This window comes from Bradyrhizobium sp. LTSP885 (assembly GCF_000938305.1).
Lineage (GTDB): Bacteria > Pseudomonadota > Alphaproteobacteria > Rhizobiales > Xanthobacteraceae > Bradyrhizobium.
Map to the genome: position 1 here is coordinate 230,687 of NZ_JYMT01000018.1, position 56,978 is coordinate 287,664.

Consider the following 56,978-nt stretch of genomic DNA (forward strand, 5'->3'; position numbering starts at 1 on the left):
GGAGGCGAGGTAGGTCGCCATTGCGCGGATGTCCTGGTCGGGCAGCGCGGCAAGCTCCTTCACGACCGGCGCCATGGGGCCTGCCGCGACGCCGTGGAAGCGGGACTCGCCGGTTCGCAGGTAAGCGAAAAGCTCGTCCTCGCTCCAGGGGATCGGCGCCTTCGACAGCGACGTCAGCGCCGGCGCTTCCCAGCCGTCGGCAAAGCCGCCGGCGAGATAGGCGGTCTGCCGTTCCGCGCCGAGCGCGTTGCGCGGCGAATGGCAGGCGCTGCAATGACCGAGACCCTCGATCAGATAGGCGCCGCGATTCCACGTCTCGGATTTCGCAGGATCGGGCTGGAATGTGCTTGGCTGATGGAACAGCGCATTCCACCCAGCCAGCAGCGGACGCAGGTTGAACGGGAACGCCAACTCGTTGCGCGGTGTTGTGGCACGCACCGGCGCCTGCGCCATCAGATGGGCGTAGAGCGCCTGCAGGTCGGCGTCGTCGGTCTTGGCGAAATGCGTGTAGGGAAATGCTGGATAGAGATGCCGGCCGTCGCGATGGATGCCTTCGCGCATCGCGCGCTCGAAGGCGGGGTAGGACCAGGCGCCGATGCCGGTGGCGACGTCGGGCGTGATGTTGGTGGTGTAGATCGTGCCGAACGGCATCTCGAGCGGCCGGCCGCCGGCGTTCACAACGCCATGGTCGGAGGTATGGCAGACCGCGCAGGCGCCGAGCGCCGCGAGCTGCTTGCCGCGGGCGATCGTCGCGGCGGAATAGACCGCCGTATCGGGCCGGGCGATCGGTGCGATCGCGCGCCATGGTAGCACGGCTGCACCGATGCCGATGGCCGCGGCACAGAGGGCGGCGACACCGGCGAGGATGCCGCCGCGTTTGATAAACGGATTTTGCCACCGATCGAGCGGAGCCGCGGACTTGGGCGGAGGGAGCGGGGCGGGCGCAGCAGGCTGCTCGCCACGCAATCCCTTCAGGATTCGCTCCGGTGTGAACGGCAATTCGCGGAAGCGCACGCCGGTCGCATCATAGATCGCATTGGCAATCGCGGCGGCGCTCGGAACGGAGGCAGACTCGCCGACGCCGAGTGGCGGTTGATCCTGCCGCGGCAGCATCAAGACGTCGATCTTGGGCAAATCAGGGAATTTGATGATGGGGTAGGCCCCCCATTCCCGCGCCGTCACTGCGCCGCGCTCGAAGGAGACTTCTTCCATCAGCGCGCGGCTGGTCGACTGGATGACGTTGCCCTCGATCTGATGCCGCACGCCCTCCGGATTGATCATCAGCCCGGAATCCTGGCCGGCGACGACACGTGTTACGCTGACGTCGCCGGTCGCCTTGTTGACGGCGACATCGGCGATCCAGGCCGACCATGCCGCGCCATAGCCGGGAAACTTGCTGTGCACATAGAGCGCATAAGCAAAGCCGCGGCCGCGCACGATGTCGCCCTCCGCTTCCGGTGCCTCACGCACCGGGCGCGGCGTCCAGCCGGCGCGTTCGGCGACGGCGTTGACGAGATCGATCGCGCGCTTGTCCTTCAGGTAACGCAGCCGATATTCGATTGGATCGACCTCGGCCTCGGCCGCAAGCTCGTCGATATAGGATTCATGCGCAAACGTGTTCGGCAGCGCCGAGACGCCGCGGAGCCAGGACGCGCGCACGATCGGCGGCATGTCGTTCGCGACCACGCGCATGTTGTCGTAGTTATAGGGCGGGATCGCGGTGCGATCGCCCATCTCCAATACTGTGGGTGTCGGTGCGATCCGACCGGTGAGCAGCAGCGCCAGCGTCGGCGCGCCGTTCGAGGGATAGCTCGTGGCAAAATCATAGCCGGCGACGCTGCCGTCCGCGTTGAGCCCGCCATTGACGTCCATCAGCTGCGCGGTGCCCTTCGGCTCCCAGGCGTGCTCTTGCTCGCGGGTGAGCTGGACGCGCACGGGGCGGCCGACCGCGCGCGACAGCAGCAGCGCATCGGCTGAAACGTCGTCGGCGCAGTTGCGGCCGTAGCAGCCGGCGGCCTCCATCCTGATCACGTCGATCTCGGTCTCGGGACGTTCGATCAGCAGCGCGAGGTCGCCGCGCAGGATGTGCGGGTTCTGCGTGCCGGACCAGACACGAATCGTGCCGTGCCTGTAATCGGCCACCGAGCAGGATGGACCGATCGAGCCATGCATCTGGTAGGGCCACAGATAGGTCCGTTGCATCGGCTTGGCGGCAGCCTTGATCGCCGCATCGACGTCGCCCTTGTCAATCAGCGTGCGGGGCGTTGACGGATTGGCGCGCAGGGCCTTCTCGATGTCAGCGAGATCGGTCAGCGCCGGCCCTGGCTTCCAGGTCACGTCGAGTTGCGCCGCGGCCTTGATCGCGTTCTCCTCGCGCTCGGCGACGACGCCGACGAAATCGCCGATCCGCACCACCGCGATGATGCCCGGAATGTCGCGCACCGAGGCCTCGTCGACTGCGATCAGGCTGGTGCCGACGAACGGGCCGGCATCGACGCCAGCATAGGGCGGACGCACGACGCGTCCGTGCAGCATACCGGGTACGCGGATGTCGTGGACGTAGACGAGTTCGCCGGTGGCCTTGGCCGGCAGATCGACGCGCGGCACGGATTTGCCGACGACGGAATAGGTGCTCACGGCCTTGACCTGAACGTCGTCGGCAAGCTCGAGCCGGATGGTCTCGTCGGCGATCAGCTCACCATAGCTGACGCTGCTGTTGTCATGACCGCGGATCAGGCCGTCTTCGATCGTGAGATCGTCGACCGGCATTTCGAGCCGTTCGGCTGCGCGCGAGACCAGGAAATGCCGCGCCTGCGCGGCGGCCTTGCGCAGGGGCACGGCGGTGATCTGGATGGTTTCGCTGGCGATCGTCGCGCCCTGGTTAGGAACCACGGCGGTGTCGCCGAGCACCACGACGACGCGGGCAAAGGAGACGTCGAGCTCTTCGGCTACGATCTGCCCCAGCGCGGTACGGATGCCGGTGCCGAGATCGACATGGCCGTTATAGGCGTTGACCGAGCCGTCGGCGCTGATGGTGATGAAGGTCTCGAACGCGCCTTCCGCGCCCAGGATTGCCGGACGGACGACCGACAGCGAGCCGCGCAGGCGTTGCTCCGAGCCGCTCATCAATCGCGCGCCTCGAGTGCGTGGCCGGCGGCACGCATCGCGGCTCTGACAATCTCGATATGCGCGCCGCAGCGGCAGAGATTGTAGCGCAGCGCCTCCAGCACCTCATGTTCGGACGGGTGCGGGTTGCGCGTGAGCAGCGCCTTGGTCGTGATGATCATGCCGTTGAGGCAGTAGCCGCACTGCGCGGCCTGCTCGCGGATGAAGGCATCCTGTACGGGATCGGGATGCTCGCGCGTGCCGAGCCCCTCGAGCGTCACGACGTTGCGGCCCTCACAGCCTTCGATGGGAATCACGCAAGACCGCGCGGCGACGCCGTCGATCAGCACCGCGCAGGCACCGCACTCGCCGAGCCCGCAGCCATATTTCGGTCCGTTCAGTTCGAGATCGTTGCGCAGCACGTAAAGCAATGCGGTGTCGGAAGCAGCGTCGACATCATGGTTCCTGCCGTTCACGGTCAGGCGCATCGCTCTGGTTCTCCCTCGTGTTTGCGCTGCAACGTCGCGCCAAACCGCCGACGAGGATAACGTTTGTATACAAACGTGCAAGCGGCGGCATGCCGCGCTGCAGCGCGTGCCTGCTTTATAAACAGGGGAGCTAGGCAAATGGACTATTATTCGGCAGCGGCAGCTTTTGATTGCAAAGGCGGCTTGACAGGTTTCGGGTCCGCGCGCAGGATCATTCGTATACGAACGATATAGGCAGGCGGCGGGCCCCGCAGTATGATCGGCCGCCGTCACAAGTCCAGGCTTGGTCACCATGGCTGACACAATGACCGTCGCCGCCGGCGACAAGATCCGCTGCGATGCCTGCCCGGTGATGTGCTACATCAAGCCGGGCGCGGCCGGCGCTTGCGATCGCTATGCCAATCATGACGGCACCTTGGTGCGCGTCGACCCGCATGTCGTGCTGGAACGCACGGTGGAGCATGGCGGCAAGCTGGTTCCGTTCCAGGCGAGCGGCGATTGGGACGGCAAGATCGTCCGCCAGCCCGATCTCTTCGTCACCGCGATCGGCGCCGGCACCACCTATCCGGACTACAAGCCCGCGCCCTTCATCGTTTCGTCCGAAGTCGACGGCGTCGACATGATCACCGTCGTGACCGAGGGCATTTTCTCGTATTGCGGCGTCAAGGTGAAGATCGACACCGATCGTTATCTCGGTCCTGAAACGGCGACCGTCCGCGCGCAGGGCGAGGCGGTGGGGCATGTCACGACCAGCGAATACGGCTCGCAGATGCTGTCGCTCGGCGGCGTTCATCATCTGACCGGCGGCTCAAAGAAGGAGGGCCGCGTCACCTGCGACACGCTGATGGACCTCTCCAATTGCAAGGCGGTCGAGCTGACGATCGACGGCGGCGCCACGGTCGTGGTGCAAGCCGGCCAGCCGCCGATCGTTAACGGCATGGCAGAGGAGCGGATGCGGGTCGGCTGCGGCTCGGCGACCATCGGCATGTTCGCCAAGCAGTGGCATGGCAAGGTCGACGAGGTCGTGGTGGTCGATGACCACATCACCGGCGTGCTGAGCGAACATCAGGCCGGCAAGTTGCTCGACATCGCCGATACCGGCATCAAGATGAAGGGCCGGCGCTCGACGCCCGGCCGCTATTTTCAGGTCGCCGATCCCGGCACGGGGTGGGGCGGCACCAATATCTCCGATCCGCTGTCGATCCTTGGCCCTTTCAATCCGAAAGAAGCGCGGGCCGGACTGACCATGCTGATGGTTTCGACCACAGGTGAGCACGCCTCCTACTACGTGCTCGATGAGGCGCTGACACCGGTCGCGGCCGAGATGCCGCCCGACCTGAAGTTTTCAGTCGAGCGCATCCAGGAGAATTGCGAGCCGGCGCTGTGCACCGTGCTGTTCATGGGCGGCGCGGGCGGATCGCTGCGCGCCGGCGTCACCGACAATCCGGTTCGGCTGACACGCTCGGTCAAGGATTCGCTGACGCGGGTGACCAGCGGCGGCGCACCGGTTTATGTCTGGCCGGGCGGCGGCATCACCTACATGGTCGACGTCACGCAGATGCCGGGCGGCGCCTTCGGCTATGTGCCGACACCGGCGCTGGTCGCGCCGATCGAGTTCACGATGAAGCTTTCCGATTACGCCGCGCTCGGCGGTCACATGGATTATGTTCGGCCGCTGTCCTCACTGCGGGAGAGTGCCGAGGTTCGCCCGATGCCCCATCTTCCCGGGCGGCGCGCATGACCCGTCTTCCGCAAATCGCGCTTCTTCCCGACGGCAAGCGGCTGCATTTGCAGGACGGCCCTATTGATTTGATTGTCGAAGCCAGCGGTAGGGAAGCCGATGTCCGTGCTGCCTACGAAGCCGCGGCGCGGCGCTTCACCGGCTTGCTTGATGAACTCTGTGCGGAGTTGACCTTGTTGCGCACCGCTGCCGATCCTCGGCACTGCACGTTGCAGGGCTTAGTCGCGCGGCGCATGCATGCGGCGGTGGCGCCGTTTGCCGCGGACTGCTTCATCACGCCGATGGCGGCGGTCGCGGGCTCGGTCGCCGAAGAGATTCTGCGCGCGATGCTGCTGACAGCGCCGCTCGACCGCGCCTATGTCAATAATGGCGGCGATATCGCGCTGCATCTGGCCGGCGGCGAACATTTTTCGGTCGGCCTGATGGACCGGCCGGACCGTCACGGCGTGATGCGCACCGTGGTTGTCGATTCTGATGCCCCGGTGCGCGGTATCGCGACCAGCGGCCGCCACGGCCGCAGTTTCTCGCTCGGCATCGCGGACGCCGTCACGGTGCTGGCGCGTACCGCGTCGCAGGCGGATGCTGCCGCGACCGTGATCGCCAATGCGGTCGATCTGCCGGGCCATTCGGCGATCCTTCGTGTTCCTGCCAATGAGCTGCAGCCGGACAGCGATCTGGGTACCCGGCTGGTGACCCGCGATGTCGGAATTTTGGCCGAAGATGAAATCGAGCAGGCACTCGAGGCCGGCGCCATCCGGGCGCGCGATCTCCTGATGTCGGGATTGATCGAGGGCGCGGCATTGCGTCTACTGGGCGAAACGCGGCTAGTCGGTGCAACTGGGAGCGTGGCAACGTCGACGCCTGCGTTTCAAAGAACATCGATACAGGGCGTGATGCATGTGTGAGCGGAAGCGAGGCTGACAAGATGAGTGCCGTCATTCGCAAGATCGTCACCGTGGTCGAGGAAACCCATCTCGAGATGGGCAAGACCATCGCACCGCCGACCCGGCGGGCGGCGGCGATCGCCGTGATCGAAAATCCCTTCGCCGGCCGCTATGTCGAGGACCTCTCGCCGCTGATCGCGATTGGCGAGGAACTCGGCGAATTGCTGTCGAAGCGGGCAGTTGCCGCGCTCGGCATCGATGGCGCCAAGGCGCAGAGCTATGGCAAGGCGGCCGCCGTCGGCGAAAATGGCGAGCTGGAGCATGCGGCCGCGATCTTGCATCCGAAGATGGGCGCGCCGGTGCGGAAGGTGTTGAGCAAGGGTGCGGCGCTGATTCCCTCGTCGAAGAAGCGCTCGGGTCCCGGCACGACGCTGGATATCCCACTCGGCCACAAGGACGCAGCGTTCGTGCGCAGCCATTTCGACGGCATGGAGGTGCAGATCAACGACGCGCCGCGGGCCAACGAGATCATGGTCGCCGTCGCGGTGACCGACAGCGGACGGCCGTTGCCGCGCGTCGGCGGGCTGACGGTTACAGAGGTCAAGGGCGAAGACGGATTGCGATAATCTCTTTGAAAGAAAACTGGAGGTACGGGATGCGTGGTTATGTCGTAGGGGCAGGATTGGCGATCGCGGTGGCGACCATGGCGGGCAATGCCATGGCACAGAGCGGCGAGGTCAAGATCGGCGAGATCAACAGTTACTCGCTGCTGCCCGCATTCACCGAGCCCTATCGCAAGGGCTGGCAGCTCGCGGTGGAAGAGGTCAATGCGAGCGGCGGCATCAACGGCAAGAAGCTCGTCGTCGTCTCCAAGGATGACGGCGGCAAGCCGGCGGACGCGCAGACTGCGGCGAACGAGCTGGTGTCGAGCGAGAACGTTGCGATGCTCACGGGCACCTTCCTCTCCAACATCGGCCTCGCGGTCAGTGACTTTGCCAACCAGAAGAAAGTCTTCTTTCTCGCCGCCGAGCCTTTGACCGACGCCATCACCTGGTCGAAGGGCAACCGCTACACGTTCCGCCTGCGGCCCTCCAACTACATGCAGGCCTCGATGCTGGTGGAAGAGGCGGCGAAATTGCCCGCCAAGCGCTGGGCGACCATCGCGCCGAACTATGAATACGGCCAGTCCGCGGTCGCGGTGTTCAAGAAGCTGATGTCCGAAAAGCGGCCCGATATCCAGTGGGTCGACGAGCAGTGGCCGCCGCAGGGCAAGATCGATGCAGGCCCCGTGGTGCAGGCGGTTGCCGCCGCCAACCCGGAAGCAATCCTCAACGTCACCTTCGGCGCCGATCTCGTCAAGCTCGTCCGCGAAGGCAACACCCGCGGTCTGTTCAAGGATCGCAAGGTGGTGAGCTTCCTGACCGGCGAGCCGGAATATCTCGATCCGCTGAAGGAGGAGACCCCGGAAGGTTGGATCGTCACCGGTTACCCCTGGTACTCGCTCAAGACGCCTGAACACGAGGCGTTCCTGAAGGCCTACCAGGCCAAGTACAACGACTATCCGCGGCTCGGCTCGATCGTCGGCTACCAGACCATCAAGTCCGCGGCGGCGATTTTGGCGAAGGCCAATTCGACCGATCCGGAGAAGCTGATCGCGGCAGCCGAAGGAATCGCGGTGCCGTCGCCGTTCGGCGAGATCACCTTCCGCAAGATCGACCATCAATCGACGCTTGGCGCCTTCATCGGCAAGACCGCGCTGAAGGACGGCAAGGGCATCATGGTCGATACGGTCTATCGCAAGGGTTCGGACTATCTACCTGGCGATGCCGAGATCGAGAAGCTGCGGCCGAAGGATTGATGCGACGTCTTCCTCGCCCCGCTCTTGCGGGGAGAGGCGCTGAATCTCTCCCTCTCCCCGTTCTTACGGGGAGAGGGTTGGGGTGAGGGCTATCTCCGCGAGCGAGCAAGTGGAGAGTCCCCCTCACCCGAATTCAAGCTGGCACTTGAATTCGACCTCTCCCCGCAAGCGGGGCGAGGTGAACGAAACTCCAACACGGACCGCCCATGGCCTTTTACGTCGTCCAGTTCCTGACCGGTCTTGCCAGCGCGGCGGCGCTGTTCCTGGTCGCTTCGGGTTTGTCGATCATCTTCGGCGTGACGCGGATCGTGAACTTTGCGCATGGCGCGTTCTATATGCTCGGCGCCTATGTTGCCTTCACGCTGACCGAGCGTTTCTCCGGCGCGCTCGGCTTCTGGGGCGGCATCGTCGTGGCCGCCTTGGTCGTCGCTGCGGTCGGCGTGCTGGTCGAGATGGTGCTGCTGCGCCGGATCTATCATGCGCCCGAGCTGTTCCAGTTGCTTGCGACCTTCGGCCTTACGCTGATGGTCGAGGACCTCGTCGTGCTGATCTGGGGCCCGGACGATCTGGTCGGCCGCCGGGCGCCTGGTTTCAGGGGTGCGATCGATTTCTTCGGCCAGAACGTTCCGAGCTACGATCTGTTCCTGATCGCGCTGGGGCCGGTTGTGCTCGGCGTCCTCTGGCTTCTGTTCCAGCGCACCCGCTGGGGCATCCTGGTCCGCGCGGCGACGCAGGACCGCGACATGGTCGCCGCCCTCGGCGTCAATCAAAAATGGCTGTTCACCAGCGTGTTCGCGCTCGGCGTCTTCCTCGCGGCGCTTGGCGGCGCGTTGCAGATTCCGCGCGATGCGGTGAACCACGCGATGGATTTGCGGGTCATCGTCGAGGTCTTCGTCGTGGTCGTGATCGGCGGGCTCGGCAGCATCATCGGCGCCTTCGTCGCGGCCGTGCTGGTGTCGGAACTCAATGCGTTCGGCATCCTGATCTTTCCAAAAATCTCCATCATCCTGGTATTCCTGGTGATGGCGGTGGTGCTGATCGTGCGTCCGTGGGGGCTGTTCGGCAAGCCGGAAGCGCCGGCCCGACGCACGCCGGGGCTCACAGTCAATCCCTGGCGGCCGTTGACGTCGAACGAACGGCTTGCGGCTATCGCAGCGTTGATCGTCGCCGCAGCGTTGCCGTTCTTCGCCGGCAATTATGCACTCACGGTTGGCTCGGAGATCGCGATCTTCGTGATCTTCGCGGCCAGCCTGCATTTCCTGATGTCTGTCGGCGGGCTCGCGTCGTTCGGCCATGCGGCCTATTTCGGGCTCGGCGCCTATGGCGTGGCGTTGCTCGCCAAGTTGGCGGGCCTGCCGATGATTGCGTGCCTGCTGCTCGGTCCGCTGCTGGGGCTCGCTGGTGCTGCCGTATTCGGCTTCTTCGCGGTCCAGCTCTCCGGCGTCTATTTCGCGATGCTGACGCTGGCGTTTGCCCAGATCGTGTGGTCGATCGCATTCCAGTGGGTGTCGGTCACCGGCGGTGACAACGGCATCCTCGGCGTCTGGCCTTCAAGCTGGGCGGCGAGCCCGTCGCATTTCTACTGGCTGTCACTCGGAATCGCCGCGCTCGCGGTCGTGATCCTGCGCATCATCGTGTTTTCGCCGTTCGGCTTTGCGCTGCGCGCGACACGAGACTCTCCTCTGCGCAGCGAAGCCATCGGCATCAACGGCAAGCGCATCCAGTGGACCGCCTTCGTGATCGCGGGCACCGTGGCGGGCCTTGCCGGCGCGCTGTTCGCCTATCTCAAGGGCAGCGTCTTCCCGGACAACATGGGCATCTCGCTCTCGGTCGACGCGCTGGTCATGGTGCTGCTCGGCGGCGTCGAGACGGTGTCGGGTGCGGTGATCGGTGCGATCGTCTACAAGGCGCTCAACATCTGGCTGATCAGCAAAACCGATCTCTCCAAGCTGGTGCTGGGCGCCTTTGTCGTGCTGATTGTCGTGGCCTTCCCGAAGGGTATCGTCGGCACGCTGGAGACGATCCTGTATCGCCGGCGCAAATCGACCTCCTCGCCATCACCGATTCTCACCTCGCGCATCGAGACCGCCGAATGAGCATGGCTCCTACATTGCTGTCGGTCGAGGGCCTTACCAAATCCTACGGCGGCGTGCATGCCATGCGTGGCGTCTCGTTCGAGCTGCGCGCGGGCGAGATCCTGGCGTTGATCGGGCCGAACGGTGCGGGCAAAAGCACCTGTTTCAATGTCCTCAACGGCCAGATCATTCCGGACTCCGGACGCGTCCGGCTGCTGGGCGAGGAGACCACAGGCAAGAAGCCGCGCGCGATCTGGCGGATGGGCGTCGGGCGGACCTTCCAGATCACGGCGACGTTTCCGACCATGACGGTGCGCGAGAACGTGCAGGTCGCGCTGGTGTCGCATGGCCGGCAATTGTTCAATCTGTGGGCCTCGACCGCGAACCAGGCGCGTGACGAGGCCGGGCGGCTGCTCGATCTCGTCGGCATGGGCGCCTATGCCGAGCGGCCTTGCGGCGAGCTCGCCTACGGCGACCTCAAGCGGCTGGAGCTTGCGATCGCGCTCGCCAACCAGCCGAAACTGCTGCTGATGGACGAACCGACCGCGGGCATGGCGCCGCGCGAGCGCATCGAGCTGATGCGGCTGACGGCGCGGATCGCGCGGGAGCAGTCGATCGGCGTGCTGTTCACCGAGCACGATATGGACGTGGTGTTTGAGCACTCAGACCGCATCCTGGTGCTCAACCGCGGCACCTTGATCGCCGAGGGTTCGCCGCAGGAGGTCCGCGGCAACGCCCAGGTGCGGGCGATCTATCTCGGCGACGGCCTGCTCTACGACGCACGTCACCGCGAGGGAGCATCCGCATGAAGCTCACGGTGAACGACCTCAACAGCTTCTACGGCCCGGCGCATATCCTGTTCGACATCGCGCTCGAGGTCGGTGAGGGCGAGGTGGTCGCGCTGCTCGGCCGCAACGGCGCCGGCAAGTCGACCACGTTCCGCTCCATCGTCGGCCTGGTCGAGAACCGCACCGGGCGCATCGTGTTCGAGGGCAAGGACGTGTCGTATGAGCCGACCCATGCGATCGTGCGCGGCGGCCTCGGCTATGTGCCGGAGGAGCGGCGTATCTTCACCGACCTGACCGTGGAAGAAAATCTCGAGGTCGGGCGCCAGCCGAAGCGGCCCAACGCGCCGCAATGGGATCGCGACAAGCTGTTCAAGCTGTTTCCGAACCTCGGCGAGATGCGGGGGAGGCCGGGCGGCCGCATGAGCGGCGGCGAGCAGCAGATGCTGACCATCGCGCGCACGCTGATGGGCAACCCGTCGCTGGTGCTGCTCGATGAGCCCTCCGAAGGCCTGTCGCCGAAGATCGTCGAGCAGATGGTCGAGGCGATCCTTGCGATGAAGAAGGAGGGCGTCAGCATCGTCGTGTCAGAGCAGAACCTGCATTTCGCGCGGCTGATCTCGGATCGCGCCTACATCATCGAGCGCGGCCGGATCTGCTTCGGCGGCACCATGACCGAACTTGACGCGCGTCCGGATATCCGCGACGCGCATCTATCGTTGTAGGGGCAACGCGAGACAATGGCCAGGACCAGTGCCCAGAAGCGAAGCATGAAGGCGGCGAAGCCGGCCTACGTGCTCGACGAGCAGATCGGCTTCATCCTGCGCCAGGTATGGCAGCGCCACGCCATGATCTTCGCCCGTGAGATCGGCATCAATCTGACGCCGACGCAGTGGGCGGCGCTGTCAAAACTGTCCGAAACCGGGTCGTGTTCGCAGAATCTGCTCGGACGGTTGACGTCGATGGATGTCGCGACCATCAAGGGCGTGATCGATCGTCTGACTGCGCGCGGTCTGACCGAGACATCACCCGATCCCGACGACGGCCGCCGCTTGCTCGTGAGCCTGACGCGCGCCGGCCAGCAAACGGCCGAAAAAGCCGCCCCGAATGCGCTGACGATCTCAAAGGAAACGCTGGCGCCACTGGACGCCAAGGAGCGCGACACGCTGATCGCGCTGCTGAGCAGGTTGCGCTGATCACACTATCGGCGCGACGAGATCCATCCTTCCGTCATTGCGAGCGCAGCGAAGCAATCCATCTCGCCGCTTGTGACGGCATGGATTGCTTCGTCGCTTCGCTCCTCCCAATGACGGTGGGCGTTACTTCGCCACGATCTCCGGCACTCTCCCGGCAGGCGGCGTGTTGCGGCTGCGCTGGGTGCGGACGATGCCATCGATGATGGTCATGCCGATGCCGGGGAGATCACCGAGCTGAACGCTGTGCAGGATGTTCTTGCCCGGCGAATGCTGCGCCATGTCCATCAGCACGAAGTCGGCCGAGCGACCGACCTCGATCAGGCCGCAATCGAGCTCGCGCATCCGCGCGGTGTTGCCGGTCGCGAGGCAGAACGCCAGCTCGGCGGGCAGGTCGCCGAGCGAGGACAGCAGCGAGACCATCCGCAAGATGCCGAGCGGCTGCACGCCTGAGCCAGCCGGCGCGTCGGTGCCGAGGATGACGCGGTGCAAATCGCCCATCTCGCGCGCGGTGCGCAGCGTGAACAGCGCCGAGCGCTCATTGCCGTTGTGAACCAGCTCGAGCCCGCGCTTGCAACCCTCGCAGATGCAGCGGATCTGGTCGTCGGGCAGGGCGGTATGGCCGCCATTGATATGGCCGACGACGTCGGTGTCGGCTTCCAGCACCACGTCCTTGTCGATCAGGCCGGAGCCGGGGATCGAGGGACCGCCGGTGTGGATCGTGCTCTGGATGCCGTATTTGCGCGCCCAGCCCACCATCTTGCGCGCCGTCGGGCCGTCCTTGACGCCGCCGAGCCCGACCTCGCCGAGCAGCTTGACGCCGGCAGCAGCCAATTCCCTAAAATCGTCCTCGACCATCTCGCATTCGATCACCGGCGCGCCGGCGTGAACCTTCACGCCGCCGGGGCGGAGCGTCCAGAACGCGCGCTGGGCGAAGATCGCCATCGCCTTCAGCCCGACGACATCGCGGGGCCGGCCGGGCATGTGCACCTCGCCGGCGGAGATCATGGTGGTGACGCCGCCGTGCAGATAGCTGTCGATCCAGCCGCTCTGGTTTTGTCGCGGCGTCCAGTCGCCGGCGACGGGATGGACGTGGCTGTCGATCAGGCCGGGCGCGACCGTCGTGCCGTTGGCATCGACGATGGTGCTGGCGCCTTCGGTGTCGACATCCTTGAAGCGGCCGATGGCGATGATCTTGCCGTTCTCAGCTGTGATCGTATCGGCGTCCAGGATCGGCTTCTCCAGCGCCCCCGACAGCAGAAGCCCGATATTGCGGATCACCAGCTTGCTGGGGCCGGTGGCCTGGGGCGCGTCATGAGCCATGGAATCGTTCCTTCCGTTCACTGAATTGCCGGTGAATTTGAGCCCGGCTTGACTTTTCGATCAAGCCGGATTATTCGTTTGTATACGAATGATCGTATACAAACGATCGAGCCGGTCAACGGGCTTCAAACCCTTACTGCTCCAGCAAAATCAGGGATTGGTGTGATGAGCAATTTCAACCAGGAAAGCGTTCTGAGCGTTCACCACTGGACCGACACGCTGTTCTCCTTCACCACCACCCGCAATCCCACGTTCCGCTTCCGCAACGGCGAATTCACCATGATCGGCCTCAAGGTCGGCGAGAAGCCGCTGCTGCGGGCCTACAGCGTCGCCAGCGCGAACTACGAGGACACGCTCGAGTTCTTCTCGATCAAGGTGCCGGATGGCCCGCTCACCTCGCGCCTCCAGCACCTCAAGGAAGGCGACGAGATCATCGTCAGCCGCAAGGCGACCGGCACGCTCGTGATCGACAACCTCGAGGACGGCCGCAACCTCTATCTGGTCGGCACCGGCACGGGCCTCGCTCCGTTCCTCAGCGTGATCAAGGATCCCGAGACCTATGATCGCTTCGAGAAGGTCGTGCTGCTGCACGGCTGCCGCAAGGTCAAGGAGCTCGCCTATGGCGAGATGATCACCGAGAAGCTGCCGAACGACGAAATGATCGGCGAACTGGTGCGGGACCAGCTGATTTACTATCCGACCGTGACGCGCGACCCCTTCCGCAACCGCGGTCGCATCACCGATCTCATCACCTCGGGCAAGCTGTTCACCGATATCGGCCTGCCGGCGCTCGATGCCGCGCATGATCGCGTCATGATCTGCGGCTCGCCGTCGCTGGTCGCCGACACCCGTACGCTGCTCAACGGCCGCGGCTTCGTCGAGGGCAACCATGGCGAGCCCGCACAGTTTGTGGTCGAGAAGGCGTTCGCCGAGCGTTGACCTTCGCACTGATCTCCAGCCCCGTCATTGCGAAGTAGCGACGAAGCAATCCATCTTCCGGTACAGCCGGGAGCGATGGATTGCTTCGCTTCGCTCGTGAACAGAGCGGTGTGTGCTCAAGGCCTGACCGCGGGCGTCTCGATCGCCATTCCTCGCGCCCGCGACATCAGATAGAGTTCGAGCGCGACCAGCTCGGGCGAGCCGTAGTCATAGGGCTGCGCGCGGATGCCAGTGATGCAGGCGCGCAGCCGCCGCTGCAATGATCCGAGCGACTGCCATTCCAGCCGATAGAGCGGATAGCCGGTCGGGTGCGCTTGCGTGATCGCGGACCCCGCGAGCTTCTTGTCCCAATTATCGTCGTGGCAATTGGCGCAGCCAAGATTGAGCTGGCCCTGCCGCTGCATGAACAGCTCGCGACCTTGTTCGACGAACGGCGCGATCTCCGGATCATCGCCGGTCTCGATCGGCATGCCCCGCGATTGCCGCGCAACGTAGGCGGCCAGCGCGAGCAGTTCGTGGCTTTCATAGGCGAGCGGCGTCGCCTGCTGGTGATTGGTGCGGCAGAGATTGATGCGCTGCTCCAGATCGACCGGCTTTCCGAAGGCCTTCTCGAACGCTGGATAGTGTGCCGCGACGCCCTTCATGCTGACGCGCGCGTCGGTGTGGCAGTCGGCACAGGCCTTGTCCGCGACACCGGCCTTGCGCCTCCACAGGGCTTCGCCGTCGAGCACCCAGAGCATGCCGGGATTGGCGGTGTCCTCATCCTGCATCGCCCTGGTGTCCGGGCTCATGAAGCTGGTGCCGGAGCGGCGTTCAGACTGCGGGATATCGGCTGCGAGCGCAGTGCCCGCGATCGCAGTGAGGATCGCAATGCAGCCGATGATCTTCATTCGACCAATATCGACGCCGACGCAGTTTCCGAGAATCCCCTGTCGCCGATCCATTCGAATTCGAACTTGCCGCTTTCGGTCACCGTCGTGAAGAAGGTGATGAACGGATTGGCGGCTATTGCCGGATAGAGATCGGCGCGAAAGATCTCCGTGCCGTTGTAGCGGCACGTGAAGCTCGTGATGATGTCACGCGGCACCACCTCGCCAGAAGCGATGTGGCGATAGCCGGTTTCCATGATGTGCGACATCAATGTCTTGATCTCGATGACGTCGCCGCGCTTGGCCCTGGCCGGCACGTTGATGAGAGCGGAGGGCATCAGATCGCCTCCTCGGTACAGGCCGCCAGCGTCACCACGACATCGGCGGTTACCGACCAGAACGTGTCGTCGGAGAGCCGCGCGATGGCTGTCACCTTCTGGCTGTCGGCAAGCCGGATGCGGGTCGACACCTGGGCGCGCCCGGCGCCCGGCCTGAGATAGAAATTGCCGATGTTCGGCTGCGGGTTCTTCTCGTTGAAGACATGGATGCTCTTCACGTAGTTATCAGCCGTCATCGGGCTATCGACGCTGACCGTCATTGGCACGGTGTTGCCGTTCTCGACCAGCGGCGGGATGTCGAGCTTGACCTTGCCAGTCCGCACATTGGCTTCGCCGACGATGTTGCGGATCGCCGAAGACAGCATGGCCGGCGTCGCGTCGGCGGTTCGTACGGTCACGATCGGAACCAAACCGGATGCGGCTGCGCCGCCGGCTAGGCCCAGAAACGTTCGGCGCGTGGTGTGATCCGAATCCGTCATCGTGATTCCTTAGTTACGCAGGGTCGCCAGATACGCCACGATGTCCTCGATCTGCTCCGCCGACAGGATCGGCCTGCCGCGCCACGAGGTGCCGACGCGGGTGAGCCCGTCGACACGATAATAGGACGGCATGATCGTCGCGGCGTTGAGGCGCGAGGCGTCGACTAGCCGCAAACGCAACTGTCCTTCCGACCAGCGACCGCCGCTGCCGGCGAGGCTCGGCGCCAGATCGCCCTGAAACGCCTGCTCCGGAAATGGGCCGCTATGGCAGAGGATGCAAGTGCTGGAGCGCTCGACGATCAATGCGCGGCCGCGCGTCACGTCACCCTTTGTTCCCGTCAGCGTATCTGGAATCGCATCACCCGCTACGGCGTAGGGACGCAGCCCCTCTGCGCCAGCCGGCCAGCAAGCCACGAACAACGCAGCAGCGAACAACGCGATGAACAAGGGTCTAGCCAAAGGCGTCCCCCGTGATGGTCTTGAACCACTCCAATGCCTGCTCCGCCTCGCGTTGCCGCACTTCGCGCGATGCCTCGACCGGGCTCGTGGTCACCTCGCTCTCGGCATACTGGTCCTGCTTCGGCTGGTAGATGCCCTTCAGCGAGAACGCATATCCCGGGGCCACCGTATTGTAGCAGGCGCCGTCGAGCCGCGGCGTGTCCGGCGCCTTTCCGGCCAGCGCATTGACGATCGCCGCCGCGCAGGCCTTGCCTTGCGCGCTCGCGGCGGACGCGGATTTCGGAATGCCGCCGGCAATGCAGGCATCGCCGATGACATAAACGTTCGGCACGAGCTTCGAGGCAAAGCTGACCGGATCGATCGGGCACCAGCCGGTGTGGTCGGCGGCGCCGGCAATCTCGGCGATGCGGCCGGCCTTTTGTGGCGGGATCACGTTGGCAACGGCGGCGGTGTAATTGCCGAAGTCGGTGACGATCTCGTTCGTTGCCGGATTGACCGAGGTCACCCTGCCGCCCTGCGACAGCGCGACCCGCTCGATCATGCCGGGATAGAGTTCTTTCCAGGCATTTTCGAACAGTTTTTGCTGCGAGTAGGTGTCCTTGGCGTCGAGCACCAGGACCTTCGAGCGGGGCTTCCGCGCTTTCAGATAGTGCGCGATCAGGCTGGCGCGTTCATAGGGCGCGGGCGGGCAACGCAGCGGCGCGGCGGGGACCGCGATCACGACGAGGCCACCATCATCCATGGCTTCGAGCTGCCTGCGCAGCAGCATCGTCTGCTCGCCTGCCTTCCAGGCATGCGGCATCTGTGCGGATGCCGCCTCGTCATATCCGGGCAGGGCGTCGAATCGCAGCTCGATGCCGGGTGCGAGGACCAGCCGGTCGTAGGACAGCGTTGTGTCGTCGCCGAAGCCGATCGTGCGTGCCTGTGCGTCGACTCTTTTGGCGGCCTGCGCGACAACGACAATGCCGTCGGCCGCGACCTTGTCGTAGGTGAATGTCTGTTGAGGGAGCTCGCGCAAGCCCGCGATCACCTCGTTGCTGAGCGGGCAGGCGGTGAACGTCGTGTTTGGCTCGATCAGCGTGACCTGAAGCGTGGCGTCGAGCCGCCGCAGCGCCCGCGCGCAAGCGGCGCCGCCGAAGCCGCCGCCGATCACAGCGACGCGCGCCGCCGATTGCGCAAACGCCGGACATGCCAGCGTTGCCGCGGCGACGACAGCGGCTCCGCGGACGACATCCCTGCGCGTCAGACGACGCGTGACGGCCATGCAGGACAATCCGGAAAGAGGGGAGCGGCGGCCGATCGGGCCGCCGCCAATTATTGGATCAGGCGAAGGTGATGTTCTGGTTACGCAGCGGGAATGTCCTGATACGCTTGCCGGTCGCCGCGAAATAGGCGTTCAATACCGCCGGCGCCGCAACGCCGATGGTCGGTTCGCCGACGCCGCCCCAGAACCCGCCGCTCGGCGCCATCACCGATTCGACCTTCGGCATCTCGTTGATGCGCATCGAGTTGTAGGTGTCGAAATTGGTCTGCTCGATGCGGCCGTCCTTCACGGTGCAGCCGCCGTAGAACAGCGCGCTCAGGCCATAGACGAAGGAGCCCGCGATCTGCCGCTCGACCTGCGCCGGATTGACGACATAGCCGGGATCGGTGGACGCGACGATGCGATGCACCTTGATCTTGCTGCCGTCGGTCACCGAGATCTCGGCGGCGCCGGCGACGTAGCTGCCATAGCCCATCACCTGCGCGATGCCGCGATAGACGCCCTGTGGCGCCGGCGTGCCCCAGCCGATCTTCTCGGCCACGGCGTTGAGAACGGCGAGGTGCTTCGGATGCGTGCCCATCAGCTTGCGGCGGAATTCGAGCGGGTCCTGGCCTGCGGCCTGGGCCAGCTCATCCATGAAGCATTCGAGATAGATCGCGTTGTGATTGACGTTGACGCCGCGCCAGAAGCCCGGCGGGACGTGCGGGTTGCGCATCGCATGCTCAACCAACAGGTTTGGCACCGTATAGCCGATCGCCGCCTCGCCGGATTGCGCGACGCCCTGGAACGCTGCCGGATCCATGCCGTTCTGCAACGCTTCCGGGCGCACCGAGAACAGGATCGATTGTCCCGACAGCCGGTAGTGCAGCCCGACCAGATTGTTGTCGGCATCGAACGCGCCGGTCAATTTGCATTGCGTGATCGGGTGATACTTGCCGTGCTGCATGTCCTCTTCGCGCGACCACAACAGTTTGATCGGGGTACCCGGCATCTGCTTGGCGATCGCGACCGCCTGGCGGACATAGTCGGTCATGCCGCGCCGGCCGAAGCCGCCGCCGAGCATCATTTTGTGCACGTCGACTTTCTCCGGCGGCAGGCCGGAGGCCTCCAGCGCCGCTGCGTAGGCCGCCTCGCCATTCTGGGTGCCGCACCACACCTCGCATTTGTCAGCTGTGTAGAGCGCGGTGGCGTTCATCGGCTCCATCGTGGCGTGGTTCTGGTAGGGGTAGCTGTAGACCGCCTCGACTTTCTTTGCTGCGCTGGCAATCGCAGCTTTCACGTCGCCGTTCTGCTGGCCGACATAGGCCGGCTGCGCATTGTCGAGACCTTCGGCCAGCCACTTCGCAATCGTCTCGCTGGAGACTTTTGCGTTGTCGCCTTCGTCCCAGACGATCGGCAAGGCGTCGAGCGCTGTCTTGGCGTGCCACCAGGTGTCGGCGACGACGGCGACCGCGCTGTCGCCGACCCGCACTACCTTCTTGACGCCCTTCATGCTGGCGATCTTGGCTTCGTCAAAACTCTTCAGCTTGCCGCCGAACACCGGACAATCCTTGATCGCGGCGTTGAGCATGCCCGGCAGCTTGACGTCGATGCCGTAGACCATCTTGCCAGTGGTCTTGTCTGACGTGTCGAGCCGCTTCAGGCCCTTGCCCGCGATGGTCCAGTCCTTCGGGTCCTTCAGCTTGACGTCAGTCGGCGGCTCGAGCTTGCCTGCGGCTTCTGCGACCTTGCCGTAGGTGGTGGTCTTGCCGGACGGCATGTGGGTGATGACGCTGCTCGACGCCTTGCATTCCGAGACCGGCACCTTCCAGTCGTTGGCGGCGGCCTGGATCAGCATCATGCGGGCCGCCGCGCCGCCCTTGCGGACATAGTCCTGCGAGGTGCGGATGCCGCGGCTGCCGCCGGTGGAGAAATCGCCCCAGACGCGCTTGCGGGCGACGCTCTGGCCGGGCGTCGGGAATTCGGTCGTGACCTTCGACCAGTCGCATTCCAGCTCCTCGGCGACGAGCTGGGCGAGGCCGGTGAGCGTGCCCTGGCCCATCTCGGAGCGGGCAATGCGGATCACCACGGTATCGTCGGGCCGGATCACGACCCAGCAATTGACCTCGGGCGAGCCGTCGGCGGCGCGCACCACGGATGGCCCGCCGAAGGGAAGATCGAGGCCGAGCGCGAGACCGGCACCGGCGGTGGTTGCGCCGATGACGAAGGCGCGGCGATTGAGCTTTGGCATGATGTGCTGATTCATGGCTGCCTCCTTATGCGCTTGCGGCAGCATGGATCGCCTCGCGCACCTGCTGGAAGGTGCCGCAGCGACAGATATTGGTGATGGCGTCGTCGATGTCCTGATCGGTCGGCTTGGGGTTCTCCTTCAGGAGCGCCGCGACCGCCATGATCATGCCGCTCTGACAGTAGCCGCATTGCGGGACGTCATTGGCGATCCAGGCCAGCTGCACCTTGTGCAGGGCGTTGTTGACGCCGAGGCCTTCGATGGTGGTGATCGCCTTGCCCGCGGCTTCGCTGACCGTGACGCCGCAGGAGCGCATTGCGACGCCGTCGATATGCACGGTGCAGGCGCCGCATTGTGCGATGCCGCAACCGTATTTGGTCCCCGTCAGTCCGACATTCTCACGAATCGCCCACAGCAGGGGCGTGTCGTCCTCGACGTCTACGTTGATTGTCTTGCCGTTGATATTGAGGTTTGCCATCGCTTTCCCCTGATTGGTCCAATCCTCCGATTGAACTTCAGCGCGATGTTGGCCTTGAAACTGGAACGGTTCAAATCAAGAAAACGCGTTTGCAGCGCGGAAAAGAAAATTGATGGCGCGGTGTTTGGTCGTGGCCGCGAACATTACCTGTCTGTCATGTTTTCTGCGGCGAACCGACAGCCAGGCGCAGAAAGCTCATGACGCTGCCGAGTGCCGCAAAGCCTGCGCCGAGCGCGAGCGCGACGGTCGCGCCCTCGCGGCCGGCCAGCGCAAAGCACAGCGCGGCAAGCGCAGCGCCGGTGGTCTGCCCGGTGAGCCGCGCGGTTGCGACGATGCCACTGGCGCTACCGCTGCGGTGGGGCGGGGCGCTCGACATGATCGCCTTCATGTTGGGGGTCTGGAAGAAGCCGAATCCGAAGCCGCAGATCATCGTGCGCCAGACGATGTTGGCGACGCTGGGCTCGGTCGGCAGGGTCGCCAGCAGCACCATGCCCAGACCAAGCAACACCATGCCGATGCCGCCGAGGATGCCGGCGGGATAGCGGTCGGAGAGGCGTCCGCCGATTGGCGCCATGAAGGCGACCACCAGCGGCCAGGGCGTCATGAAGAAGCCGGTCTCGACCTGCGAGCGATGCAATATGTCCTCGAAGTAGAACGGCAAGGACACGAAGGCGAGGCCCTGCACAGCAAATGAGCAGACTGCGGTGGCCGCTGACAGCGCGAAGATCGGCCGGCGGAACAGATCGATCGGCAGCATCGGCGCGGGATGATCGGCGTGCCGTCGCGTGAGGATCCAGCCAAACAGCAACGCGCCGACGAGTTCGGCGATGACAAGCGCGGGTGCGGCCTTGTGCGCGGCGCTGCCGATGCCGATGATGAACAGGCCAAGGCAGGCGGAGGCGAGCGCCGCCCCGGTGAAATCGAAAGCGTGGGTGGCGCGCGGCGTCGCCGGCAGCGTCTTCAGGCCGATCACGAGCGCGATCAGGCCGAACGGAATATTGACCGCGAACAGCCAGGGCCATGGCCCGAAGGCCAGGATGCCGGACGCGATCGTCGGCCCCAGCGTGAAGGCGGTCGCGACCACGAGCGCATTGTGGCCAAAACCGCGGCCGAGCATCCGGCTCGGATAGACGAAGCGCACCAGCGCGGTGTTGACGCTCATCAGGCCGCTGGCGCCCAGTCCCTGCAGGGTGCGCGCCACAAGCAGGCTTGGCAGTGACCACGCCAGGGCGCAGCCAATTGACGCCAATGTGAACAGCAGGAGACCGCACAGATAGATGCGCTGGTGGCCGACGATTTCACCGAGCGCGCCGAGCGGCAGCAGCGTCGCGACCAGGGCAATCTGGTAGACGTTGACGACCCATACCACTTCGGCCGGGCTGACATGGAGATCATTGGCGATCGCCGGCAGGGCGATGTTGGCAATCGCGGTATCGAGCGAGGCCATCGCCAGCGCCGTGAAGATCGCGGCCACCGCCCAGCGCCGGGTCTCCCACGGCAATCCGTCGGTGACGGGCGCCGCAACTGCGCCTGATGTCGGGGTCTTTTCGAGCATGCCTCAGATATCTCCAAGATCGGCATGTACTACGCTGGCCTCCCGTTCCACAGTTGTTTCGCTGCATGATGCGTATGCGATGCGGCCTTGCCAGAAGCCGTCCCGTCACGGTCGATGCAGATATCCCTCGATGGCGCGCAGCACCCGGCGGCTGGCGGCAGCCCGCGACAGGTCCTTCTGAAGCGCATGATCGACCATGGCGCGGGAGATCACGATCACGTCCTCGATCGCATCGCCATCGACGGGTTTGCCGATCTCGCTTCGGTGTCTCTCCAGCAGGGCACGGACCAACGCCTTCAGCTCTCCGGACGCCGATGAATCTGACGACGTCGGCCGCAGGCGATCTTCCTCGGTCTCCAGGATGCGGTTCAGTCCCGCCCGCGCGGCGTGCACCTCGATCTGGGCGCGAACGAGGAGCTTGAGTGCCGCCGTCAGGCTCTTTCCCTCGGATGCCGCGAACGCATCCCGCACCTTCTCCAATAGCTCGTCTTCGAATCTGGCGATCAGGGCCAACGTCAGCGCGTCCTTGTTGGGGAAGTACTGGTAGACCGAGCCGACGCTGATCCCGCCACGCTCGGCGACAGCGTTGGTGTTGTAACCCTCCAGCCCGCGCGCCTCCAAAACGCGAGCCGCCGCTTCCAGGATGACCGCCACCGTCTCCCGCGAACGGTGCTGAAGCGGCTGTTTCCGGGCCTTTACGCGCCGTTTCGCCGGCATGAAATTCACTCCTGAAACGCGAGTTGTGGAATACGAGCAATTACTCACATTATGGACGCGAAAGGAGAACTGATCAATGACCACATCGCAATCGACAATTTCCGCCGTCCTCCCTGAACATGAGGATGATCCCCACACGTTCCACATCTTCGTCATGGTCAAGACCACGCGGCATTGGCTCGATCTGAAGACCGAGCAGCGCCGCGCCTTCCTGGACGAGGAAATCATCCCGTTGCTCCGGCGGCGCCCCGAACTCCGGATACGCTGGTTCGAACCGGAGGCTTTCTCGACCAGGGCGACCGACGTGATGATTTGCGAAACCCGCGACCTGACGGCCTGGGCCTGGTTCTGCGATCACCTTCGTGACACCCGGTTCTGGGACCACTATTTCGAGGTGCTCGACATCATGCCGGCGCTCGAAGGCAATTACCTGGCGTAGGGAATCCGTTCGACGCCAGCACGGCTTTATCCGCCGTCATTGCGAGGAGCGAAACGACGAAGCAATCCATGCGTCCGCGAATGCGGAAAGATGGATTGCTTCGCTTCGCTCGCAATGACGTGGATAGGCTCTTGCTGCGTTAATACACCGCCGCTTTTCTTACCCCTCCGCCACCAGCGCGCGGATGCTGCGGGCGAGTCCGAGGATGCGCGGGCCGCATTCGCGCTCGATCTGTTCGGCGCTGAAGCGGAATGAGGGAACGCCGCAATTGACCGCCAGGCATTCGCCTGATGGCGTCCGGTAGAGCGGCGCGGCGACGCCGAAGATTTCGCGCCGCCACTCGCCGAGCGAGACGGCGAAGCCGCGCTCCTTGCACAGCTCGATATCAGGCAGCGTGCGCCTCTCGACGTAATCGAACTCGTCCGGGCGCTCAGCTTTGACGCGCGCCACATAGGCGTCGAGCTCGTCCCCAGTGAACAGCGACAACAGCGCGCGTCCGACCGCGGTCGGCGCCAGCGTGCTGACGAAGCCGACGTCAGGCACATGCGGCGCCGCATCGGTGGTGCGCAGCGTCTCGACATAGATGAAGTCGAGCCCGAACGGCATTGCGATCGATACCGTGCCGCCGGCATAGGTCGCGAAGTCGCGCATCAGAGGACGCGCGAGCTGGCGGACTTTGAGGGACGACAACACCGGATAGGCCGCGGCGAGCACGCCGAGCCCGAGTACGAATCGGCCCTTTGGGTCGCGCCCGAGGTAACCGAGCTGCTCGAGCGTGTAGGTCAGCCGCGACACCGTCGGCCTTGAGAGGCCGGTATGCTGGGCGAGTTCGGCATTCGACAGCGCGCCGGGGTGCCTCCTGAAGGCCGCCAGTACATCGAGCCCATGCGCCAGAGTGGTCGCAAAGGACGGATCGGTTTGCGGTTCGGCCGTAATCAGCGACGTCATGCAAAATAATGGTCTCAGATGGCCATTTTTGTCAATATACCGAAATGAATTTGCCAATTGTGTCGATATGGGGTTATTTGCGCTGGAACGCACCCAAAAGCCCGATGAGTGAGGCGCTTGCTGATGACCATGACTGACCGGCCCCAGGACGCAAAACCCTCTGCAATCGACAAGGAGCGCCTGCGTCAAAAATATCTGGAGGAGCGCAACAAGCGGCTGCGCGCTGACGGTAACGACCAGTATCTCCAGATCAAGGGACAGCTGGCGCACTATCTCGACGATCCCTACACGCCGGTCACCCCGCGTGCGCCGAAGACCGACCACGTCACCTTCGCCTTCATCGGCGGTGGCTTTGCCGGGCTTGCCACCGCGGCGCGGCTGACCGAGGCCGGCATCAAGGACGTCCGTATCATCGAGAAGGGCGGCGATTTCGGCGGCACCTGGTACTGGAACCGGTATCCCGGCGCGCAATGCGACACGGCGTCGATGGTCTACATGCCGCTCTTGGAAGAGACCGGCCACATGCCGTCGGAGAAATACGCGCACGCGCCTGAAATCCTCGCGCACTGCCAGCGGATCGGCAGACATTTCGGCCTCACCGACAACGCGCTGTTTCACACCGAGGTGGTGAGCCTCGACTGGGACGAGGCCCATTCGCGCTGGACGATCCGCACCACCAGGGGCGACGCCTTTACCGCGCAATATGTCGGCATCGGCACCGGTCCGCTGCATGTACCGAAGCTTCCCGGCATTCCCGGCATCGAGAACTTTAAGGGGCATTCGTTCCACACCAGCCGCTGGGATTACGACTACACCGGCGGTAATCCCCAGGGCGCGCTGCTGGAGAAGCTCGCCGACAAGCGCGTCGGCATCATCGGGACAGGTGCAACCTCCGTGCAGTGCGTGCCGCACCTCGCGCGCGCCTGCAAGGAGCTCTACGTGTTCCAGCGCACGCCATCGTCGGTCGACGTGCGCGGCAATGCTCCGATTGATCCAAAATGGTTCGCGGATATTGCTACGCCCGGTTGGCAACTGCGCTGGCTGGAAAATTTCACTGCAAATCAGGCCGGCGGCTCCGCGGAAGAGGATCTGGTGCAGGATGGCTGGACCGATTTGTCGAAGCGGATCCGTGCCAAGGTCATGCTGCTGCCGCGCGAGCAACGGACCGTGCAGAACATGCGGGCCGCTTTCGAGGATTCCGACTTCGAAAAGATGGAGGAAATCCGCAACCGGATCGACACGATCGTCCGCGATCGCGAGACGGCTGCGAATCTCAAGGCCTGGTACGGCCAGCTCTGCAAGCGGCCGTGCTTCCATGACGCCTATTTGCAGGCGTTCAATACGCCCGGCACCCATCTGGTCGATACCGACGGCAAGGGGGTCGATGAGATCACCGAGAACGGGATCGTTGTCGCAGGCAAGGAGTACGAACTCGATTGCATCATCTATGCGTCCGGCTTCGAGGTCGGCACGGAATACAAGCGCCGCGCGGGCTTCGACCTGACGGGTCGGGATGGCGTCAAGCTGTCGGAGTATTGGGCACAGGGCATGCGCACCAAGCACGGCATCCACGTCCACGGCTTTCCAAACGCGTTCTTCGTGCAGCCGACGCAGGGCGCCAATCTCATTTCCAACGTGCCGCACAATTTGACCGAGGCGGCGAGGACGATCGCACAAATGGTGAGCCACGCGCAGGCGAACGGCTTTGCGCAGATCGAAGTTAGCAAGGAAGCCGAAGATCGCTGGATCGAGCTGCTGCTGACGAGCGTTGGCCGGATGATCGGCGGGCCGGACTGCACGCCCGGCTACTATAACAACGAAGGGCACGAGCCCGGCCCGGCCGCCAAGCTTAACGTCGGCTATCCGGCCGGTGCCTTGGCCTACTTCAAATATATCGACGAGTGGCGCCGCAGCGGGCAGTTCGAAGGTGTGCAGTTTCGCTGAGTGAAGCGCGACCAATAACAATGCGAGGGAGTAAACGACCATGACGACAGCCGATACTTCGCAACAGACTCCGAAGGCCGCATCCGCCTCCGTTATCGCGCAGCACGAGGCGACGCTGAAGGCGCTGCCGTTCTCCGATGTCAGGGATTTCGACGATGCCGCGCGCGGCTTCCTCGGCACCATCGAGAATGCGAAGATCGCCTCCGCGCAGGGGCGGACGGTCTGGAGCCTCGAGCCTTACGGCTTTCTGTCTGATGAGAACGCGCCGCCATCCGTCGATCCCAGCCTGTGGCGGCAGTCGCGGCTCAACATGCATCATGGCCTGTTCGAGGTGGTCCCTGGCGTCTACCAGGTGCGTGGGCTCGACATCGCCAACATGACGCTGATCGAAGGCGACAAGGGCGTCATCGTCGTGGATACGCTGACCTCGATCGAGGGGGCGCGCGCGGCGATGGAGCTGTATTTCCAGCACCGCGGCAAGCGGCCGGTCGTGGCCGTCATCTTCAGCCACACTCATACCGACCATTGGGGCGGCGCGCGCGGCGTGATCGACGACGAGATGCTGGCGGCCGGCGTTCCGATCATCGCGCCAAACCTGTTCATGGAGCACGCGGTTTCCGAGAACATCATTGCGGGGCCGGCAATGCTGCGCCGCGCGCAATACCAGTTCGGGCCGTTCCTGACCAAGGGCGTGCGCGGCCAGGTCGATTGCGGGCTCGGCAAGACCATGGCGGCGGGCTCCGTGGCGTTGCTGCGGCCGACCGATCTGATTATTGCGACCGGCGACGTCAGGATCATCGACGGCGTCGAATTCGAATTCCAGATGGCGCCGAACAGTGAAGCGCCCGCGGAGATGCATTTCTTCCTGCCGCGCTACAAGCTTCTGAACCTCGCGGAGAACTGCACGCATAATTTCCACAATCTGTTGCCGTTCCGCGGCGCCGATGTTCGCGACGCGCTGGCCTGGTCGAAATATCTCGGCGAGGCGCTGCAGATGTGGGGCGGCAAGGCCGAGGCGATGTGCGGCCAGCATCACTGGCCGGTGTGGGGGCGCGAGCGCATCGACACCATGATCCGCCAGCAGCGCGATCTCTACAAATACGCGCACGACCAGACCATCCGGCTGATGAACCACGGACTCAATGCGGCCGAGATTGCCGAGACGATCCGCCTGCCGCAGAGCCTCGAAGGCGCCTGGCACGGCCGCGGCTATTACGGCCATATCAGGCACAATGTGAAGGCGATCTACCAGAAGTATCTCGGCTGGTACGACGCCAATCCGGTCAACCTCGATCCGCTGCCGCCGGTCGAGTCAGGCAAGAAATATGTCGAGTACATGGGCGGCGCCGACGCGATCCTGAAACGTGCTGAAGCAGATTTCGCCAAGGGCGAATTCCGCTTCGTCGCGCAGGCGGTCAGCCATCTCGTGTTTGCCGAGCCGGATAACCAGGCGGCGCGCGCGATGCTGGCAGACACGTTCGAGCAGCTCGGCTACGCGGCGGAAAGCTCGACCTGGCGCAACGCCTATCTGTTCGGCGCGCAGGAATTGCGCCAGGGTATGCCGAAGACGCCGCCGCGCGCCCCGATGCCGCGCGAGACACTGGCTGCGTTGCGAACCGAGCAGCTGTTCGACGTGCTCGGCGTCCGCCTCAACGGTCCCAAGGCGGAGGGCAAGCGCATCGTGCTGAACTGGAATTTCACCGATGCCGGCGAGAGCTTCATCTTGAATCTCGAGAATGCGGCGCTGACCTACGTCAAGGGCGCGCAGGCGGGCGATGCCCATGCCAGCTTCACGCTGGCGCGCGGCACGCTCGACGAGATCGTCGCCAAGCTGACCACGTTCCCGGACGCCGTCGGCGCCGGCAAGATCAAGGCCGCGGGCGACCCGATGCGGCTCGCCGAATTGATGGCGCTGATGGACGAGTTTCCGCGGATGTTCGAGATTGTCGAGCCGAAACGGACGGTGGTGGTGTGACAGTCGTCATTCCGGGGCGCGCCTCTTGGCGCGAGCCCGGAATCCATCAGGCCGCAGGCCCCGTGGGCGTATGGATTCTCGGATGCGCAATTGCGCATCTTAGTTCTCGCTGACGCGAGCCCCGGAATGACGAGGGTGGAGCGTGATCCCGCCTCAAATCCCCAGATACGCCGCCTGCACCTGCTTGTTGTTGGCAAGCTCGGTGCTGGTGCCGTGTATGATCACATTGCCGCTTTCCAGCACATAGGCGCGCTGCACCAGCGACAGTGCGCGGCTGACATTCTGCTCCACCAGGAGGATCGCGGTGCCCATCTTGTGGATCTCGCCGACCTTCTCGAAGGTCACGTCGGTCATCACGGGTGCGAGGCCCAGCGAGGGTTCATCGAGCATCAGGAGGCGCGGCTTGAGCATCAGCCCGCGGCCGACCGCGAGCATCTGCTGCTCGCCGCCGCTCATGGTTCCCGCAAGCTGCTTCCTGCGGTCGGCGAGGCGCGGGAAGATGTTGTAGACGAGTTCCATCGTGCGCGCCCGATCCGCCTTGGCCTTCGGCACATAGGCGCCGATCTCGAGGTTTTCCTGCACGGTCATCTCCGGAAAGACCTGGCGGCCCTCTGGGACATGCGCGATGCCGAGTTCGGGAATCCGATACGGCGGCAGCGTGGCGAGATCGACGCCATCGAAGGTGACCTTGCCCGCAAACAGTTTGACGAGGCCGGACACGGCGCGCAGCGTCGTGCTCTTGCCGGCGCCGTTGGCCCCTAACAGACCGACGGCTTCGCCCTCGCCAATGGAGATGCTGACGTCGGTGATGGCCGGGACCGAGCCGTAGCTGGCGCTGACGCCTGTGAGCTCAAGCATTGGCGTCTCCCGGCGGATGCACGTAGGAGCCGAGATAGGCGCGGATCACTTCGGGGTTCCCCACGATCTCCTTGGGCGTGCCCTCGGCGATCTTCTGGCCGTGGTCGAGCACGACGATGTGGCGGGCCACCGCCATGATCGCGCGCATCACATGTTCGACGATCACGATGGTCAGGCCCGCGGTGGAAAGTTTCTTGATCAGCGCGACCGCCTGGTCGATCTCGGACGGGTTGAGCCCGGCCATGACTTCGTCGAGCAGCAGGATCTTTGGCTGCGTCGCCAGCGCGCGGGCCATCTCCAGCCGGCGCTGGTCGATTGTGGTGAGGTCCTTGGCCGCCGTCTGTTCCCTGGCGCCGAGGCCGACGAAGTCGATCGCCTTGAGCGCCTTTTGCCGCGCAGCGGCAACGTGCCGGTCGCGCAGGAAGGCGCCGGTCATCACGTTGGCGAGAACCGTCATCGCGCCGAACGGCTTTGCCACCTGGAAGGTGCGGGCCATACCGAGCGCACAAACGTCATGCGGCCGCAAGCCCACGACCTCCTTGCCGAAGGCGAGCACCGAGCCGGAGTCCGGGCGATGGAATCCGGTGATCAGGTGAAAGCTGGTGGTCTTGCCGGCCCCGTTCGGTCCGATCAGTGCGACCGTCTCGTTCTCCTGAACCGAGAAGCTGACGTCCTGCACGGCGCGCAGGCCGCCGAAGCGCTTGCTGAGACCCTTGATGACCAATGCGTCCGCCATCGTCTGCCCTTACACACGCGCCGGCTTGCGCCTGAAATAGCGTTGATAGGCTTCACGGGCGACGCCGATCAGCCCCGTCGGCCGCCACAGGATCACCGCGATCAGGATCACGCTGTAGACGGTGAGCTGGATGCCGCCGACCGAGCTGCCGAGCCAGCTTTGCAGCAGCGCCGACGTGGTCTCCAAGAGCACGGTGCCGATCACAGGTCCCCACAGCGTGCCGATGCCGCCGACGATCGACACCAGCGCGGCCTCGATCGAGACGCTGAAGCTGAAGGCGGTCGCGGGATCGATGAAGTAGATGTACTGGGTGTAGAAGGTGCCGGCGAGCGCGGTCAGGAACGCGCTGATCAGGTAGATGTCGCGCTTGATCTTCGGCGCGTTGACGCCGATGGCTTCCGCCGCGTCCTCATCCTCACCGATCGCGACGAGGTAGTAGCCCATCCACGATCTCTCGATCAGATGGGTGACCCACAGGCCGACGACCAGCAGGCCGAGGATCACGTAATAGTACGATGCCTTGTCCTCGAACTGCATCATCAGCGGGGCGCTGCCGAGGTTCGGGATCGTGGTGCCCTCGGCGCCCCAGGCGAAGTCGCGGAATTTCAGGAAGATCAGCATCAGCACTTGTGCCGTGGCGATGGTGGCGATGGTGAAATAGGGGCCGCGCAGGCGGAAGCAGAGCCAGCCGATCGGCAGGCTCGCCAGCATCGCGACCACGCCGCCGGCGATCATCCCGATCCAGGGCGAGATGCCGTAGTTCACCTGCATGATGGTCGAGGTGTAGGCGCCGAGGCCGAAATAGGCGGAGTGCCCGAGCGACAGCTGCTTGGCGTAGCCGCCCATCAGGTTCCAGGCGACGCCGATGAAGGAGAACAGCAGGATGCGGATGAGGATGTCGACTGCAAACGACGAGGTGATGAGCTGGGGCAGGGCGATCAGGACCACGGCGGCCAGCGCGAGCCACAGCCACTTCATTTTCCCGGAGGTCAGCATCAGCGGCCTCTCCTGGCGCCGAGGCCGGTGGGCTTGAAGGCGAGCGTCAGCAGCAGCATCGCGAACACCACGATCAATCCGGAATCGGCGCCGACGAACTGGATACCGAGCGATTCGGCGACGCCCATCATCAGGCTGGCGACCAGCGCGCCGATCACATTGCCGAGCGTGCCGAGCACGACCGCGACGAACGCCATCAGCACGAAGGTCTGGCCGACGAACGGATAGGCCGAATAGAACGGCATCAACAGCGATCCGGCGGCACCCGCCAGCGCCAGCGCGGCGCCGAATGCGACCGCGAACACGCGGTTGGGATTGATCCCCATCAGCATCGCGACATCGCGGTTCTGCGATGCCGCCCGCATTGCCCGGCCGAGATCGGTGGTGTGCAGGAACAGCCAGAGCAGGCCGCTGAGCGCCATCGCGACGCCGAATGCGATCAGTTTTGCCACGGGAACGTAGAGCCCGCCGAAATGCAAGGCTTCGTCCGAATAGGAGGTGTGGACGGTGCGGTAATTCGCGGTGAAGAGCATCAGCGCAAGGTTCAAGAGCAACAACGACAGCGCGAAGGTCAGGAAGATCTGCGGCATGTCGTTCGGCCCCAGCACCCTGCGGATCAGGAAATGCTGGATCAGCACGCCTACGACAAACAGCACCGGCATCGAGACGACCAGCGAGACCAAGGGATCGATGCCGAACTGGGTGGCGAGGAAGAACGAGATGTACATTCCAATCATCACGAATTCGCCCTGGGCGAAATTGACGATCTTGACCACGCCGAAGATCAGCGTGACGCCGATGCTGACGAGCGCGTAGATGCCGCCGATGAGCAGGCCGTTGATCACGGCCTGGACCAGTGTCTCCACCATGGGATGCGACCAGCGTTCAGGTTTTCATCAGTGGAGCGCGGGCGTCTTCCTTCGGGAAGACGCTGACGAGATCGGTGTTTTGCCACTGCACGCCGACCGGACGGCCGTAGACGTTCTTGCCGTCGGGCCCGAACTTGACCTTGCCGCCGGGCGCCATCGCCGCGTAACCCGATGAGACGTCGAGCGTCGAGAGCGCGTCGCGCACCTTCTTGGGATCGGCAGACGCTGCCCGCTCCAGCGCGTCAGCCAGCATGAAGGTCTGCGCCACCAATCCGCCGGCATATTCGAACGCGAAATCCCCGGTCCGCTTCTTGAACTCGACGTTGACCTTCTGGGCCTCGTCGCTGACATCGTGATTCCAGTGCGCAACGCCCTGCAGGCCCTCGGCGGCCTTGCCGACATTCTTGTAGAAGTCCGGCATCACGAAGCCGCCGGATCCGCCGTTGATCGCGACATTGAGTCCGACCTGCTTGACGGTGCGGACGATCAGGATGAGGTCGTTGAGATAGGAGAGCGAGAACAGCGTGTTGGCGCCGGAGGCTTTGACCTTGTTGATCAGCGGGCTCGCATCGGTGAAGCCAGCCGAGTAGGGCTCGAACATCACGATCTCGACGCCTTCCCCCGGCGCCTGTTCCTTCAGGCCATTCGAGGTCGAGGTGCCGAACGCGGTGTTCTCGAAGATGACGGCGACCTTGGCCTGATCGCTGACCAGCTTGGCCATCTGCAACTGCGCCTTGGCGAACTGCGAGGCGCGCGCGAACGGCGTGAAGGTGTAGGTGCGGCCCTTGTTGAGCTGGTCGGAGCTCGAGCCGGTGATGATCGGGACCTTGGCGCGCTCGCAGACTTCGCTTGCGATCAGCGTCAGCGCGCTGGCATAGCAGCCATGGATCGCCGAGAGCTTGTTGCCCGATATCAGGCGGTCGGTCTCGGTGCGGGTCACCGTGGTGTCGCTCTGCACGTCCGAGATGATGAGATTGAGCCTGGCGCCGCCGAGCGATTTGATGCCGCCGGCCTCGTTGACCATTTCGACGGCGAGCTTTGCTGCGGCGACGCAGCCAGTGCCGATCTGCGCCATGCTGCCGGTGGTCGGATAGAGCGCGCCGATATTGATCGGGTCGGCGGCCCAGCCTCGCAGCGGGACGGCACCGAACGCACCGGCGGCGAGGACACCGCCGGTCCTGACCAGGAATTTGCGGCGGTTCAGCTTCTTCTGTGAGGCTTTGGCCGGAGCGGCATTATTAATGGCCGAAGGCCTGCGGTTCCCTGTCATGGTGTTCCCCCTGCGCGACCGCGGTACGGCTGTTCCGTCCGTTCGCTTTTTTATTTTTGATCAAGCGGGCGCATAAGAGCACGTAATCCGGCAATCGCAAAGGCGATATCGGCGCGAGGCGGCGTTGCCGCGTGCATCGCAGCAATCACACGAAACGTGGTCGTCCGCAGTACTATTATTGACAATCGAATGACCCGACAGACCGGCGGCACGTGTCTGCCAGCCCGCCGGATCATTCGATCGGCCGCTGCAACTCTTACTCGGCGCTCGCCACCAGCTTGAAGCGTGGCTTGGCTTCCATCAGGCTGCGATAGGCGGCGAGATAGTCGAGCGCCATGCGGCGTGCGGTGAAGCGAGTCTCGAACTGCTTGCGGATGGCGTCGCGGTTGAGCGTGCCAAGGCGACCGACGGCTGCGACGGCGCTGATCTCGTCCTCGACGATGAAGCCGGTCAGGCCATCGTCGATCACTTCAGGCACCGAGCCGCGGTTGTAGGCGATGACCGGCGTGCCGCAGGCCATCGCCTCGATCATGACGATACCGAACGGCTCCGGCCAGTCGATCGGAACCAACAGGCCGATCGCACCGCTGAGAAAATCCGGCTTCTCGCGGTCGCTGATCTCGCCGATGAAATCGACCAGCGGATTGTTCGTGATCAGCGGCTTGATCAACTCGTCATAATAGTCCTGATCGGCGCGATCGACCTTTGCCGCGATCTTCAGGGGAATGCCGCAGCGGGTCGCGATCTTGATCGCGCGGTCGACGCCCTTCTCCGGCGCGATGCGCCCGAGCACGGCGAGATAGGACGGCTTGGCTGGCTGTGGCGTCAGCAGGTTCTCGGGCAGGCCGTGATGAATGGTGCGCACCCAATGCGCCTGCGGGACCGGCCGCCGCTGCGCATTGGAGATCGAGATGACCGGGATTTTGGAGAACGTGTTGAAGACGGGTTGATGCTCGGGCAGGTCGAGCCGGCCGTGCAACGTGGTCAGGAACGGCGTCGGCTGTCGGTGGAACAGCGACCACGGATAGTAGTCGAGATGGAAGTGCAGGAAGTCGAACTCGTCATCGTCGCATTTCTGCCGGACGCGCTCCAGCATCACCATATGCAGCGCATTGGCATCGCGGACGGAACCGTCGAGGCGTAGTGCCTTGGGCCAGGTCGCATCGAGCTTCGCTGATGTCTGGGAATCGCCGCTGGCGAACAAAGTGACGTCATGGCCGAGCGCGACAAGTTCTTCGGTCAACCAGTGCACGACCCGTTCGGTGCCACCGTAGAGTTTGGGGGGAACAGCCTCCGTCAGCGGGGCCACCTGCGCGATGCGCATGTCTCCGTCTCCTGTGTGTGATGTGGATGAACAAGAACCCTTAGCCCTTTGATGGCACCGGTATGCCGAGACGGGAACGTTCTCGCACGTGCGAGGTTCCTTATGGGTGTGAGATCTGCCGCTCCTTCCTTCCTTCACACTCTGGTCTTGCTGATGCCATCCCGCTCCAACAGGTTTTGCCGACGGCACCGTTGCAAAATTGTTGCGCAGTGATGGCTGCACCAAGGATTCGACACGCCGCTCTTCACGTCATCGTGCACGGGAAACTTAAGTAAAAAGATCCCGTTCACCCTCAACGGGTCTCTCAACAGGCTTTGCAGGACGTCATGGATCATCTGTCAGGATATGCGCACCGTCCCCTTCCCTTCGTGCTGCGCTATCTGCGCCAGCGTCTCAGCGCGCATGTTGTAATTTTGTCGGCCGTCGTTGCGGCTGTTGCCTGTTCGGTGGGCACGCAATACGGCGTGAAGAGTCTGGTCGATGCCCTGTCCGCCGGTCCGTCATACGCTGGTGGCGTATGGCTGGCATTCGCTCTGCTCATGTCGCTGATCGCCGCCGACAACTTCCTGTGGCGGATTGCTAGCTGGACCGGGAGTTTCACCTTTGTCGGCGTCACCGGCGACCTTCGCCGCGACATGTTCCGTCATCTCACCGGCCACGCGCCGAGCTATTTCTCGGATCGCCTGCCGGGCATGCTGACCAGCCGCATCACCGCGACCTCGAATGCGGTCTTCACCGTCGAGAACATGTTCGTATGGAACGTGTTGCCGCCGTGCATCGCGACCTTCTCGGCGATCGCGCTGATTGGAACCGTCAGCCTGACGATGTCGGCCGTGCTCGTGCTGATATCGGGAACCATGGTGCTGGCAATGTTCCATTTGGCCGCCGCCGGCAAGCCGTTGCATGACGAATTCGCCAACAAGGCTGCGGCGGTCGACGGCGAAATGGTCGATGTGATCAGCAATCTGCCGCTGGTGCGGGCGTTCTGTGGGCTTCGCTACGAGCACGATCGCTTCGATGCGACGGTGAATCGCGAAGTCGTCGCGCGCGGCCGTTCCCTGCGCTATCTGGAGAAACTCCGCCTCACTCACGCCGCCGTGACCGTGGTGCTGACCATCGCAATGCTGGCCTGGGCCATCAATCTCTGGCAGCAGGGCGCGGCGACCACCGGCGATGTCGTGCTGGTCTGTACGCTTGGCATCTCGATCCTGAGCGCCACCCGCGATCTTGCCGTTGCGCTGGTCGACGTCACCCAGCATGTCGCGCGGCTGACCGAGGCGCTCGCGACGCTGCTGCAGCCGCATGAGCTGAACGATCACCCGGAGGCCGAACCCCTGGTGAAGAGCGGCGCGGCGATCGCCTTCAACAACGTGACGTTCGGTTATCCCGGCGGCATGCAGGTGTTCGAACGCTTCAGCCTGCGCATCCAGCCCGGCCAGAGGGTCGGCCTGGTCGGTCAGTCCGGCGGCGGCAAGTCCAGCCTGTTCACGCTGCTGCAGCGCTTCTACGACGTCGAGCAGGGCAGCATCACGATCGACGGCCAGGACATTTCCCGCGTCACCCAACTCAGCCTGCGCGAGGCGATCTCCGTGGTGCCGCAGGACATCTCGCTGTTCCATCGCTCGATCATGGAGAACATCCGCTACGGCCGGCCGAACGCCTCCGACGACGAAGTGCTGCGGGCGGCGGTCGCGGCACGCTGCGACTTCATCGAAACCCTGCCGGAGGGCATGGACACCATCGTCGGCGATCGCGGCATCAAGGTTTCCGGCGGCCAGCGGCAGCGGATCGCGATCGCGCGCGCCTTCCTGAAGGATTCGCCGATCCTGCTGCTGGATGAAGCCACCGCCGCGCTCGACGCAGACTCCGAGGAAGCAATCCGCGAGGCGTTGTCGCGGCTGATGCGCGGGCGTACGGTGGTAGCGATCGCGCATCGCCTCGCGACGCTGCGCAATTTCGATCGCGTGGTGATGCTGCAGGGCGGCCACATCATCGAGGATGGTCCGCCTGACCTACTCGTGAAGGGCAAAGGGCCGTATCGCGACCTGGTTGCGCGCGAAATGGGCCGTCTCTCTGCCAGCGCGGCCTGAGCCTGCGTCATCCAACGTCCTTGCGTTCCGGTGCGTTCGTCGCAGCAATGAAAGTCGCCCGAGGATCAGATGGCAGCCGATGTCGTTACGCAGATCAGCGCTCGCATCACCGAGCAGATTGTCATGGAATCGCCGTTCTACATTCCAATGACCGGGCCCGCGGCGCGGCCGCGGCGTTCGCTCAAGCATGACGACACCTTCATCGTGCTCGACAGCCATGGCGACATCGGCGCCTCGGCCGGCGGCCCGGACGGGCTGTTCAACGCCGACACGCGCTACCTGGCGCGGCTGGAGATGGTGCTGGACGAGGTGCAGCCGCTGCTGCTCGGCTCCAACATGCGCGACGACAATTCGGCTCTGACGGTCGACCTCACCAATTCGGACGTCTACCGCGACGGTCGCCTGGTGCTGCAAAAGGACACGCTGCACATCGTGCGCTCGATCTTCCTGTGGCGCGGCACCGCCTATCAGCGCATCGGCGTGCAGAATCACGGTGAAAGTCCCGCGAGCGTCGATCTCACTTTGCTGTTCGACAACGACTTTGCCGATTTGTTCGAGGTGCGCGGCGAGCGCCGTCCGCGGCGCGGCGTGGGCGCGAACAAGCTGCTGGGGCCGACCGATGTCGTGCTGGAATATTGCGGCCTCGACGATCAGTCGCGGATAACCGCGCTGCATTTCGAACCGCGGCCGACCCGGCTGTCGGTGAACGCGGCGACCTATCATCTGGACCTCGCGCCGGGGCAGGTGACCTCGCTGTTCGTCGCGGTCTCCTGCAACAAGCCGATCATGCAGAAGCCGGTGCCGTTCTTCCGCGGTCTGCTGGCGCATCGCCGCGAGATGCGGACATTGACGGCAGGTGCTGCCAGTATCGAGACCTCGAACAACATCTTCAATGAGGTGCTGTGCCAGGCGATGGCCGACCTCAACATGCTAATGACCGAGACACCGCAGGGCCGCTATCCCTATGCCGGCATTCCCTGGTACTCGACGACGTTCGGCCGCGACGGCCTGATCACCGCGATGCAGATGCTGTGGATCGACCCGCGGATCGCCAAGGGCGTGCTGAAGCGGCTGGCCTTCTTCCAGGCCAAGACGGTCGATCCGCTGGCCGATGCCGCGCCCGGCAAGATACTGCACGAGATGCGCGGCGGCGAGATGGCGGCGCTGCGCGAGGTGCCGTTCGCGCAATATTACGGCAGCGTCGATTCGACGCCGCTGTTCGTGCTGCTGGCCGGGCTCTATCTCGAGCGTACCGGCGACGAAGAGACGCTGCGCGAGCTGTGGCCTGCGGTCGAAGCCGGATTGCAGTGGATCGACGGGCCGGGCGATCCGGACCGCGACGGCTTTGTGGAATATCAGCGCGCCACCGAGCAAGGCCTGCAGAACCAGGGCTGGAAGGACTCCTTCGACGCCATCTTCCATGCCGATGGCCGGCTGGCCGAAGGATACATCGCGCTGTCGGAAGTGCAGGGTTATGTGTTTGCGGGCAAGCGGCTCGCGGCACGTGCGGCGCGTCGGCTTGGATTTGCCGACAAGGCCGTGAAACTCGAAGCCGAGGCCGAGCGCCTGCGCGAACGGTTCGAGGCGGCCTTCTGGTGCGAGGAGCTCGGGACTTATGCGCTGGCGCTCGACGGCGCCAAGCAGCAGTGCAAGGTGCGTACGTCCAATGCCGGCCAGCTACTGTTTTCCGGCCTCGTGAGCGAGGATCGTGCGCGATTGGTCGCGGCCGACCTGATGAGCCCAAAGTTCTTTTCGGGCTGGGGCATCCGCACCGTCGCGGTCGGCGAAGCGCGCTACAACCCGATGTCCTATCATGACGGCTCGATCTGGCCGCATGACAACGCGCTGATCGCGCTGGGTTTAGCGCGTTATGGCCTGAAGCATTCGGTCGCGCATCTGTTCAAGGGATTGTTCGACGCTGCCAGCTATATGGAGCTGCGGCGGCTGCCGGAGCTGTTCTGCGGCTTCCGCCGCGAGCGCCGGCGCGGCCCGGTGCTTTATCCGGTCGCCTGCGCGCCGCAGGCCTGGGCGAGTGCAACGCCCTTCACCCTGCTGGAGGCGGCGCTTGGGCTCGAATTCGACACCTCACGCGGCGAGATTCGCCTGCGTAACCCGCGGCTACCGGAATTCCTCAACGAGGTGGTGTTGCGCGATCTGCGGCTCGGCGCCTCCAGCGTCGACTTAAGGCTGCGCCGTCACAATGGCGAAGTGTCGCTCGAGGTGTTGCGGACGCGCGGGCAGATCCAGGTCTCGATCGTGCTGACGCATTGAGCGTCGTCGCGCCGCTGCCTCGCGTGAGGCCAGAAATATTGTGGGAGAATTTGATGCGTTCGAGAATCCTGTTCACGCTCGTCGCGGTGGCGTTGCTGGCATCTGCCGGCGTCCGCGCGGCTGATGATTCGGCCCCTCCACCGGCCACGGCCGCACCGAAGGAACTGGCAAAGGAACCGACGCTGCCGCCGTCCGTTACAGTCATTGGAGCCCGCGACGCGCACGGCATTCTCGGGCGCGCCGTGCTTGGTGCGGCCAATGAGGACATGGGCCGTATCGTCGACGTCATCGTCGACCGCGACGGCAAGGTTCGCGCCGCCGTGATCGATTTTGGCGGATTTCTCGGCGTCGGTAGCCGCAAGATCGTGGTCGACTGGAACGCGTTGCGGTTTGCCGGCGTCTCCAACAAGAGCGACAGCATCTCGCTGGATTTGACCAAGCAGCAAGTGAGCGCGGCACCCGAATACAAGGAAGATACGCCGCTGATCGTGCTGGGCGCGGCTGGAAGCCTCCACCCGTGGGATGACGAACACTAGGGGGAATGAAGCTGGTCGCGCGTCCGAATTCCGTCGAGATGGTTGGCGACGGTCGTGGCAAGCGTTCAGCCGGCGGCGGCAACATTGTGCCGCTGGCTCTGGATAAACCCGGGCCCGAAGGGCCGCGCACGCCGTCGCGCGAAAGCCAGCACGGGCTCGACTGGTTCATCTTTTTCCTGGCCGACGTGCAGACCGGCTTCGGCCCGTTCGTCGCGGTCTATCTGACGACGCAGAAATGGACCCAGGTCGAGATCGGCTTTGTGCTCTCGATCGGCGGCGTGATCGGCCTGCTCGGCCAGATGCCGGGTGGCGCGATCGTCGATGCGGCACGCTCGGAGCGGGTCGTCGCGGGGTTTGCGGTGGCCGCCATCGGCATCAGCGCGCTGGCCTATGCGCTGTGGCCGATCTTCCCCGTGGTGGCGCTGGCCGCGACGCTGCACGCGCTCGCAAGTTGCGTGCTGGGTCCGGCGATCGCCGCCATCAGCCTCGGCCTGGTCGGGCCGCTTGCGATCGGGGAGCGGTTGGGGCGCAACGCGCGGTTCGCCTCGCTTGGCAACGGTTCGGCCGCGGCGCTAATGGGCGCCTGCGGCTATCTGCTGTCGAGCCGCTCGGTGTTCCTCGTCACCTTCATTCTCGCGATCCCAACCTTGCTATCGCTGTCGCGGATACGCGAACGCGAGATCGACATCGCGCAGGCCCATGGCGCGGTGACGCGCGAGAAGCCGGACAAGAAGGCGACCAGCGTCTGGAGCCTGGTGTGCCAGCGGCCGTTGCTGATCTTTGCCGGCAGCATGCTGCTGTTCCAGCTCGGCAATGCCGCGATGCTGCCGCTGATGGCCGGCGTGGTGACGACACGGTCGAGCCAATGGGCGCCGATCCTGATCGCCGCCTGCATCATCGTGCCGCAGGCCATCGTGGCACTGGCGTCGCCATCGGTCGGCCGCAAGGCACAGGCCTGGGGCCGGCGGCCGCTGCTGCTGATCGCGTTCGCTTCGCTCGCGGTCCGCGGTCTGCTGTTTGCGACGGTGACCGATCCCTATCTGTTGGTCGCCGTGCAGGTCTTCGACGGCATCACCGCCGCTGTTTTCAGCGTGATGGTGCCGCTGGTGGTGGCCGACGTCGCCTTCGGCAGCGGCCATTTCAACCTGGCGCAGGGCATCGTCGGCACCGCGGTTGGCATCGGCGCTTCGCTCAGCACGATCCTGGCCGGCTATGTCAGCGACAAGCTCGGCAGCAGCACGGCCTTCATGGGGCTCGCCAGTGTCGCCGCACTTGGGCTCGTGGTGATCTGGCTGGCAATGCCGGAGACACGGCGCACGGCGTGAGGACCAACGTTAGAGCGTCAGCTTGTAGCCTATGTGGCTATCGACGAAGCCCAGCCTGTCATAGAAGCGGTGGGCATCAGAGCGTGTTTTGTCGGTCGTCAGCTGAACGAGATTGCAGCCTCTGGCTCTGCACTGGTCGATCGCCCACTCGAACATCTGCTGCCCAACGCCGGATCCCCGGTGCGTCTCCGCAATTCTGACCGCCTCGATCTGTCCGCGCCAGGCGCCCTTACGCGCCAGTCCGGGGATGAAAGTAAGCTGAAGGGTACCAATCACCTCGTCGTTCGAGGTCGCCACCATCTGCAACTGATTAGGATCGGCAAGAATGGCCTGAAACGCGTCGATATAGTTCGGGTTCGGTGGAGAGCTGGCGTCCTCCCGTTGCCGTCCCAAAACATCGTCCGCCAGGAGAGCAACGATCGCTGGCAGATCGGCCGCTTGAGCGCGGCGGAAACCGATGTGCGTCATTGAGCAGATCTCCATGGAGAAAAAGGGCGCAGTCTCCCTATCATCTCTCGCAAGGGAGTCGCTTCATACTTTCGGGATCATGCCCTACGCGGCCCGCGGCCCGATCAGCTTCTTGTAGAGCGCTGTAGCAGGCCGCCGGCGCGACGAACCACGGAGGATGTCAGAAGCGATAGTTCACGCCGGCGGTCGCCGCATGAATTTGATCTCGGACGACAGTGCCGATGACGGCAACAAGCGGGACTGCATTCGTCATCGTCATGCTTTGCGTGCCGAAGTCGTAATAATTGTATTCCACATTCGCCGACCAGTGCGGTGCGAATGCCCATTCCACGCCGCCCCCAACTGTCCAGCCGGTTCGGACTGACGTCGCGCTCGGATCGACGGCTACGCCTGTCGGAAGCGTTTGGGGAAGTTCGTCCCGTTCGCGGGTCCAGCCGACGCCGCCGCGCGCATAGACAAGCCAGCGCTCCGCATAGACATAGCCAAACCGCGCCGTTGCGGAGGCAAGGAAGTCGTTGGTGGTGATGAACTGCGTGGGCGTGAGCACCCCCGTGAAGGGATTCAGGATGAAGGCGGCATGTGTGCTCCGCATGCTGCTCCAGGCGGCGCGGCCCTCAGCACCGATCACCCAGTTCGGCGCAAACTGGTAGTCACAGCCGATCTGGCCGCCGCCAACGAAGCCATCCCCGTCATAGTTTACTCTGGTCCCTAAGCGATCATCGCTGACCGTGCCGCCGACATGGCCGCCCACATAGCAGCCGGTCCAGGTGAATTTGATCGGGGGGGCAGCGGGAGCCTTGAGAGCAAGATCGGCTGCAGATGCGGTCGTTGTGACCAAGGCGATCAGTGCGGCGCAGAAAAGGGCGTTTGCATTTGGCATTCCAACCGGTCCAAGACATTCACGTGGAAGTGGTAGCACACAGAAGCGCACTCGTATGTTGCCTGTCGGCAACGTAGCCTGGATTTGTCGGTTGCTATTTGTGTCTGATCCTGAAGGTCCGGGCGGGTCGAGAGGTGCAGGCGCCGAACGCGACGCATTCCGGGAGCTGCGGGCGGGATCAAGGTTCTACGCCGCGCGCGGCATCACCAGCCGCTTGTACAGTGCGCCGTAGCAGGCGGCCGAGAGGTCCCAGCTGTAGGACTTGGCCATCGCGCTGCTGCGCATGGTATTGAGGCGGTCCTTGGTGCGGTAGGCATCGAACGCCCGCCTGACGCCGCCGAGGAAGGATTCCGCCGAAGGCTGCGGAAACAGGAAGCCGGTCTCGCCGTCGGTGATGGTCTCGGCAAGCCCGCCGGTCTGGTGGCCGATCGGCAGCGAACCGAAGCGCTGCGCATACATCTGGCTCAGCCCGCAGGGCTCGAAGCGCGACGGCATCAGGGTGAAATCGCTGCCGGCAAAGATGCGGCGCGCCTGCGCGTCGTTGAAGCCGATCACGACGCCGATTGCGTCCGGCCGGCGCCGGTGCGCGGCCACCAGCGCGTCCTCGAGGGCCGGCTCGCCGCTGCCGGTGACGATGATCTGGCCGCCGGCTTCGATGATCTGGTCTGCGGCCGACAGCACGAGGTCGACACCCTTCTGGTGCACGAGGCGGGCGACGAGGCCGAAGATCGGCCCGCGCGACAGCGCGAGCCCGAACTGCCGGCGGACATAGTCGGCATTGGCCTGCTTGCCCTTCCAGTCGCCGGCGCCGAAGGGTTTTGCGAGCTGCGCGCAAAAGCGTGGATCCCAGCTCTCGTCGATGCCGTTCAGGATACCGGTCAACTGGTCAGCCTCGGAGCGGACGCGCAGCAGGCCCTCGAGCCCGCAGCCGAGCTCTTCGGTCGTGATCTCCCTCGCATAGGTCGCGCTGACCGTGGTCAGGTGCGAGGCGTAGACGAGCCCGCCCTTGAGGAAGGAGAGCTTGTCGTAGAATTCCAAGCCGTCGATATGGAAGGAGCTTTCCGGTGCGCCGATCCGTCGCAGCGAGTCCCTCGGAAACAGGCCCTGATAGGCGAGGTTGTGGATGGTCAGGATCGAGGGAATCTGCGCGCCGCGCCAGGCGAGGTAAGCGGGTGTGAGCGCCGCCTGCCAGTCATTGGCGTGAACAAGGTCTGCTGCCCAATTCTTGTCCAAGGTCCCGGCTGCAAGTTCGGCAGCGGCGGAGGCAAAGCGGCCGAAGCGGATGTCGTTGTCGGGCCAGTCGCGGCCGAACTCGTCGCCGTAGGGATTGCCCGGACGGTCGTAGAGTTGCGGGCACAATAGTACATAGACCGGCAGTCCGTCCTTGGTCGATGCGCGCCCGAGCGTGCAGGCCGGCATCTCCGCGAGCGGAGGGCATTGTCCAACGATTTCAATATGAGTGAACTGTTCGATCACGTCCCGATAGCCGGGAAGCATGATCCTGACGTCGCTCCATGGGCGCAACGCCCGGGGGAGAGCAGCGGAAACGGCGGCGAGCCCGCCCACGCGGACGAAATCGTCCATTTCCGTTGTGACGAACAAGACCTTCAACAAGCGCCCTCGTTCCAGCCCATGAAAGGCTATGCAAGATTAGGTCCAGTTTGGTGTTGATTAAAATGCAACATGGCCGGCGGCCTGGTCTGGACGAGACGCTTTCCTGTCCGTGCGGCTCACTTTAGGGTCGCGCGGCGTCGAGCAATCAAGAACCGCGCGTGCAGGAAACGTTGGAGGAAGCCTTGAACACGACAATAGCCGGCAACGATGAGGGGAATTTGACACGGAGCTTCGGCGGCCTTCGCGTGCTCGATTTTTCGACCACGATCGCCGGCCCTCATTGCACGCGTATGCTCGCCGACATGGGCGCGGAGGTGATCAAGATCGAAACCACCGAAGGCGAGACGATGCGGAACCGCCCGCCGGTGCGCAACAACTGCTCGACGGCGTTCGGCCAGCTCAACATCGGGAAGACCAGCCTTGTGCTCGACCTGAAGTCGCAGGAAGGTGTCGAGGCGGTGCGCCGATTGATCGCGACCGCTGATGTGCTGGTCGAGAATTTCCGTCCCGGCGTGATGCGGCGGCTGAAGCTCGACTATGGCTCGGTCAGCGACATCAATCCGAAGCTGATCTATTGCTCGATCTCCGGTTACGGCCAGACCGGCCCGTCGGCGGAATTGCCGGCCTATGCACCTGTCATCCATGCCGCCTCCGGCTACGAGATGGCGCATCTCGCCTACCAGCCGGGCCGCAGCCGGCCGGACTATTGCGGCATCTATCACGCCGACGTGCTGACCGGCGTCTACGCCTTTGGTGCGATCTCGGCTGCGCTCTATCAGCGCAGTGCCAGCGGCAAGGGGCAGCACATCGACGTCTCGATGCTGGAATCGATGCTGAGCCTGACCTTGGGCGAAGTGCAGGCGGCGCAATTCGAGGTGAAGCCGCCGCAGCGCCCGATGTTCGGGCCGATCGAGACCACCGACGGCTATGTGATGGTGGCGATCGCCAGCGAGAAGACGTTCAAGAACTTGATGCAGGTGATTGGCCGGCCCGAATGGGTCGCCGATCCCCGCTTCGCAAGATATTCCGATCGGCGGGACAACTGGGTGAGCCTGATGGAGGGCGTGGAAGCCTGGTCGCGCGCAATCAGCACGCAAGCCTGTCTTGCCGCGCTCAACGAATATGGCGTGCCATCGTCGGCCTATCGCACCGTGAGCGAGGCGCTTGCCGATCCGCAGATCGCGCATCGCGGCGCTCTGGCCGAGGTCGAGGATGGCGGCGGCACCTTCAAGGTGCTCAATTTGCCGTTCCGGATGTCCGGCGCGACGGTTGTCGCCGGCAAGCGCGTGTCGACGCTGGGCGAGCACACGCTGTCCTATCTGAAGGAGATCGGCCTCTCCGAGGGTGAGATCGCAGGGTTCACGGTGTCGAAGACCGCGCGCGCCTAGAGCGTTTTCGAGCGAAGTAGACGCCGGTTCGCGAGAAGAAAGCGCGTCAAAACAGGAATCTGGAGCATCGGTTCTGAACCGATGATCTAGCCTGCGGCCTTTCATCCTTCTTACGGTCTTGCGCGCGCGGCAATTCCAGACAATGTTGTCGCCTATCACATGACGATCCGGAACACCGGACGTTGCCGACCTCGGAGGGAGCATCGATGAAGCCGGTCATCCGCGCGCAAGCGATTGCGCGTTTATTTCTTGTCGCGGGATTTGCTTCGGTGGCGTTCGCGATGCCCGCCAGCGCGCAGAAGTCGGGCGGTACTCTCACCGTCGGCCAGGAACTCGATATTCCCGGCTTCGATCCGCTCAAGGTCGGCGTCTACGACACATCGGCCAACACCGCGGCAGCCGCGATCTTCGATACGCTGATGACGCTTGACGACAAGGGCGAGCCGCAGCCGAAGCTCGCTTTGTCGTGGGCGCATTCGGATGACTTCAAGACCTGGACCATCAAGCTGCGGCCGGGCGTCAAATTCCATGACGGCACGCCGTTCAATGCGCAGGCGGTGAAGGAGAATTTCGACCGCCAGAAGGACCCGGCCAACAAATGCCGCTGCGCCTTCTACATCACCAGCATCACTAGCGTGCAGGTGGTCGATGATCTCACGGTCGTCTATAATTTCAGCGACCCGTCGGTGAACTTCCCGGCGACGCAATCGATTCAAAGCTCCAACAATGTCATGCAGTCGCCGACCGCATGGAAGACCAAGGGCGACGACTATAATCGCAACCCGGTCGGCACCGGTCCCTACATCCTGAAATCATGGAATGCCGGCGACCGCATGGTGCTGGAGAAGAACCCGGACTATTGGGACAAGGGCAAGCCCTATCTGGACCGCGTCATCCTGAAGCCGCTCCCGGACGCGCAATCGCGCTTTGCGTCGCTGCAATCGGGCGAAGCCGACGTTATCTGGGATGACGAATACGACGCCGACAACATCCTCAAGGCCCAGAAGGATTCGAGCCTCGCCGTGCTCACCTATGCCGGTTCGGGCGCGCAGGTCTATGCCTTCAACACCAAAGCGCCGCCGTTCGATGACGTTCGCGTCCGCCAGGCGCTGGTGATGGCGCTCGACCGCAAGAAGATGTCGCAGGCGATAACCAACGGTCTGGCGCGGCCGGCCAGCAATCCCTATGGCGACGGCTCCTGGGTCAAGTGCAAGGACGACGGCGCACTGCCGGAAGACGTCGCCAAGGCCAAGGAACTGATCAAGGATTACGGCAAGCCGGTCGAGTTCAAGATGATCATATCCGCGACGCCGCGCGGGCGCACCGTCGGCCAGGTGATGCAGCAATTCTGGAAACGGGTCGGCGCCAACATGGAGATCGAGCAGATCGATCAGGCCACCATCGTGCCGCGCGCCTTCATGCGCCAGTTCCAGCTGACGCCGTGGCGCATCGTCGATCTCGCCGATCCCGATCCGCAGATGTACGCCAATTTCCACACCGGCAGCCCGGTGGCACTGGCGAACTTCTCTGATCCGGAGCTCGACCGGCTGCTCGAGCACGCGCGGACCACCGCCGACGTCGCCAAGCGCACCGAGGATTATTGCGCGGTCAGCCGCCTGATCAACAAGGAGGCGATCTGGTTCTGGACCTTCCAGAACACCTATTACGCGATCACGAGCGCGAAGGTGAAGGGCGTGGCGAAGATGTTCAACGGGGTGCTCGACGTTTCGACCGCGTGGAAGGAATAAGACCTTCATGCTGTTCTTCGTCGCGCGGCGGCTCTTCTACCTGATACCGGTGCTGATCGCCGTCTCGGTGCTGACCTTCGTGATCGCCTCGCTGCTGCCGGGCGACCTCGCTTACGTGATCCTTGGCGACCAGGCGACGCCGGAGAACGTCGCGGCCTTGCGCCATGACATGGGGCTCGATCAGCCGATCTGGCTGCGCTATTTCGGCTGGCTCTGGCACATCCTGCAGGGCGATTTCGGCCGCTCGTTCCGCACCGGTCAGACGGTATTGCAGGCGGTCAGCGATCGCGTGCCGGTCTCGTTCGAGCTGATGATCTTCGCCGAGCTGATCGGGCTTGCGATCGGTGTGCCGCTCGCGATCGCCTGCGCGGCGAAGGCCGGCAGCGCATTCGACCGCTTCATGACCGGCTCGGCGTTCGGCATGCTGTCGGTGCCGACCTTCCTGTCCGCGATCCTGCTGATCTATTTGTTCGCGGTCGAGCTGCGCTGGCTGCCGGCGACCGGCTATGTGCCGTTCACCGAAGACCCGCCCGCCAATCTGCGCTTCATGGTGCTACCGTCGCTGACCTTGGCGCTGGCGGAGTGGCCGGGCATCATGCGCGTGCTGCGCTCCGACATGATTGCGGCGTTGCAGGAGGACTATATCGCGCTGGCCAAGGCGAAGGGCCTCAAGCCGTCGCGCATCCTGTTCGTGCATGCGCTGAAGCCCTCGTCGCTGACGCTCGTCACCATCACCGGCATCAATATCGGCCGCCTGATCGGCGGCGCCGTGATCGTGGAGTCGATCTTTGCGTTGCCGGGGATCGGCCGTCTTTTGGTCGGCGCGATCTACACCCGCGACCTCATCATCCTGCAGGGCGTGGTGCTGCTGGTCGCCGCCGGCTTCGTGCTCATGAACTTCATCGTCGACTTGCTCTACGCCGTTCTCGATCCGAGGATCCGCCATGGCCACGCTTGAGCTCAGCCTCGAAGACGAGGCCGGCGCGCGACGGGCGCGGCGCGGGCGCCGGCTCGGAATGCTGTTCTGGTTCGCAATCGGCTGGATGGTGCTGGTGTTTGCGGTTGCGATCTTCGCCGATCTGCTGCCGCTACCAAGCCCGACCGACATGGATATGCTGGAGCGGCGGGCACCGTTCTCAGTCGAGCATTGGCTTGGCACCGACGGGCTCGGCCGTGATGAGCTGTCGCGGCTGATCTATGGCGCGCGGATTTCGCTGATCGTCGGCCTCTGCGCGCCGGTGATCGGGGTGACGATCGGCGGCGCGCTCGGCATGCTCGCGGGCTATTTCCGCGGCCGTTTCGAATCGCTCGTGGTCGGCAGCATGGACGTGCTGCTGGCATTCCCACCGCTGATCCTGGCGCTGGCGGTGACGGCCTTTCTCGGCCAGTCAATCTTCAACCTGACCTGCATCCTCGGCGTGCTCGGCATTCCCGCCTTCATGCGGGTGGCGCGGGCCTCGACGTTGACGCTGGCGCGGCGCGAATTCGTCATCGCCGCGCAGGCGCTCGGCGCGTCGCACGCCCGCATCCTGCTGCGTGAGCTGCTGCCGAACGTGCTGCTGCCGCTGCTCGCTTTCTTCCTGCTTGGCGTCGCCGTCACCATCGTGGTCGAGGGCGCGCTGTCTTTCCTCGGGCTCGGTGTGCCGCCGCCGATATCGAGCTGGGGCAGCATGATCGGGGAGGGGCGTGAGAGCCTCGACGTGGCGCCGCGGCTCGCCTTCATTCCCGCCATTGCGATGTTCCTGACCGTGCTCGCCTTCAACCTGATCGGCGACACCATGCGGGCGCTGACCGACCCAAGACAGGGTGCGCTGTGAGCGACACGCTGCTCTCGGTCGAGGATGCGGTGGTCGACCTGCCGACGCCGCGTGGCAATCTGCGGGCGGTCGATCATGTCGATCTCGCCGTCGGCGCCGGCAAGACCCTCGGCATCGTCGGCGAATCCGGCTGCGGCAAGACTATGCTGTCGCGGACGATCCTGCAGCTCCTGCCCAAGAAGGCCAAGCTGTCCGGCCGCGTGATGTTCGACGGGCAGGACCTCCTGAAACTGCCGCCGGAGAAACTGCGCAAGCTGCGCGGCCGCTCGCTCGCGGTCGTGTTCCAGGATCCGATGACCTCGCTCAACCCAGTGCTGACCATCGGCACCCAGTTGATCGAGACCATCCAGGAGCACCTCGAGCTCGATCTGGCCAAGGCAAGGCAGCGTAGCGTCGAACTGCTTGCGGCCGTCGGCATTCCCGCGCCCGAGCAACGCCTGACCCAATATCCGCATCAGCTCTCCGGCGGCATGCGCCAGCGCGTGGCCATCGCGATCGCGCTGTCCTGCGAACCGAAGCTGTTGATCGCAGACGAGCCGACCACCGCGCTCGACGTCACGATCCAGGCCCAGATCCTCGATCTCTTGGCGCGCGAGCAGCAGCGCCGCCACATGGCGATGATCCTCATCACGCATGATCTCGGCGTGGTGGCCGGCCGTGCCGACGAGGTCGCCGTGATGTACGCGGGACGGGTGGTCGAGCGCGCGCCGACGCCGGCGTTGTTCAAGCAGATGCGAATGCCCTACACCGAGGCGCTGCTTGCCGCGCTGCCCAAGCTCGATGCCGCGCCGCATACGCCGCTGCCGGCGATCTCGGGACGGCCGCCCGATCCGACCCGGCCGCTCAAGGGCTGCTCGTTTTCGCCGCGCTGCCGCTATGCCACTGAGCGCTGCAGCACGGAGAAACCGTCGCTCGTTGCGGCGGAGACGCCGGAGCATCTCTATGCCTGCTTCCATCCGATCGCGGCACGAGTTCCCGCATGATGCAACAGGTCTCATCCGATCCGCTGCTGAAGGTGGAGAACCTCGTCGTCGAATACGCTGTCGGGGGCAGGACCGTTCACGCGGTGTCCGGTGTCAGCCTCGAGATCGCCCGTGGCGAGACGCTGGGCCTGGTCGGAGAATCCGGCTGCGGCAAGTCCACCCTCGGCCGTGCCGTGCTGCAATTGCGCAAGGCCGTATCGGGCAAGGTGCTGTTCGACGGCCACGATCTCACTGCCATGCAGGGCGATGCGCTGCGCAAGATGCGCCGGCGCGTGCAACTGATCTTTCAGGACCCGATCGCCTCGCTCAACCCGCGGCGGCGGATCGGCGATATCGTCGCCGAGCCGCTGGTGATCTCCGGCGTCGCCGATCCAGCCAAGCGCAAGCAGATCGTTGACGACGTGCTGTCGGCGGTCGGCCTTGATCCGGCGCTCGTCGGTGGACGCCTGCCGCATGAATTCTCCGGCGGACAATGCCAGCGCATCTGCATCGCCCGCGCGCTGGTGCTGAACCCGGAATTCATCATCTGCGACGAGCCGGTCTCCGCGCTCGACGTCTCGATCCGCGCGCAGATCCTCAATTTGCTGGAGGAGATGAAGGCGCGCTACGGCCTGACGCTGCTGTTCATCGCCCATGATCTCGCGGTCGTGAAATCGGTCAGCGATCGCGTCGCCGTGATGTATCTCGGCCGGCTCTGCGAGGTCGGCCCGTCCGAGCAGTTGTTTGCAAGCCCGGCGCATCCCTATACCGCGCTGCTGATCGAGGCGATCCCGGTGCCTGATCCGGATGTTCGCCCGACCCAAAGCGTGCCGGTCGGCGAGCCGCCGTCGCCGATCGCGCCGCCATCGGGTTGCCGCTTCCGCACCCGTTGCCCGCGGGCGGACGCGCGTTGCGTTGACGAGGTGCCGGAACTGCGCATGGTCGCGCCGGGCCAGTTCGCGGCTTGCCATCACCCGCTGATCTGAATACCAGAGACCGAGAGCGCGTTTGTCCCGAGCGGGCAGGCGTGGCAAGGTCCGCCGCAAGAACAGGATCCCGGGAGAACAGTGATGAAGAGTTTCCAGGTCGTCGATTTCCATGCCCCGCTGCAAGAGGTCGATCATCCGACGCCGCAACCGTCGGGCACGCAGGTGCTGGTCAAGGTCAAGGCGGCCGGCGTCTGCCACAGCGATCTGCATATCTGGGAAGGCGGCTACGATCTCGGCCACGGCCGCAAGCCGCTGTCGCTCAAGGATCGTGGTGTGTCGCTGCCGCGCACGATGGGGCACGAGACGGTCGGCGAGGTCGTGGCGTTCGGGCCCGACGTGACCGAGGCCGACAAGGGCGGCCTCAAGATTGGCGACGTCGCGCTGGCCTATCCCTGGCTCGGCTGCGGCAAATGTCCGACCTGCCTCGGTGGCGACGAGAACATGTGCGCGGTCAAGCCGAATGCGCTCGGTGTCTACTGCGACGGCGGCTATGCCGATCACATGACGGTGCCGCACCCGAAGTATCTGCTCAACCTCAGGGGGCTCGATCCCATCACGGCGGCGCCCTACGCCTGCTCCGGCGTCACGACCTACAGCGCGCTGAAGAAGGTCGAGAAGGATTTTGATACCCCGATCGTGATCTTCGGCGCCGGGGGCCTCGGCCTGATGGCGCTGTCGCTGTTGAAGGCGATGGGCGGCAAGGGAGCCATCGTGGTCGACATCGATACCAGGAAGCGCGAGGCGGCCGAGGCCGCCGGCGCGCTCGCGACCGTCGACGGAAACGCGCCGGATGCGTTGGAGCAGCTGACGAAGAAGGCGGGCCAGCCGATCCGCGCCGCGATCGATCTGGTCGGCAACGCCCAGACCGCGCAGCTCGGCTTCGATTGCCTGACCAAGGGCGGCAAGCTCGTGATGGTCGGCCTGTTCGGCGGCGGCGCGCCCTGGGCGCTGCCGCTGATCCCGATCAAGGCAGTCACGATCCAGGGCAGCTATGTCGGCAATCTGCGCGAGACGCAGGAACTGCTCGATCTCGTGCGCACGAAGAAAATTCCGGCGATCCCGGTGACGCCGATGCCGCTTGCCAAGGTCAACGAGGCGCTGACGGATCTGCAGAAGGGCAGGCTGGTCGGGCGCGCGGTATTGACGCCTTGAATTGAGTTATCGTCATTCCGGGGCGATGCGCCAGCATCGAACCCGGAATCTCGAGATTCCGGGTTCGCTTCGCGCCCCGGAATGACAGTTGTGTTCTGGAGAATCCCATGTCCGCCAACAACGCACTTCACATCGCAGTCCTCGGCGGCGACGGCATCGGGCCGGAGGTGATGGCGCCTGCGCTCGAGGTGCTGCGCAAGATCGAGGCGAGGACGGACCTCAGATTCCGTCTCACCGAGGCGGCGGCCGGCGCCGTCAACTACAGGGAAACCGGCAAGTCGATGCCGGAGAGCACAATCCGGCTGTGCGAGGAGGCCGACGCCATCTTGCTCGGCGCCTGCGGCCTGCCGTCGGTGCGCTATCCTGACAATACCGAGATCGCACCGCAGATCGAATTGCGCATGATCTTCGACCTCTATGCCGGCGTGCGTCCGGCGCGGCTGATTCCGGGTGTGCCGAGCACGATCGTCGGGGCCGACCAGAAGGGGATCGATCTCGTCGTGATCAGGGAATCCACCGAGGGCCTGTTCGCCTCGATGGGTAAGGGCGTCGTCACCGACAGCGAGGCGCGCGAGACCATGGTGATCACGCGGCACACCTCGGAGCGGCTGTTCGAATTTTCCTTCCGCCTCGCCGAACGCCGCAAGGCGCGCGGCCGCGTCAATGGCAGGCTGACCTGCGTCGACAAGGCGAACGTGTTCAAGGCGTTTGCATTCTTCCGCGAGATTTTCGACGAGACCGCAAAACGTCATCGCGACGTGAAGGCCGATCATCTCTACATCGACGCGACCGCAGCGGCGTTGGTGAAGCGTCCGTGGGACTTCGACGTCATGGTCACCGAGAACATGTTCGGTGACATCCTGTCCGACCTTACCGCCGGCCTGATCGGCGGCATGGGCATGGCGCCGTCGGCCGACATCGGCGACCGCTATGCGGTGTTCCAGCCGTGCCACGGCACCGCGCCCGACATCATGGGGCAGGGCAAGGCCAATCCGACCGCGATGATTCTCTCGGTCGCGATGATGCTGGACTGGCTCGCCGACAAGCACGGCCTGGAAGGTGCGACCGAGGCAGCTGAAAGCATCGAGCGCGCCGTCGACAAGGTCTATGCCGATGGCATCAAGCCGTTCGAGTTCGGCGGCCGCAACGGCACTGCCGACGTCGCGAATGCGGTGCTGGCGGCGCTGTAGCGCGACGGGCCGGGTTCTCGATCCTCGTCCCGTCATGCTGAGGGTGCGAGCGGAGCGAGCCTCGAAGCATGTACGGCCACAGTCGGGCGTCGCCCTTCGAGGCTCGCTTCGCGAGCACCTCAGGGTGACGGGAGGGAGATGAGGGGGCCGAAGCCCCCTCGTTGACTCACTAGCGCCGGTGTCCGCCGTGCTGATGTCCGCCGCCGTGATGTCCACCGTGGTGGCGCGGCCCCTGATGATGGGGGCGCTGGAAATGCGGACGCTGATGCCATCCGTGATGGCGCGGTCCAGAGTAGCCATAGGCGCCATATGCGCTGGGACGCCAGTGGCAGCGGCCCCAGGAATCGCAGACATAGCGCACCTGGTCGATATCAGACGTTTCGCCTGCGATGTGGCTGGCTTGCGGAAGCCCGTTCGGCATCGCCGACGCCGCACCCGGCATCAAGGCTGCGCTTCCCAAAGCGGCCAGTCCAATAACAGCAAGCTTGATATTCATTGCGATCTCCTTGGTTGAAGTCTGAAAACGTCCATGCGGCCGCTTGGTTGCTGCGACAAAAAGACGAGCCCGTGCATTTGGTTTCACGGACGTAAGTTCAACGGGGAGAATGCGGAGTTCTAAAGTCGCTTCGACCGTCGGGCGACAATTGGCCGCGCGACAGAATGGCAAAGCGTTACTGCGCGAGATGCGCGGTCAGCGGATGTTCGACGGCCTTGTTGAAGAAGGCCGCTTCCTCGGCGGTGGCTTCCAGCAATTGCTGGTCCTGGTCGTAGATGTCGTTGCGGAACTGGACGGTCTGGTCCTTCGTCATCCACGCCGTGAGATAGATCCAGGCGACCGGGACCTTCTTCAGCATCCGGACGTCCTGACGCTGCCCGGTGGCGATCGCCGCGTCGATGGCGGCGCGCGTCCATTGCGACTGGTCCTTGAGCAGCCACGCCGCAAGGTCGCGGACGTTGTCGACACGCGAGCAACCATGCGAATCGAAGCGGTAGTCGTCGCTGAACAGGCTGTGCTGGTTGGTGTCGTGCATGTAGACCGAATAGGAGTTCGGCATATCGATCTTGACCGCGCCGAGCGCGTTCCACGTGCCGTTCTGCTGACGCACCGTGACGTTCGGCGTGTGGTTTCCGGACCAGTCGACCGAAGCCGGATCGACCGGGTTGTCATGGGCGTCGAGCACGTCCATGTGCATGCGCGACAGGTAGGTGGGGTCCTTGCGCATATGCGCCGAGATTTCCGTCTTCGTGATCGACGACGGCACCGTCCAGGTCGGATTGAGATTGACGCTGGTGATCTCGGCGGTGAGCGTCGGCGACGGCTTTTCGGTCTTGCCGACGATGACGCGATAGCGCCGCACGACCTTGTCGTCCTCGACGGCCTCGGCAAAGGTGGCAGGAATATTGACGACGACGTAGCGCTGCCCGAATTGGAAATCGGTCTGGGCGAGCCGCTCCAGCGACGCCTCGAGCTGCTTGATCCGCTTCTGGACGGGAACGTTGAGCGCAGCCAGCGTCCGCGGCGTCACCGTGCCGGTGGCGGCGAGGCCATGGCGCACCTGGAAGCGTTTCACCGCCTCGGCGAGAGCCTCATCATAGGCGCCGCTGGCCTTGTCGGTGGCGAGGTCGCCGGTGATGATCAGGCGCTTGCGCAGCAGGTCGTCATTGGCCCCCTCGACACCCAATGCGAATTTCGCGTCCGCCGGAATCGCCGGCCATCCGCCGCGGACGGCGAGATCGGAATAGCTGAGCGCCGCCTCGCGAATCCGTTGCGCGGTGCCTTGGTCGTAGGTCGGTTCGTGCGACAGCGCGAGCGCCGCGGCTGACCGCGACTCGGGAGTGGAGGCGGGTGCGGCCGGCTTTGCCTGGTTTGCTTGCGCGGCCGCCGGAGCTGCCGCGGGAGTAGCATGATGAGGTTGGGGTGCCGCGGCCGGTCCGGGTGCGCCAGCGGTCTGGGCGAATGCCGGCAGAGCCGAAAGCATCGTGGCCAAGGCAACGAGTGTCACTCTCTGCATATCGCGTTCCCCGGAATGCGCGTGGCGCTGGAGTCAAAATCGGCCCCTTGGCCGGACGAACAAATGGCGGCAAGTTCGAGTGGGCGTGATGGTTTATCCCAAGAGCGTTGCGTCTTGATTAAGTTCTGGTTGCGGCTGTTGCAGCGCCGCAACCTTCCGACCACGCTGCCGCCCCGAATCGGTTTCTTGTTTCGCTGATATGTCGTGTTGGCGGATAGTATGGTTCGCAACATGCCAAGAAAAAGAGCAGGGGGAATGCCGGAGGAAATGCCATGTCACTGACACGTCGGAATGTCCTTGCGGGAAGCGGCGCGCTGCTGCTGCTGGCCGACCTGCCGGCGCTGGCGGCGGGTGTCTATCCGAATCACGCGATCAAGCTGATCGTGCCGTATCCGGCCGGCGGTACCACGGATCTGCTGGGCCGGCTGGTCGCCGACCATCTGAAGAGCGGGCTTGGCGTGAGCGTCACTGTCGAGAACAGGCCCGGTGTCGGAACCACGCTCGGCGCCGAGTTGGTCGCCAAATCCGATCCGGACGGGTACACGCTGCTGATGGCGACCTCGACGACGCTTGCCATCAACAAGGCGCTGTACAAGGAGTTGCCTTACGACCCCGTCAAGGATTTCGCGCCGATAGCGCTGATCGCCGGCGTCCCTTTCGTGCTGGTCGTCAATCCTGCGATTCCGGTGAAATCGCTGACCGAATTCATCGCCTATGCCAGGTCGAAACCGGGATTGGCCTACGGATCGGCCGGTAGCGGGAGTCCGCAGCATCTCGGTGCGGAGATGCTGAAGGCGGCATCGGGCATCGACATCCGCCACGTGCCTTATCGTGGCAGCATGCCGGCGCTGCTCGATGTCGTCGCCGGTCACATTCCCTTCATGGTGGTCGACCTGCGTCCGGCACTGCAACAGATTCGCGAAGGCAAGGTGAGGGCGCTTGGCGTCACCACGGCGAAGCGCGTCGCAGCAGCGCCGGATCTTCCGACCCTTGCGGAGAGCGGGCTGCCGGGCTTCGACCTGGTGGCGTGGCAGGGCGTGGTTGCGCCTGCAGGCACGCCGCGCGGCATCATCGATCAGCTCGCCGGGCAGATCGGCCGGCTGACCACCGATCCGGCGACCCGAGCCAAGCTCACGTCGCTCGCGCTCGAGCCGTTGCCTGCATCGACGCCGGATAGTTTTGCAGCCTACATCAAGGCCGAGGTCGATCGCTGGGCCGTGATCGTGCAGAAATCCGGAGCCCAGATCCACTAAGCGTTTCTCTACGCGAACCGGTATCCACATCGCTGGAAAACGCTCTGGCAACAAAAAAAGCGCCGCCATCTGCGATGGCAGCGCGTTGATATTGTTCCGGCTGCGATCAGCGCACCGCGTTGCGGTCACGGCCGATCCGTCCGGTCGATCGCCTTCGTGGCGCAGCGATCCGACCTATGACGCCGCTCAGGCTTCGTTGGCGGCAATCGATTCCATCAACGAGACCAGCTGGCGCTGGACGGTCTGGTCCTTGATCTTGCTGTAGGCGCGCAGCAACCGCAGGCTGAACGCGCTGTCCAGGAACAGAAGGCTTTCGACTTCGCGGGCCTTGCCGTCACCGTCGTAGAAGAAGGTGACCGGCACATCGAGCGCGCTCGCGATCGACTGAAGGCGCGCGGCGCCGACCCGGTTGACACCCTTTTCGTACTTCTGAACCTGCTGGAAGCTGACGCCAAGCTTGTCGCCGAGCTCGGCCTGCGAGATCTTCTGCTCCACACGCCGGAGGCGAATCCGCTTGCCCAACTCAATGTCCGGTTTGCCGGCACTGCGCTGCTTCATCTTCTTTGCTGCTGATCTGTTCATTCTGGTGACCCGTCCTTCAATCAGGAATCCCTGGCCCGGATAGGTCAGGGACTCGTCCATGATGTACCGCGTTAAAGCTCATGTGCTTCGTCAGTTCATCGTGAGAACGACGAAAACCCAGTCGTGGATCATACCCAAGCGCATCTGCGCATAGGAATCATCCTGACACCGACGTGGCCGACTACCTAAAGTCGATCGCGCCAAGGTGCCTCTCGACACCCCGCCTTCCACATTTGGCAAAATATTGACCGAACCACAACTAGCGCGAGTTTGATCGTCACAGATTTTGCGCGCATGCTTACCGGCAGCACTGATACGCGGCCCGTATTTCTACGGGCGCACGACTATCTTACGGGCATCCATCTTTGGATGCAACCCCTGCTGGTGGCCGAAATCGAGGGGCCGCGTCGCGACGAGACTCCGCAAAACTTTGGCGTAAGTCCAAATCAGGCTTCCGGAAGTTGCTGGACAATTGCCCAAAAGTTCTGAATCATCCAGAGCGCGCGTGCGCCTGACCACAAGCCGGCGAGCCCTTGCGGGAGAGGCCAATGAAGCGAAAGAGGGA

51 protein-coding genes (2 of these 51 running past the window's edge) are annotated in these 56,978 nt (G+C 64.3%); 26 read left to right on the forward strand and 25 right to left on the reverse strand.

Annotated features, from left to right (window positions below):
- Together UP09_RS12255 and UP09_RS12260 are read right to left on the reverse strand one after the other, a co-directional pair.
- Positions 1-3,126, reverse strand: the 5' portion of a protein-coding gene (locus tag UP09_RS12255) for a molybdopterin cofactor-binding domain-containing protein (RefSeq protein WP_044538415.1). It extends 411 nt beyond the left edge of the window; 3,126 of the gene's 3,537 nt are visible here — the first part of the coding sequence; its start codon is at positions 3,124-3,126; the stop codon falls past the left edge of the window.
- Positions 3,126-3,593, reverse strand: a complete 468-nt coding sequence (locus tag UP09_RS12260; RefSeq protein ID WP_044538416.1) for a (2Fe-2S)-binding protein — start codon at positions 3,591-3,593, stop codon at positions 3,126-3,128. Before UP09_RS12260 ends, UP09_RS12255 begins: the two co-directional genes overlap by 1 nt.
- A gap of 292 nt (positions 3,594-3,885) precedes the next feature.
- Here UP09_RS12260 and UP09_RS12265 point away from each other — a divergent pair, with 292 nt between their 5' ends.
- The 8 genes from UP09_RS12265 to UP09_RS12300 all read left to right on the forward strand — a co-directional run bounded on the left by UP09_RS12265 (position 3,886) and on the right by UP09_RS12300 (position 12,132).
- On the forward strand, positions 3,886-5,334 hold the full coding sequence (locus tag UP09_RS12265; RefSeq protein ID WP_044538417.1) for a hypothetical protein: 1,449 nt from the start codon (positions 3,886-3,888) through the stop codon (positions 5,332-5,334).
- Positions 5,331-6,239, forward strand: coding sequence for a UPF0280 family protein (locus tag UP09_RS12270; RefSeq protein ID WP_052833072.1), 909 nt, complete (start codon positions 5,331-5,333; stop codon positions 6,237-6,239). Before UP09_RS12265 ends, UP09_RS12270 begins: the two co-directional genes overlap by 4 nt.
- A 20-nt stretch (positions 6,240-6,259) precedes the next feature.
- Positions 6,260-6,844 carry an amino acid synthesis family protein gene (locus UP09_RS12275; protein WP_044538508.1) on the forward strand — a complete coding sequence of 195 codons (585 nt, stop codon included), beginning with the start codon at positions 6,260-6,262 and terminating at the stop codon, positions 6,842-6,844.
- 29 nt (positions 6,845-6,873) lie between these two features.
- Positions 6,874-8,076, forward strand: coding sequence for an ABC transporter substrate-binding protein (locus UP09_RS12280; RefSeq protein ID WP_044538418.1), 1,203 nt, complete (start codon positions 6,874-6,876; stop codon positions 8,074-8,076).
- A gap of 206 nt (positions 8,077-8,282) precedes the next feature.
- Positions 8,283-10,172, forward strand: coding sequence for an ABC transporter permease (locus UP09_RS12285; protein WP_044538419.1), 1,890 nt, complete (start codon positions 8,283-8,285; stop codon positions 10,170-10,172).
- Positions 10,169-10,960 (forward strand): ABC transporter ATP-binding protein, encoded by a 792-nt coding sequence (locus tag UP09_RS12290; RefSeq protein ID WP_044538420.1) that lies wholly within the window; start codon positions 10,169-10,171, stop codon positions 10,958-10,960. Before UP09_RS12285 ends, UP09_RS12290 begins: the two co-directional genes overlap by 4 nt.
- Complete coding sequence (locus tag UP09_RS12295) at positions 10,957-11,661, forward strand: ABC transporter ATP-binding protein (protein WP_044538421.1); 705 nt, start codon at positions 10,957-10,959, stop codon at positions 11,659-11,661. Before UP09_RS12290 ends, UP09_RS12295 begins: the two co-directional genes overlap by 4 nt.
- 15 nt (positions 11,662-11,676) lie before the next feature.
- Positions 11,677-12,132 (forward strand): MarR family winged helix-turn-helix transcriptional regulator, encoded by a 456-nt coding sequence (locus tag UP09_RS12300; protein ID WP_044538422.1) that lies wholly within the window; start codon positions 11,677-11,679, stop codon positions 12,130-12,132.
- Between the two features lie 123 nt (positions 12,133-12,255).
- Here UP09_RS12300 and UP09_RS12305 read toward each other — a convergent pair whose 3' ends face one another.
- A complete protein-coding gene (locus UP09_RS12305; RefSeq protein WP_044538423.1) occupies positions 12,256-13,452 on the reverse strand; it encodes an amidohydrolase family protein in 1,197 nt (398 codons plus the stop codon).
- 165 nt (positions 13,453-13,617) lie between these two features.
- Between UP09_RS12305 and UP09_RS12310 the strand changes: the two genes are divergently transcribed.
- Positions 13,618-14,391, forward strand: coding sequence for a ferredoxin--NADP reductase (locus UP09_RS12310; protein WP_044538424.1), 774 nt, complete (start codon positions 13,618-13,620; stop codon positions 14,389-14,391).
- Positions 14,392-14,507: 116 nt separating this feature from the next.
- On the opposite strand, the gene soxA is transcribed toward UP09_RS12310, so the two are convergent.
- From soxA to UP09_RS12355, 9 genes are all read right to left on the reverse strand, one after another.
- Complete coding sequence (gene soxA, locus UP09_RS12315) at positions 14,508-15,281, reverse strand: sulfur oxidation c-type cytochrome SoxA (protein WP_044538425.1); 774 nt, start codon at positions 15,279-15,281, stop codon at positions 14,508-14,510.
- Positions 15,278-15,598, reverse strand: a complete 321-nt coding sequence (gene soxZ / locus UP09_RS12320; RefSeq protein ID WP_044538426.1) for a thiosulfate oxidation carrier complex protein SoxZ — start codon at positions 15,596-15,598, stop codon at positions 15,278-15,280. Before soxZ ends, soxA begins: the two co-directional genes overlap by 4 nt.
- Positions 15,598-16,077 carry a SoxY-related AACIE arm protein gene (locus UP09_RS12325; RefSeq protein WP_044538427.1) on the reverse strand — a complete coding sequence of 160 codons (480 nt, stop codon included), beginning with the start codon at positions 16,075-16,077 and terminating at the stop codon, positions 15,598-15,600. Before UP09_RS12325 ends, soxZ begins: the two co-directional genes overlap by 1 nt.
- Before the next feature lie 9 nt (positions 16,078-16,086).
- The gene (gene soxX / locus UP09_RS12330; RefSeq protein ID WP_502689043.1) at positions 16,087-16,536 is read right to left on the reverse strand and encodes a sulfur oxidation c-type cytochrome SoxX; all 450 of its coding nucleotides are present in this window, start codon (positions 16,534-16,536) and stop codon (positions 16,087-16,089) included.
- Positions 16,529-17,800, reverse strand: a complete 1,272-nt coding sequence (locus UP09_RS12335) for an FAD-dependent oxidoreductase (protein ID WP_044538428.1) — start codon at positions 17,798-17,800, stop codon at positions 16,529-16,531. The genes soxX and UP09_RS12335 overlap by 8 nt, the downstream gene beginning before the upstream one ends.
- Positions 17,801-17,858: 58 nt before the next feature.
- A complete protein-coding gene (locus UP09_RS12340) occupies positions 17,859-20,045 on the reverse strand; it encodes a xanthine dehydrogenase family protein molybdopterin-binding subunit (protein ID WP_044538510.1) in 2,187 nt (728 codons plus the stop codon).
- A 10-nt stretch (positions 20,046-20,055) separates the two neighbouring features.
- Positions 20,056-20,505, reverse strand: coding sequence for a (2Fe-2S)-binding protein (locus UP09_RS12345; protein ID WP_044538429.1), 450 nt, complete (start codon positions 20,503-20,505; stop codon positions 20,056-20,058).
- Between the two features lie 154 nt (positions 20,506-20,659).
- Complete coding sequence (locus UP09_RS12350) at positions 20,660-22,060, reverse strand: MFS transporter (RefSeq protein ID WP_044538430.1); 1,401 nt, start codon at positions 22,058-22,060, stop codon at positions 20,660-20,662.
- Positions 22,061-22,165: 105 nt separating this feature from the next.
- On the reverse strand, positions 22,166-22,861 hold the full coding sequence (locus UP09_RS12355) for a TetR/AcrR family transcriptional regulator (protein ID WP_245301911.1): 696 nt from the start codon (positions 22,859-22,861) through the stop codon (positions 22,166-22,168).
- On the opposite strand from UP09_RS12355, the gene UP09_RS12360 reads away from it, so the two are divergent.
- Positions 22,854-23,216, forward strand: a complete 363-nt coding sequence (locus tag UP09_RS12360) for a darcynin family protein (RefSeq protein ID WP_044538432.1) — start codon at positions 22,854-22,856, stop codon at positions 23,214-23,216. The two genes, UP09_RS12355 and UP09_RS12360, sit on opposite strands and share 8 nt — an antisense overlap.
- Positions 23,217-23,375: 159 nt before the next feature.
- Here the strand turns inward: UP09_RS12360 and UP09_RS12365 are convergent, their stop codons facing one another.
- Positions 23,376-24,164, reverse strand: coding sequence for an IclR family transcriptional regulator (locus tag UP09_RS12365; RefSeq protein ID WP_044538433.1), 789 nt, complete (start codon positions 24,162-24,164; stop codon positions 23,376-23,378).
- Positions 24,165-24,287: 123 nt separating this feature from the next.
- On the opposite strand from UP09_RS12365, the gene UP09_RS12370 reads away from it, so the two are divergent.
- Complete coding sequence (locus tag UP09_RS12370; RefSeq protein ID WP_082070114.1) at positions 24,288-26,108, forward strand: flavin-containing monooxygenase; 1,821 nt, start codon at positions 24,288-24,290, stop codon at positions 26,106-26,108.
- A gap of 40 nt (positions 26,109-26,148) precedes the next feature.
- Entirely contained in the window at positions 26,149-28,083 is a 1,935-nt protein-coding gene (locus UP09_RS12375) for an alkyl/aryl-sulfatase (protein ID WP_044538435.1), read from the forward strand.
- Positions 28,084-28,236: 153 nt separating this feature from the next.
- Here UP09_RS12375 and UP09_RS12380 read toward each other — a convergent pair whose 3' ends face one another.
- The 6 genes from UP09_RS12380 to UP09_RS12405 form a co-directional block, all read right to left on the reverse strand.
- Positions 28,237-28,941, reverse strand: coding sequence for an ABC transporter ATP-binding protein (locus UP09_RS12380; RefSeq protein ID WP_044538436.1), 705 nt, complete (start codon positions 28,939-28,941; stop codon positions 28,237-28,239).
- The gene (locus UP09_RS12385) at positions 28,934-29,677 is read right to left on the reverse strand and encodes an ABC transporter ATP-binding protein (protein ID WP_044538437.1); all 744 of its coding nucleotides are present in this window, start codon (positions 29,675-29,677) and stop codon (positions 28,934-28,936) included. Before UP09_RS12385 ends, UP09_RS12380 begins: the two co-directional genes overlap by 8 nt.
- Before the next feature lie 9 nt (positions 29,678-29,686).
- A complete protein-coding gene (locus tag UP09_RS12390) occupies positions 29,687-30,673 on the reverse strand; it encodes a branched-chain amino acid ABC transporter permease (protein ID WP_044538438.1) in 987 nt (328 codons plus the stop codon).
- Positions 30,673-31,542, reverse strand: coding sequence for a branched-chain amino acid ABC transporter permease (locus UP09_RS12395; protein WP_044538439.1), 870 nt, complete (start codon positions 31,540-31,542; stop codon positions 30,673-30,675). Before UP09_RS12395 ends, UP09_RS12390 begins: the two co-directional genes overlap by 1 nt.
- A 16-nt stretch (positions 31,543-31,558) precedes the next feature.
- Positions 31,559-32,812, reverse strand: a complete 1,254-nt coding sequence (locus UP09_RS12400) for an ABC transporter substrate-binding protein (RefSeq protein ID WP_044538440.1) — start codon at positions 32,810-32,812, stop codon at positions 31,559-31,561.
- 256 nt (positions 32,813-33,068) lie between these two features.
- On the reverse strand, positions 33,069-34,136 hold the full coding sequence (locus tag UP09_RS12405; RefSeq protein ID WP_044538441.1) for a glycosyltransferase family 4 protein: 1,068 nt from the start codon (positions 34,134-34,136) through the stop codon (positions 33,069-33,071).
- Between the two features lie 326 nt (positions 34,137-34,462).
- Here UP09_RS12405 and UP09_RS12410 point away from each other — a divergent pair, with 326 nt between their 5' ends.
- From UP09_RS12410 to UP09_RS12425, 4 genes are all read left to right on the forward strand, one after another.
- On the forward strand, positions 34,463-36,226 hold the full coding sequence (locus UP09_RS12410; RefSeq protein ID WP_044538512.1) for an ABC transporter ATP-binding protein: 1,764 nt from the start codon (positions 34,463-34,465) through the stop codon (positions 36,224-36,226).
- 69 nt (positions 36,227-36,295) lie between these two features.
- Positions 36,296-38,497, forward strand: coding sequence for an amylo-alpha-1,6-glucosidase (locus UP09_RS12415; RefSeq protein WP_044538442.1), 2,202 nt, complete (start codon positions 36,296-36,298; stop codon positions 38,495-38,497).
- A gap of 53 nt (positions 38,498-38,550) precedes the next feature.
- Positions 38,551-39,033, forward strand: a complete 483-nt coding sequence (locus tag UP09_RS12420; protein WP_197082658.1) for a PRC-barrel domain-containing protein — start codon at positions 38,551-38,553, stop codon at positions 39,031-39,033.
- A gap of 5 nt (positions 39,034-39,038) precedes the next feature.
- Complete coding sequence (locus UP09_RS12425) at positions 39,039-40,358, forward strand: MFS transporter (RefSeq protein ID WP_502689044.1); 1,320 nt, start codon at positions 39,039-39,041, stop codon at positions 40,356-40,358.
- Positions 40,359-40,367: 9 nt separating this feature from the next.
- Here UP09_RS12425 and UP09_RS12430 read toward each other — a convergent pair whose 3' ends face one another.
- The 3 genes from UP09_RS12430 to glgA all read right to left on the reverse strand — a co-directional run bounded on the left by UP09_RS12430 (position 40,368) and on the right by glgA (position 43,317).
- Positions 40,368-40,826: a GNAT family N-acetyltransferase gene (locus UP09_RS12430; protein WP_044538515.1), complete on the reverse strand. Its 459-nt coding sequence runs from the start codon at positions 40,824-40,826 to the stop codon at positions 40,368-40,370.
- 160 nt (positions 40,827-40,986) lie between these two features.
- Positions 40,987-41,706 (reverse strand): outer membrane protein, encoded by a 720-nt coding sequence (locus UP09_RS12435; protein WP_044538443.1) that lies wholly within the window; start codon positions 41,704-41,706, stop codon positions 40,987-40,989.
- A gap of 186 nt (positions 41,707-41,892) precedes the next feature.
- The gene (gene glgA, locus UP09_RS12440; protein ID WP_044538444.1) at positions 41,893-43,317 is read right to left on the reverse strand and encodes a glycogen synthase GlgA; all 1,425 of its coding nucleotides are present in this window, start codon (positions 43,315-43,317) and stop codon (positions 41,893-41,895) included.
- A gap of 185 nt (positions 43,318-43,502) precedes the next feature.
- Here glgA and UP09_RS12445 point away from each other — a divergent pair, with 185 nt between their 5' ends.
- The 8 genes from UP09_RS12445 (at position 43,503) to UP09_RS12480 (ending at position 52,566) form a co-directional block, all read left to right on the forward strand.
- Positions 43,503-44,708 carry a CaiB/BaiF CoA transferase family protein gene (locus UP09_RS12445; RefSeq protein WP_245301914.1) on the forward strand — a complete coding sequence of 402 codons (1,206 nt, stop codon included), beginning with the start codon at positions 43,503-43,505 and terminating at the stop codon, positions 44,706-44,708.
- Between the two features lie 206 nt (positions 44,709-44,914).
- A complete protein-coding gene (locus UP09_RS12450) occupies positions 44,915-46,456 on the forward strand; it encodes an ABC transporter substrate-binding protein (RefSeq protein ID WP_044538445.1) in 1,542 nt (513 codons plus the stop codon).
- A 7-nt stretch (positions 46,457-46,463) separates the two neighbouring features.
- Positions 46,464-47,414, forward strand: coding sequence for an ABC transporter permease (locus tag UP09_RS12455; RefSeq protein WP_044538446.1), 951 nt, complete (start codon positions 46,464-46,466; stop codon positions 47,412-47,414).
- The gene (locus UP09_RS12460) at positions 47,401-48,273 is read left to right on the forward strand and encodes an ABC transporter permease (protein WP_044538447.1); all 873 of its coding nucleotides are present in this window, start codon (positions 47,401-47,403) and stop codon (positions 48,271-48,273) included. The genes UP09_RS12455 and UP09_RS12460 overlap by 14 nt, the downstream gene beginning before the upstream one ends.
- Positions 48,270-49,256 carry an ABC transporter ATP-binding protein gene (locus UP09_RS12465; RefSeq protein WP_044538448.1) on the forward strand — a complete coding sequence of 329 codons (987 nt, stop codon included), beginning with the start codon at positions 48,270-48,272 and terminating at the stop codon, positions 49,254-49,256. The genes UP09_RS12460 and UP09_RS12465 overlap by 4 nt, the downstream gene beginning before the upstream one ends.
- Positions 49,253-50,221, forward strand: a complete 969-nt coding sequence (locus UP09_RS12470) for an ABC transporter ATP-binding protein (RefSeq protein WP_044538449.1) — start codon at positions 49,253-49,255, stop codon at positions 50,219-50,221. Before UP09_RS12465 ends, UP09_RS12470 begins: the two co-directional genes overlap by 4 nt.
- 84 nt (positions 50,222-50,305) lie before the next feature.
- Positions 50,306-51,376, forward strand: coding sequence for an alcohol dehydrogenase (locus tag UP09_RS12475; protein ID WP_044538450.1), 1,071 nt, complete (start codon positions 50,306-50,308; stop codon positions 51,374-51,376).
- A gap of 107 nt (positions 51,377-51,483) precedes the next feature.
- On the forward strand, positions 51,484-52,566 hold the full coding sequence (locus UP09_RS12480) for an isocitrate/isopropylmalate dehydrogenase family protein (RefSeq protein ID WP_044538451.1): 1,083 nt from the start codon (positions 51,484-51,486) through the stop codon (positions 52,564-52,566).
- 169 nt (positions 52,567-52,735) lie between these two features.
- On the opposite strand, the gene UP09_RS38090 is transcribed toward UP09_RS12480, so the two are convergent.
- Both UP09_RS38090 and UP09_RS12490 read right to left on the reverse strand, forming a co-directional pair.
- Positions 52,736-53,062 carry a hypothetical protein gene (locus UP09_RS38090; protein ID WP_044538452.1) on the reverse strand — a complete coding sequence of 109 codons (327 nt, stop codon included), beginning with the start codon at positions 53,060-53,062 and terminating at the stop codon, positions 52,736-52,738.
- A 175-nt stretch (positions 53,063-53,237) separates the two neighbouring features.
- Complete coding sequence (locus UP09_RS12490) at positions 53,238-54,578, reverse strand: L,D-transpeptidase family protein (protein ID WP_044538453.1); 1,341 nt, start codon at positions 54,576-54,578, stop codon at positions 53,238-53,240.
- A 272-nt stretch (positions 54,579-54,850) separates the two neighbouring features.
- Between UP09_RS12490 and UP09_RS12495 the strand changes: the two genes are divergently transcribed.
- On the forward strand, positions 54,851-55,831 hold the full coding sequence (locus tag UP09_RS12495) for a Bug family tripartite tricarboxylate transporter substrate binding protein (RefSeq protein ID WP_044538454.1): 981 nt from the start codon (positions 54,851-54,853) through the stop codon (positions 55,829-55,831).
- A gap of 186 nt (positions 55,832-56,017) precedes the next feature.
- Here the strand turns inward: UP09_RS12495 and UP09_RS12500 are convergent, their stop codons facing one another.
- Positions 56,018-56,413 carry a helix-turn-helix domain-containing protein gene (locus UP09_RS12500; protein WP_156164579.1) on the reverse strand — a complete coding sequence of 132 codons (396 nt, stop codon included), beginning with the start codon at positions 56,411-56,413 and terminating at the stop codon, positions 56,018-56,020.
- Positions 56,414-56,961: 548 nt separating this feature from the next.
- Here UP09_RS12500 and UP09_RS12505 point away from each other — a divergent pair.
- Positions 56,962-56,978, forward strand: the 5' end (the start) of a protein-coding gene (locus tag UP09_RS12505; RefSeq protein WP_063840142.1) for a hypothetical protein. The gene runs 286 nt beyond the window's last position; only the first 17 of its 303 coding nucleotides appear in the window; the start codon lies at positions 56,962-56,964; its stop codon lies off the right edge, out of view.

What these genes read in the sequence shown, in the direction of transcription:
- UP09_RS12500 (WP_156164579.1), bottom strand. Translation starts at nt 56,413, where the DNA reads ATGAACAGATCAGCAGCAAAGAAGATGAAGCAGCGCAGTGCCGGCAAA.
- UP09_RS12325 (WP_044538427.1), bottom strand. Translation starts at nt 16,077, where the DNA reads ATGACGGATTCGGATCACACCACGCGCCGAACGTTTCTGGGCCTAGCC.
- UP09_RS12280 (WP_044538418.1), top strand. Translation starts at nt 6,874, where the DNA reads ATGCGTGGTTATGTCGTAGGGGCAGGATTGGCGATCGCGGTGGCGACC.
- UP09_RS12375 (WP_044538435.1), top strand. Translation starts at nt 26,149, where the DNA reads ATGACGACAGCCGATACTTCGCAACAGACTCCGAAGGCCGCATCCGCC.
- UP09_RS12260 (WP_044538416.1), bottom strand. Translation starts at nt 3,593, where the DNA reads ATGCGCCTGACCGTGAACGGCAGGAACCATGATGTCGACGCTGCTTCC.
- UP09_RS12295 (WP_044538421.1), top strand. Translation starts at nt 10,957, where the DNA reads ATGAAGCTCACGGTGAACGACCTCAACAGCTTCTACGGCCCGGCGCAT.
- UP09_RS12470 (WP_044538449.1), top strand. Translation starts at nt 49,253, where the DNA reads ATGATGCAACAGGTCTCATCCGATCCGCTGCTGAAGGTGGAGAACCTC.
- UP09_RS12430 (WP_044538515.1), bottom strand. Translation starts at nt 40,826, where the DNA reads ATGACGCACATCGGTTTCCGCCGCGCTCAAGCGGCCGATCTGCCAGCG.
- UP09_RS12425 (WP_502689044.1), top strand. Translation starts at nt 39,039, where the DNA reads ATGAAGCTGGTCGCGCGTCCGAATTCCGTCGAGATGGTTGGCGACGGT.
- UP09_RS12395 (WP_044538439.1), bottom strand. Translation starts at nt 31,542, where the DNA reads ATGGTGGAGACACTGGTCCAGGCCGTGATCAACGGCCTGCTCATCGGC.
- UP09_RS12265 (WP_044538417.1), top strand. Translation starts at nt 3,886, where the DNA reads ATGGCTGACACAATGACCGTCGCCGCCGGCGACAAGATCCGCTGCGAT.
- UP09_RS12460 (WP_044538447.1), top strand. Translation starts at nt 47,401, where the DNA reads ATGGCCACGCTTGAGCTCAGCCTCGAAGACGAGGCCGGCGCGCGACGG.
- soxZ (WP_044538426.1), bottom strand. Translation starts at nt 15,598, where the DNA reads ATGCCCTCCGCTCTCATCAACGTGCCGGCCAGGGCCAAGCGCGGCGAC.
- UP09_RS12495 (WP_044538454.1), top strand. Translation starts at nt 54,851, where the DNA reads ATGTCACTGACACGTCGGAATGTCCTTGCGGGAAGCGGCGCGCTGCTG.
- UP09_RS12335 (WP_044538428.1), bottom strand. Translation starts at nt 17,800, where the DNA reads ATGGCCGTCACGCGTCGTCTGACGCGCAGGGATGTCGTCCGCGGAGCC.
- UP09_RS12300 (WP_044538422.1), top strand. Translation starts at nt 11,677, where the DNA reads ATGGCCAGGACCAGTGCCCAGAAGCGAAGCATGAAGGCGGCGAAGCCG.
- UP09_RS12480 (WP_044538451.1), top strand. Translation starts at nt 51,484, where the DNA reads ATGTCCGCCAACAACGCACTTCACATCGCAGTCCTCGGCGGCGACGGC.
- UP09_RS12345 (WP_044538429.1), bottom strand. Translation starts at nt 20,505, where the DNA reads ATGGCAAACCTCAATATCAACGGCAAGACAATCAACGTAGACGTCGAG.
- UP09_RS12380 (WP_044538436.1), bottom strand. Translation starts at nt 28,941, where the DNA reads ATGCTTGAGCTCACAGGCGTCAGCGCCAGCTACGGCTCGGTCCCGGCC.
- UP09_RS12410 (WP_044538512.1), top strand. Translation starts at nt 34,463, where the DNA reads ATGGATCATCTGTCAGGATATGCGCACCGTCCCCTTCCCTTCGTGCTG.
- UP09_RS12310 (WP_044538424.1), top strand. Translation starts at nt 13,618, where the DNA reads ATGAGCAATTTCAACCAGGAAAGCGTTCTGAGCGTTCACCACTGGACC.
- UP09_RS12275 (WP_044538508.1), top strand. Translation starts at nt 6,260, where the DNA reads ATGAGTGCCGTCATTCGCAAGATCGTCACCGTGGTCGAGGAAACCCAT.
- UP09_RS12450 (WP_044538445.1), top strand. Translation starts at nt 44,915, where the DNA reads ATGAAGCCGGTCATCCGCGCGCAAGCGATTGCGCGTTTATTTCTTGTC.
- UP09_RS12420 (WP_197082658.1), top strand. Translation starts at nt 38,551, where the DNA reads ATGCGTTCGAGAATCCTGTTCACGCTCGTCGCGGTGGCGTTGCTGGCA.
- UP09_RS12405 (WP_044538441.1), bottom strand. Translation starts at nt 34,136, where the DNA reads ATGCGCATCGCGCAGGTGGCCCCGCTGACGGAGGCTGTTCCCCCCAAA.
- UP09_RS12365 (WP_044538433.1), bottom strand. Translation starts at nt 24,164, where the DNA reads ATGACGTCGCTGATTACGGCCGAACCGCAAACCGATCCGTCCTTTGCG.
- UP09_RS12385 (WP_044538437.1), bottom strand. Translation starts at nt 29,677, where the DNA reads ATGGCGGACGCATTGGTCATCAAGGGTCTCAGCAAGCGCTTCGGCGGC.
- UP09_RS12435 (WP_044538443.1), bottom strand. Translation starts at nt 41,706, where the DNA reads ATGCCAAATGCAAACGCCCTTTTCTGCGCCGCACTGATCGCCTTGGTC.
- UP09_RS12475 (WP_044538450.1), top strand. Translation starts at nt 50,306, where the DNA reads ATGAAGAGTTTCCAGGTCGTCGATTTCCATGCCCCGCTGCAAGAGGTC.
- UP09_RS12390 (WP_044538438.1), bottom strand. Translation starts at nt 30,673, where the DNA reads ATGCTGACCTCCGGGAAAATGAAGTGGCTGTGGCTCGCGCTGGCCGCC.
- soxA (WP_044538425.1), bottom strand. Translation starts at nt 15,281, where the DNA reads ATGAAGATCATCGGCTGCATTGCGATCCTCACTGCGATCGCGGGCACT.
- UP09_RS12350 (WP_044538430.1), bottom strand. Translation starts at nt 22,060, where the DNA reads ATGCTCGAAAAGACCCCGACATCAGGCGCAGTTGCGGCGCCCGTCACC.
- UP09_RS12455 (WP_044538446.1), top strand. Translation starts at nt 46,464, where the DNA reads ATGCTGTTCTTCGTCGCGCGGCGGCTCTTCTACCTGATACCGGTGCTG.
- UP09_RS12490 (WP_044538453.1), bottom strand. Translation starts at nt 54,578, where the DNA reads ATGCAGAGAGTGACACTCGTTGCCTTGGCCACGATGCTTTCGGCTCTG.
- UP09_RS12285 (WP_044538419.1), top strand. Translation starts at nt 8,283, where the DNA reads ATGGCCTTTTACGTCGTCCAGTTCCTGACCGGTCTTGCCAGCGCGGCG.
- UP09_RS12290 (WP_044538420.1), top strand. Translation starts at nt 10,169, where the DNA reads ATGAGCATGGCTCCTACATTGCTGTCGGTCGAGGGCCTTACCAAATCC.
- UP09_RS12400 (WP_044538440.1), bottom strand. Translation starts at nt 32,812, where the DNA reads ATGACAGGGAACCGCAGGCCTTCGGCCATTAATAATGCCGCTCCGGCC.
- UP09_RS12370 (WP_082070114.1), top strand. Translation starts at nt 24,288, where the DNA reads ATGACCATGACTGACCGGCCCCAGGACGCAAAACCCTCTGCAATCGAC.
- UP09_RS12340 (WP_044538510.1), bottom strand. Translation starts at nt 20,045, where the DNA reads ATGAATCAGCACATCATGCCAAAGCTCAATCGCCGCGCCTTCGTCATC.
- UP09_RS38090 (WP_044538452.1), bottom strand. Translation starts at nt 53,062, where the DNA reads ATGAATATCAAGCTTGCTGTTATTGGACTGGCCGCTTTGGGAAGCGCA.
- UP09_RS12360 (WP_044538432.1), top strand. Translation starts at nt 22,854, where the DNA reads ATGACCACATCGCAATCGACAATTTCCGCCGTCCTCCCTGAACATGAG.
- UP09_RS12270 (WP_052833072.1), top strand. Translation starts at nt 5,331, where the DNA reads ATGACCCGTCTTCCGCAAATCGCGCTTCTTCCCGACGGCAAGCGGCTG.
- UP09_RS12305 (WP_044538423.1), bottom strand. Translation starts at nt 13,452, where the DNA reads ATGGCTCATGACGCGCCCCAGGCCACCGGCCCCAGCAAGCTGGTGATC.
- UP09_RS12415 (WP_044538442.1), top strand. Translation starts at nt 36,296, where the DNA reads ATGGCAGCCGATGTCGTTACGCAGATCAGCGCTCGCATCACCGAGCAG.